This window comes from Tersicoccus mangrovi, assembly GCF_036881825.1.
Taxonomy (GTDB): Bacteria; Actinomycetota; Actinomycetes; order Actinomycetales; family Micrococcaceae; genus Tersicoccus; species Tersicoccus mangrovi.
On record NZ_JBAJMW010000011.1, the window covers coordinates 1 to 46,097 of the forward strand.

43 protein-coding genes, 2 tRNA genes and 1 pseudogene are annotated in these 46,097 nt (G+C 72.7%); 23 read left to right on the plus strand and 23 right to left on the minus strand.

From position 1 onward, the window contains the following. The 4 genes from V6N00_RS16460 to V6N00_RS16475 all read right to left on the minus strand — a co-directional run. The coding region (locus V6N00_RS16460) for a helix-turn-helix domain-containing protein (protein WP_465193512.1) at positions 1–446 on the minus strand (446 nt) is incomplete at its 3' end. Positions 447–553: 107 nt separating this feature from the next. After that, complete coding sequence (locus tag V6N00_RS16465; RefSeq protein ID WP_334234086.1) at positions 554–1,201, minus strand: NADPH-dependent F420 reductase; 648 nt, start codon at positions 1,199–1,201, stop codon at positions 554–556. 135 nt (positions 1,202–1,336) lie between these two features. Then, the gene (locus V6N00_RS16470; protein WP_334234087.1) at positions 1,337–2,179 is read right to left on the minus strand and encodes an NmrA family NAD(P)-binding protein; all 843 of its coding nucleotides are present in this window, start codon (positions 2,177–2,179) and stop codon (positions 1,337–1,339) included. A 114-nt stretch (positions 2,180–2,293) separates the two neighbouring features. Continuing rightward, positions 2,294–5,815 carry a bifunctional proline dehydrogenase/L-glutamate gamma-semialdehyde dehydrogenase gene (locus tag V6N00_RS16475; protein ID WP_334234089.1) on the minus strand — a complete coding sequence of 1,174 codons (3,522 nt, stop codon included), beginning with the start codon at positions 5,813–5,815 and terminating at the stop codon, positions 2,294–2,296. Between the two features lie 121 nt (positions 5,816–5,936). Here V6N00_RS16475 and V6N00_RS16480 point away from each other — a divergent pair, with 121 nt between their 5' ends. After that, a complete protein-coding gene (locus V6N00_RS16480; RefSeq protein ID WP_334234090.1) occupies positions 5,937–6,833 on the plus strand; it encodes a LysR substrate-binding domain-containing protein in 897 nt (298 codons plus the stop codon). 241 nt (positions 6,834–7,074) lie between these two features. Here V6N00_RS16480 and V6N00_RS16485 read toward each other — a convergent pair whose 3' ends face one another. Both V6N00_RS16485 and V6N00_RS16490 read right to left on the minus strand, forming a co-directional pair. Beyond that, complete coding sequence (locus tag V6N00_RS16485) at positions 7,075–8,136, minus strand: CPBP family intramembrane glutamic endopeptidase (protein ID WP_334234092.1); 1,062 nt, start codon at positions 8,134–8,136, stop codon at positions 7,075–7,077. 191 nt (positions 8,137–8,327) lie between these two features. Next, the gene (locus V6N00_RS16490; protein WP_334234094.1) at positions 8,328–9,056 is read right to left on the minus strand and encodes an SDR family NAD(P)-dependent oxidoreductase; all 729 of its coding nucleotides are present in this window, start codon (positions 9,054–9,056) and stop codon (positions 8,328–8,330) included. A gap of 102 nt (positions 9,057–9,158) precedes the next feature. On the opposite strand from V6N00_RS16490, the gene V6N00_RS16495 reads away from it, so the two are divergent. The 12 genes from V6N00_RS16495 to V6N00_RS16550 all read left to right on the plus strand — a co-directional run bounded on the left by V6N00_RS16495 (position 9,159) and on the right by V6N00_RS16550 (position 22,598). Further along, positions 9,159–10,163, plus strand: coding sequence for an ABC transporter ATP-binding protein (locus V6N00_RS16495; RefSeq protein WP_334234096.1), 1,005 nt, complete (start codon positions 9,159–9,161; stop codon positions 10,161–10,163). 56 nt (positions 10,164–10,219) lie between these two features. Continuing rightward, complete coding sequence (locus tag V6N00_RS16500) at positions 10,220–11,032, plus strand: ABC transporter permease (RefSeq protein ID WP_334234098.1); 813 nt, start codon at positions 10,220–10,222, stop codon at positions 11,030–11,032. Positions 11,033–11,066: 34 nt separating this feature from the next. Further along, the gene (locus V6N00_RS16505) at positions 11,067–12,329 is read left to right on the plus strand and encodes a sensor histidine kinase (RefSeq protein WP_334234100.1); all 1,263 of its coding nucleotides are present in this window, start codon (positions 11,067–11,069) and stop codon (positions 12,327–12,329) included. Then, positions 12,326–12,937: a response regulator transcription factor gene (locus tag V6N00_RS16510; RefSeq protein WP_334234101.1), complete on the plus strand. Its 612-nt coding sequence runs from the start codon at positions 12,326–12,328 to the stop codon at positions 12,935–12,937. Before V6N00_RS16505 ends, V6N00_RS16510 begins: the two co-directional genes overlap by 4 nt. 219 nt (positions 12,938–13,156) lie before the next feature. Next, on the plus strand, positions 13,157–14,308 hold the full coding sequence (gene dusB, locus V6N00_RS16515; RefSeq protein ID WP_334234248.1) for a tRNA dihydrouridine synthase DusB: 1,152 nt from the start codon (positions 13,157–13,159) through the stop codon (positions 14,306–14,308). A gap of 214 nt (positions 14,309–14,522) precedes the next feature. Next, positions 14,523–15,806, plus strand: coding sequence for a deoxyguanosinetriphosphate triphosphohydrolase (locus tag V6N00_RS16520; RefSeq protein ID WP_334234250.1), 1,284 nt, complete (start codon positions 14,523–14,525; stop codon positions 15,804–15,806). Continuing rightward, positions 15,800–16,363: a hypothetical protein gene (locus tag V6N00_RS16525; RefSeq protein WP_334234102.1), complete on the plus strand. Its 564-nt coding sequence runs from the start codon at positions 15,800–15,802 to the stop codon at positions 16,361–16,363. Before V6N00_RS16520 ends, V6N00_RS16525 begins: the two co-directional genes overlap by 7 nt. 74 nt (positions 16,364–16,437) lie before the next feature. Then, entirely contained in the window at positions 16,438–18,633 is a 2,196-nt protein-coding gene (dnaG, locus tag V6N00_RS16530; protein WP_334234104.1) for a DNA primase, read from the plus strand. Between the two features lie 53 nt (positions 18,634–18,686). Then, positions 18,687–18,759: transfer RNA gene (locus V6N00_RS16535), tRNA-Asn, on the plus strand. A gap of 170 nt (positions 18,760–18,929) precedes the next feature. Continuing rightward, positions 18,930–19,154, plus strand: coding sequence for a hypothetical protein (locus V6N00_RS16540; RefSeq protein ID WP_334234106.1), 225 nt, complete (start codon positions 18,930–18,932; stop codon positions 19,152–19,154). 374 nt (positions 19,155–19,528) lie between these two features. Then, entirely contained in the window at positions 19,529–21,745 is a 2,217-nt protein-coding gene (locus V6N00_RS16545) for an MDR family MFS transporter (RefSeq protein ID WP_334234252.1), read from the plus strand. Positions 21,746–22,262: 517 nt separating this feature from the next. Beyond that, positions 22,263–22,598 (plus strand): hypothetical protein, encoded by a 336-nt coding sequence (locus tag V6N00_RS16550; RefSeq protein WP_334234108.1) that lies wholly within the window; start codon positions 22,263–22,265, stop codon positions 22,596–22,598. Here V6N00_RS16550 and V6N00_RS16555 read toward each other — a convergent pair. From V6N00_RS16555 to V6N00_RS16565, 3 genes are all read right to left on the minus strand, one after another. Beyond that, positions 22,582–23,607: a YeiH family protein gene (locus V6N00_RS16555; protein WP_334234109.1), complete on the minus strand. Its 1,026-nt coding sequence runs from the start codon at positions 23,605–23,607 to the stop codon at positions 22,582–22,584. The two genes, V6N00_RS16550 and V6N00_RS16555, sit on opposite strands and share 17 nt — an antisense overlap. A gap of 90 nt (positions 23,608–23,697) precedes the next feature. Continuing rightward, on the minus strand, positions 23,698–24,540 hold the full coding sequence (locus tag V6N00_RS16560; RefSeq protein ID WP_334234111.1) for an alpha/beta fold hydrolase: 843 nt from the start codon (positions 24,538–24,540) through the stop codon (positions 23,698–23,700). A gap of 1 nt (position 24,541) precedes the next feature. Beyond that, the gene (locus V6N00_RS16565) at positions 24,542–25,390 is read right to left on the minus strand and encodes a 3-hydroxyacyl-CoA dehydrogenase (protein WP_334234112.1); all 849 of its coding nucleotides are present in this window, start codon (positions 25,388–25,390) and stop codon (positions 24,542–24,544) included. Between the two features lie 244 nt (positions 25,391–25,634). Between V6N00_RS16565 and V6N00_RS16570 the strand changes: the two genes are divergently transcribed. Both V6N00_RS16570 and V6N00_RS16575 read left to right on the plus strand, forming a co-directional pair. Further along, the gene (locus tag V6N00_RS16570) at positions 25,635–26,555 is read left to right on the plus strand and encodes an aldo/keto reductase (RefSeq protein ID WP_334234114.1); all 921 of its coding nucleotides are present in this window, start codon (positions 25,635–25,637) and stop codon (positions 26,553–26,555) included. Beyond that, positions 26,537–27,073 carry a rhodanese-like domain-containing protein gene (locus V6N00_RS16575; RefSeq protein ID WP_334234115.1) on the plus strand — a complete coding sequence of 179 codons (537 nt, stop codon included), beginning with the start codon at positions 26,537–26,539 and terminating at the stop codon, positions 27,071–27,073. The genes V6N00_RS16570 and V6N00_RS16575 overlap by 19 nt, the downstream gene beginning before the upstream one ends. Positions 27,074–27,152: 79 nt before the next feature. On the opposite strand, the gene V6N00_RS16580 is transcribed toward V6N00_RS16575, so the two are convergent. Continuing rightward, positions 27,153–28,358 (minus strand): MFS transporter, encoded by a 1,206-nt coding sequence (locus V6N00_RS16580; protein ID WP_334234116.1) that lies wholly within the window; start codon positions 28,356–28,358, stop codon positions 27,153–27,155. 134 nt (positions 28,359–28,492) lie between these two features. Here V6N00_RS16580 and V6N00_RS16585 point away from each other — a divergent pair, with 134 nt between their 5' ends. Continuing rightward, positions 28,493–28,876: a DUF1801 domain-containing protein gene (locus tag V6N00_RS16585; protein ID WP_334234117.1), complete on the plus strand. Its 384-nt coding sequence runs from the start codon at positions 28,493–28,495 to the stop codon at positions 28,874–28,876. 76 nt (positions 28,877–28,952) lie between these two features. On the opposite strand, the gene V6N00_RS16590 is transcribed toward V6N00_RS16585, so the two are convergent. The 4 genes and pseudogenes from V6N00_RS16590 to V6N00_RS16605 form a co-directional block, all read right to left on the minus strand. After that, positions 28,953–29,150, minus strand: a complete 198-nt coding sequence (locus V6N00_RS16590) for an aldo/keto reductase (protein ID WP_334234119.1) — start codon at positions 29,148–29,150, stop codon at positions 28,953–28,955. A gap of 94 nt (positions 29,151–29,244) precedes the next feature. After that, a pseudogene (locus V6N00_RS16595) lies at positions 29,245–29,868 on the minus strand (aldo/keto reductase); the annotation flags it as partial. Then, entirely contained in the window at positions 29,865–30,242 is a 378-nt protein-coding gene (locus tag V6N00_RS16600; RefSeq protein ID WP_334234121.1) for a DUF2316 family protein, read from the minus strand. The gene V6N00_RS16600 and the pseudogene V6N00_RS16595, both read right to left, overlap by 4 nt. 184 nt (positions 30,243–30,426) lie before the next feature. Next, positions 30,427–30,993, minus strand: a complete 567-nt coding sequence (locus V6N00_RS16605; RefSeq protein WP_334234123.1) for a TetR family transcriptional regulator — start codon at positions 30,991–30,993, stop codon at positions 30,427–30,429. A gap of 95 nt (positions 30,994–31,088) precedes the next feature. On the opposite strand from V6N00_RS16605, the gene V6N00_RS16610 reads away from it, so the two are divergent. After that, entirely contained in the window at positions 31,089–31,997 is a 909-nt protein-coding gene (locus V6N00_RS16610; RefSeq protein ID WP_334234125.1) for an SDR family oxidoreductase, read from the plus strand. Between the two features lie 93 nt (positions 31,998–32,090). Here the strand turns inward: V6N00_RS16610 and V6N00_RS16615 are convergent, their stop codons facing one another. From V6N00_RS16615 to V6N00_RS16655, 9 genes are all read right to left on the minus strand, one after another. Continuing rightward, positions 32,091–33,389: an amidohydrolase gene (locus V6N00_RS16615; RefSeq protein WP_334234127.1), complete on the minus strand. Its 1,299-nt coding sequence runs from the start codon at positions 33,387–33,389 to the stop codon at positions 32,091–32,093. Beyond that, positions 33,386–34,186 carry a trimeric intracellular cation channel family protein gene (locus V6N00_RS16620; protein ID WP_334234129.1) on the minus strand — a complete coding sequence of 267 codons (801 nt, stop codon included), beginning with the start codon at positions 34,184–34,186 and terminating at the stop codon, positions 33,386–33,388. Before V6N00_RS16620 ends, V6N00_RS16615 begins: the two co-directional genes overlap by 4 nt. A gap of 195 nt (positions 34,187–34,381) precedes the next feature. Next, the gene (locus V6N00_RS16625; RefSeq protein WP_334234131.1) at positions 34,382–34,858 is read right to left on the minus strand and encodes a hypothetical protein; all 477 of its coding nucleotides are present in this window, start codon (positions 34,856–34,858) and stop codon (positions 34,382–34,384) included. 26 nt (positions 34,859–34,884) lie between these two features. Continuing rightward, entirely contained in the window at positions 34,885–35,406 is a 522-nt protein-coding gene (locus tag V6N00_RS16630) for a hypothetical protein (protein WP_334234133.1), read from the minus strand. Between the two features lie 277 nt (positions 35,407–35,683). Next, positions 35,684–36,424, minus strand: a complete 741-nt coding sequence (locus V6N00_RS16635) for a helix-turn-helix transcriptional regulator (RefSeq protein WP_334234135.1) — start codon at positions 36,422–36,424, stop codon at positions 35,684–35,686. Between the two features lie 89 nt (positions 36,425–36,513). After that, positions 36,514–37,212, minus strand: a complete 699-nt coding sequence (locus V6N00_RS16640; RefSeq protein WP_334234138.1) for an alpha/beta fold hydrolase — start codon at positions 37,210–37,212, stop codon at positions 36,514–36,516. Positions 37,213–37,395: 183 nt separating this feature from the next. Next, a complete protein-coding gene (locus tag V6N00_RS16645) occupies positions 37,396–37,779 on the minus strand; it encodes a hypothetical protein (protein ID WP_334234140.1) in 384 nt (127 codons plus the stop codon). A gap of 161 nt (positions 37,780–37,940) precedes the next feature. Continuing rightward, complete coding sequence (locus V6N00_RS16650; protein ID WP_334234142.1) at positions 37,941–38,693, minus strand: ZIP family metal transporter; 753 nt, start codon at positions 38,691–38,693, stop codon at positions 37,941–37,943. A gap of 16 nt (positions 38,694–38,709) precedes the next feature. After that, positions 38,710–40,185, minus strand: a complete 1,476-nt coding sequence (locus tag V6N00_RS16655) for a glutamate-cysteine ligase family protein (protein ID WP_334234143.1) — start codon at positions 40,183–40,185, stop codon at positions 38,710–38,712. Between the two features lie 124 nt (positions 40,186–40,309). Between V6N00_RS16655 and V6N00_RS16660 the strand changes: the two genes are divergently transcribed. The 6 genes from V6N00_RS16660 to V6N00_RS16685 all read left to right on the plus strand — a co-directional run bounded on the left by V6N00_RS16660 (position 40,310) and on the right by V6N00_RS16685 (position 46,065). Further along, a complete protein-coding gene (locus V6N00_RS16660; RefSeq protein ID WP_334234145.1) occupies positions 40,310–41,965 on the plus strand; it encodes an SDR family oxidoreductase in 1,656 nt (551 codons plus the stop codon). A gap of 178 nt (positions 41,966–42,143) precedes the next feature. After that, positions 42,144–43,010, plus strand: a complete 867-nt coding sequence (locus V6N00_RS16665) for a phage holin family protein (protein WP_334234148.1) — start codon at positions 42,144–42,146, stop codon at positions 43,008–43,010. 51 nt (positions 43,011–43,061) lie between these two features. Beyond that, a complete protein-coding gene (locus V6N00_RS16670) occupies positions 43,062–43,679 on the plus strand; it encodes a CDP-alcohol phosphatidyltransferase family protein (protein ID WP_334234150.1) in 618 nt (205 codons plus the stop codon). Then, complete coding sequence (locus V6N00_RS16675; RefSeq protein ID WP_334234152.1) at positions 43,669–44,598, plus strand: DMT family transporter; 930 nt, start codon at positions 43,669–43,671, stop codon at positions 44,596–44,598. Before V6N00_RS16670 ends, V6N00_RS16675 begins: the two co-directional genes overlap by 11 nt. Positions 44,599–44,747: 149 nt before the next feature. Further along, complete coding sequence (locus tag V6N00_RS16680) at positions 44,748–45,944, plus strand: glycosyltransferase (RefSeq protein WP_334234154.1); 1,197 nt, start codon at positions 44,748–44,750, stop codon at positions 45,942–45,944. 47 nt (positions 45,945–45,991) lie between these two features. Further along, positions 45,992–46,065 (plus strand) — tRNA-Ile (locus V6N00_RS16685). Positions 46,066–46,097: the final 32 nt, after the last annotated feature.

Genomic DNA, 46,097 nt, shown 5'->3' on the forward strand with positions numbered 1-46,097 from the left:
TTCGGCCGGGCCCTGGCCTGGTCGGCCCAGAACTGGGCCAGAACGGCACTGTAGTAGGTGTCGTCGTTGCCCCACCGACCGTCCCGGGCGATCAGACTGTACCGGCCGAGCTCGCGGAAGACCGTGGACCGGTGCACCCCCAGACCGGCAGCGATCCGGTCCGGAGAATGCTGCTGCGCGACGCCGATCTCGATCCGGACCCGCTCGGCCAGCTGCAGCCTTCTCCCGTGGCCCGAGGAGGTGCCGCAACCCTTCGCCGTCGGCGGCAGCACCACCGAGGACGGCGCGTCTGCATGATGTCGTCCCGATCGCAGCATGACGCCAGCCTGACCCAACCACCTCGACAGAATCGTCCGGCTGACCCCTGCGGCCGACGCCGCCACCATCGTCGTCGTCCCCGCCAACACATCCCCAATGACCCGCGCACGAAACGAAGCAGGCAACATCAGCAAACCCCTCTTCAGGAGTCGCACTCACCACCTGAAACGGCCGCCCGATCCGGAGCGGAAACCGACATCTATTGACCAGTCGGCGAGGGAGTGGGACGGGAGGATCACATGTCGCGGTAGCGCTTCGCGTTGCCGAGCGCGGTGCGCAGGCCGTCGGCGTCGTACCGGTCGACGTACGCCTCCGTGTCGCGCTGGTAGCGCCAGCCCTCGGCGAGCGGCCCCGCGTCGACGACGTCGAACCCGAGGTCGTTGATCAGCATGGCCACCTGCTGCTTGGCGGCCGCGTCGTCCCCGGCGATCGCGAGCGCCCGGCGGCCCGCCGTGCCCTCCGGCTCGCCCTGCGACGCGAGGTCCTTGAAGTGGATGTGGTTGAACGCCTTGACGACGTGCGACTCCGGCAGGTGCTCCTGCAGCAGCTCGCTCGTCGTGGTCTCCTCGGCGTCGAGTTCCGGCATCTGCCCGTCGCGCTGCGGGTAGTAGTTGTTGGTGTCGATGACGATCTTGCCGGCCAGCGTGCCGACCGGGACGTCCCGGTACGCGCTCAGCGGGATCGTGACGACGGCGATGTCCGCCAGGCGGGCCGCCTCGTCCGCCCGCTCGGCCCGGGCGTGCGGCCCGAGCTCGGCCACCAGGGACTCGAGGGTCTCCGGTCCGCGCGAGTTGCTCATCACGACGTCGTAGCCGTGATCGACCGCCAGCTTCGCCAGGGTCGAGCCGATGTTGCCGCTTCCGATGAATCCGATCGTGGTCATGATGGCGGCAACCACGCCCCCGGCTCACCCATTCCCGGGCGGCCCCTTCACCGGCTTGCGGACATGTGCTGCATCGGGAGCCGATCCGCCCGTGGATGGAGCGAGAGTCCGCGAGCCGGCGGGGAGGGAGCAGCGTCAGGCGCCGGTGCGGAGCAGCTGCTCGAGCGTCATCGGGGCGGTGCCGGTGACGCGTTCGACGTCGTCGGTGACCGCTGCGAGCACCCCGGAGGCGATCGAGGTGTAGGTCGAGATCCACGCCGCCACCTGCCAGTCCGGCGCCCCGTACACGGCGCGGGACTCGTGCGCCTCGGCGAGGGTCTCGTCGAGATACCGGAACGGTTCCCCGCGGACCTCCGTGAGGGTCGCCGCGATCTCCTCGAGCGTCAGCGACTGCGGCCCCGTGAGCGTGTAGGTGATGTTCCGGTGCGTGACCGCGTCCTGCAGCACGGCGACGGCGACGCGGGCGACGTCGGCGCGCGCCACGGCGGCGACCTGCCCGTCGCCGGCCGGCCCGCGGATCACCCGGTCCTGCCCGGCGAAGAGCTCGAACATGTCGAGGTAGAAGCTGTCGCGCAGGAGGGTGAAGGACAGACCGGACTCCCGGAGGATCTCCTCGGTGGCCCAGTGGTCCCGCCCGAGGGTGAAGGTGGCGTCGTCGGAGGCGGCCGCGAAGGACGTGTAGACGATCTGCTCCACGTTGGCGCGGACGGCCGCGTCGATGAAGCAGCGGTGCTGCTCGACACGGTCCTCGCTCTCCCCGGCGGAGACCATGAAGAGGACGTCGGTGCCGCGCAGGGCGGCGACGGCGGCGTCGTGGTCCGCGTACTCGGCGACCCGGACGTCGGAACCGGGCAGCTCGGGGGCACGAGAAGCGTCGCGCACGATCAGCCGCGGGGCGACGCCGTCGGCGGCCAGGGCACGGGCGACGCGACCACCCACCTCGCCCGTGGATCCAGTGACGGTCAGGGTTCTGGTCATGCCGTCCTTCCTCTCATCCCGCCGCCGACTCGTCAATAGGTGGTCCGCCGAGGCCGCGAGCCGCCGGGCTGGGACCTCGATCGACGAGCCGACGCGTCGGGGAGGACGGGAGCGTCAGAGAAGGCGGTCGGTCAGGTGGTCCGGCGTGCCGAACCGGTGCGCGGTGATGCTGACCGCCTGCTCGTGCAGGAACGGCAGCAGCTCGATGCGCCCGGCCTCGGTGACGTCACCGGCGTACACGGCGATGTCCGGCCGGGGTCCGACGGCGGCGTCCAGTTGCGCCCTCGCCGACCGGCCCGCCGAGCCGGTCGCGTCGGACGTGCCGGAGGCGCCGATCGCGTCGGACGTCCCGGTCGCGCCGATCAGTCGGATGCGGCCGCCCGGCAGACCCGCGGCACGGTGCGCGAACTGCGCGTCGGACTCGACGACGGCGTCGACGTGCGCGGACGCGAGCACGGAGCGGATCTCCGCCGGCAGCCGCGAGGGCGTCGAGACGCTGAACCGGGACCCGGCCCGCAGCCCGGCGGCGGCGACCCGGGCGAGGTCCGCGACGTCACCGTCCTCGGCCAGCCGCACCCGCACGGGGACGGGCAGGTAGCGCAGGACGTTCCGCTCGGCCTGCAGTCCCGAGACGTCCCGGGCCAGCCCGAACTCGTGCTCCCAGGCCACCTGGTCGGACGCGACGGCACGGTCGAGGAAGCCGCCGTCGGATGCAGAAGCCGCCGCGACCAGCGCGGTGACCGCCGGCAGCAGCACGCCCGCCGGCGTCGCCGTCGCCCGCGTCCGCCGCCACGAGCCGAGGCCCATCAGGTAGCTCGGTCCGCCGGCCTTGGTGCCCGGTCCCACCGCCGACCGCTTCCAGCCGCCGAAGGGCTGCCGCCTCACGATCGCGCCGGTGATGCCGCGGTTGACATACACGTTGCCGGCCTCGACGTGCTCGAGCCAGTGGCCGATCTCCTCGGGGTCGAGGGAGTGCAGGCCGGCGGTCAGGCCGTAGGCGACGCCGTTCTGCAGGGCCAGCGCCTCGGCGAGCGTGTCGGCGGTCATCACGCCGAGCACCGGGCCGAAGTACTCGGTCTGGTGGAACGGGGAGCCGGCCTTGACGTTCATCCGCACGCCCGGGGACCAGAGCCGGCCGGAATCGTCGAGCTGCCGCGGCTGCACCAGCCAGTGCTCCCCGCGCTCCAGGGTCGTCAGGGCGTGCGCCAGTTTGCCGCCGGCCGGTTCGATGATCGGTCCCATCTGGGTGCGCGGGTCCTGCGGCCACCCGACCGTCAGGGAGCGGACTCCGTCCTCCAGCTGGCGCAGGAACCGCGCCGACCGACGCACCGGGCCGACGAGGATGACCAGCGACGCCGCCGAGCACTTCTGCCCGGCGTGCCCGAAGGCCGACGCGATGACGTCCCGCACGGCGAGGTCGAGGTCTGCGCTGCCGGTGACGACGATGGCGTTCTTGCCGCTGGTCTCGGCGAGCAGCGGCAGGTCCGGCCGGAACGAGCGGAACAGCTCCGCCGTCTCGTACGAGCCGGTGAGGATGACGCGGTCGACGGCGGCGTGCGCCACCAGCTCCCGGCCGAGCTCATCCTCGCCGACCTGCACGAAGCGCAGCACGTCCCGCGGCACCCCGGCGTCCCAGAGCGCCTGGGCGAGAACGGCGCCGCAACGGGACGCGGGCCCGGCGGGCTTGAGCACGACGGCGCTGCCGGCGGCGAGCGCGGCGAGCGTGGACCCGGCCGGGATGGCCACGGGGAAGTTCCACGGCGGGGTGACCAGCGTCAGCCGGGCGGGCACGAACGCGGCGCCGTCGACGGCGTCCAGGGCTTGGGCCTGCTCGGCGTAGTAATGGGCGAAGTCGGTGGCCTCGCTGACCTCGGGGTCGGCCTGGTCGATGGTCTTGCCGGCCTCGGAAGCCATCACCTCGATCAGGTCGAAGCGGCGGGCGGCGAGCATCTGCCCGGCCCGGTGCAGGATCTCGGCCCGCTCGGCGCCGGACCGGGCACCCCACGCGGCACCGGCCTCGGCGGCCGAGCGCAGCACGGCGTCCAGCTCGCCGGTGTCGTCGATCCGGGACGCCTCGAGCAGGTCGATCCCGGCGCGGGAGTCGCGGGCGCGCTCGAGCACCAGCCGGCCCCAGTCCCGGTTGGCGGGCAGGGACGCGTCCGTGTCGGCGGTGTTCGCGAACCGGTCCGGCAGCGGGGCGTCGAGCGGGCGTTCGGTGTTCCGGTCCTGGGTCCGGGCCGGTGCGGGGACGACGCCGTCGAGCGTGGCGAGATCCTCGAGGGACGCGAGGAAGCGCACCCGCTCGCGCTCGAACAGGGCGGGCTCGTCGGCGAGGTCCATGACGGCGGACATGAAGTTGTCCGGGCTCGCGCCCTCCTCCAGCCGGCGCACCAGATAGGCGATGGCGACGTCGAACTCGTCGGGGTGCACCACCGGCGTGTAGAGCAGCAGCTGCCCGACCGTCCGGCGCACCGCGGCGGCCTGCGCCTGCGCCATGCCGAGCAGCATCTCGACGTCGATCCCGTCCTGCACCCCGCGGGAGGTGGCCAGCAGCCAGGCGAAGGCGACGTCGAACAGGTTGTGCCCGGCGACGCCGATCCGCACCGCCGCCAGGTTCTCCGGGGTGAGCGTCCGGACGAGGATGGCCTTGTAGTTCGCGTCGGTGGCCTGCTTGGTGGGCCAGGTGGCCGCGGGCCAGTCGTGCAGGTCCGCCTCGACGTGCTCCATCGGCAGGTTGGCGCCTTTGACGACGCGGATCTTGATCGGCGCGCCCCCGGCGGCCACCCGCTCCTTCGCCCAGCCGGTCAGCTCGTCGATGGTGGCGATCGCGTCCGGCAGGTAGGCCTGGATGACGATGCCCGCGGTCAGGTCGGCGAACTCCGGCTGGTCGAGGATGGCGCGGAACACCGCGACGGTCAGCCGCAGGTCCTTGTACTCCTCCATGTCGAGGTTGATGAACTTGCGCGCCGTCGCGGCCGCCGCCTGCCGGTACAGGGGGGTGAGCTGGTCGACGATGTCGCCGACGGCCTCGTCGAAGGCCCACAGCGGGGTGGGGGAGACGGTCGAGGAGACCTTGATGGACACGTAGTCCACGTCGTCCCGGGCGAGCAGCTTGGCGGTGCCCTCCAGCCGGCGTCCGGCCTCGGCGGTGCCGAGCACGGCCTCGCCGAGCAGGTTGATGTTCAGCCGGTTCCCGCCGGCGGCGATCCGCGCCAGGGCCGGCCCGAGCTTCTCGTCCGTCGCGTCGACCAGCAGGTGACCGACCATGCGGCGCAGCGCGGTGCGGGCGGCGGGGATGACGACGCCAGGCGCCACCGGGCCGAGCGCGCCACCGGCCCGGACCGCGGCCTTGAGGTACCAGGGCAGGAACGCGGGCACGTCCGCGGCGATCTCGGCGAGCTTGCGGGCGGCGACACCGTCGTCCTCGGGACGGATGACGCCGTCGACGAAGCCGACCGTGAACGGCAGGCCACCGGGGTCGCGCAGCACGCCGGCGAGGTTCTTCGCCGAGGCGTCGACGGGGATGGCAGCGGCCTCGGTCAGCCAGTGGCGGACGAGGGCGACGGCGTCCTCGGCCAGGGCGCGCGGGTCCTCGTGCGCCGACGGGGTCGGGCGAGTCTGGGTGGGGGTGGTCATGCGGGGGCCTTCCTCGACGCGATCGGCGGCTCTCATTTCAGTATGAGAGCGCGATTCGTTCGGGAACAGCGATGATTGGCGAAGGTTGTTCTTCAGCTTTTCCGATGAATGGAGCGGAACGATGCTGGACCTCAAACGACTGCGGCTGCTGCGGGAGCTGCAGATCCGCGGCACGATCGCCGCCGTCGCAGCGGCTGAGAGCTACAGCTCGTCCTCGGTGTCGCAGCAGCTCGCGCTGCTGGAGAAGGAGGCCGGGGTGCCGCTGCTGCGCCGCGTGGGGCGCAGGGTCGTGCTCACGGCGCAGGCCGAGGAGTTGGTCGGGTACGCCGACGAGCTGATCGCGACGATGGAGCGGGCCGAGGCCGCGCTCGCGGCCACGCGGACCGAGGTCTCGGGGACCGTGCGGGTGGCGGTGTTCCAGTCCGCGGCGTTGGCCCTGATGCCTGAGACGCTGCGCGCCCTGGCCGGGCGGTTCCCGCAGGTGCGGGTCGAGATGGTCCAGCACGAGCCGGAGTCGGCGTTGCACGAGACGTGGGCAGGGGACTTCGACGTCGTCATCGCCGAGCAGTACCCCGGCCATGCGACCGCCCGCTACCCGGGGCTGGTGTGGCGGGAACTGATGGCGGACGCGATCCTGCTCGCCGTGCCTCATGAGTGGACCGCGGTGACGGGGCTGGCGGACACGGCGGAGGTGCCGTGGGTGATGGAACCGGCCGGGGCGGCCTGTCGGCACTGGGGCGAACAGACCTGTCGGGTCTCCGGGTTCGACCCCGACGTGCGGTTCGAGACCGCCGACCTGCAGGCGCAGATCCGTCTGGTCGAGTCCGGCAACGCCGTCGGGCTGATCCCGGACCTGGTGTGGGCCGGCCGGGAGCGGACGGTGCGCCTGATCCGGCTGCCGGGTGACCCGCGGCGCACCGTCTTCACCGCGGTCCGGGCGTCGGGGGCGGAGCGGCCGGCCGTCGTCGCCGTGCGGGAGGCGCTCGCCCGGACGGCCGCCGGCATCACGGGGGAGTGAGGGGCGTCAGTGCGCTGCGGTCCGACACGAGCCGGCGGCCGCAGCCGGTCCCGCGACATGCCGGTCGAGCTCGGGATCGGGCGTCCTGTCCCGGTCGGCGGTGGCGTGTCGTGGGACCGGGTGCACCGGGGATGACAGCGCAGCACGACGGCGCAGGACCACGACGCAGCGCGACGTCTGAGTCGGACGGCCTCTGAACCGAGCCGTCGTTCTCCCACGCGGTGTCCATACCGGGTCGCCCTCAGGTGCCCAGGCCGGCGCCCTGCAGCAGCAGTGCGAGCACGATGGACGTGCCGTTGAACCACAGGTGGGTGAGCACGGCGGGCCCGAGACGGCCGAACCACAGGGTCAGCCCGGCGTTGACCAGGCCGATGCAGAAGATGGACCCGAACTGCACGAGCACCGAGCGCGGGTCGTCCAACTGGCCCAGGTGCGCACAGCCGAAGAGGACGGCGCTGACGAGAGCCGCGATGACCGACGCCCGCACGAGCGGTCGCTTGACCGTCGCCGGTCGCACGCGCAGCGGGCCGACCGGACGGGTGGACCGACCGGACCCGGCGGGGGCCGGCTGAGCACTCGCGGCGAGTTCGGGCTGCCGCCGCCACCGGCCCAGCCACACCTGGTTCTGCACGGCGCGCAGGATGAGTCCCCGGAAGAACAGCTCCTCGAGCAGCGGGGAGACGAGGCTGGCGCCGATGCCCGCGTTGACGACGAGCCAGAACGTCGAGCTGCCGGCGAGGAAGAGGTCGCCGTTGCTCTGCAGCGGCGCGGTGTTGCCGCCGGTGAGCAGCACGACGATGACGGCGACGACGACGCTGACGAGGCGCAGGCCGACGGAGGCGAGCAGCCCGATCAGCAGGTCGATCCACCGGAACCGCAACCCGAAGTCCCGGGCCAGGCTGCCGAAACCGCGGGTGCGGGAACTGATGAGGGCGGCGCCGAGCAGGACGGCCCAGGTCAGCACGAGCGAGATGAAGACGCCGGCGCCCTCGTCCAGCGCGGCGCGGCCCACGAGGCGGACGATCACGGGCCCGAGCACGAGCCCGATCAGGATCGGCAGGACGATGAAGGCGGCCGCCGCGAGCACGACGTCGATGACGGACCACCGGGGCCGCAGCGGGTGCGTCGGCGTCAGCTGCGCGGGATTCGCCCAGCGCAGTGCGGCGGGTACGGCCGGATCCGGGCGGCCCGGCAGCGGACGTGATCCGCGGCCGGACGGCGGCACGGGGCCGACGGGCGGGGGCGGTGGCGTCCCACCCGGGCGCCACGGGGGCACGGGCACGGGCGGTCCCGGCTGGGTCATCGGTGCAGCAATCCCTTCAGGCGGCTCGCCGTGTCGGACGATCACGACGGCGAGGGACACCGGCACCGGGAAGGCGGGTGGGGCTCGCATCCGTCACGCTAGCGCGCACCGCTGACGGAACGCTGATGACGCCGCCGCTGGCCGGGCGCGAGCGCCGCGGGTGCGAGGTGACGGCGACGTCGGGGTGACAGCTACATGGACGTGACGCCGCGGACCCGGTGTCCGACGGCGACGGCCTCGCCCGAGACGGCCGAGCGCGGGGAGAGCAGGAAGGCGATCAGGTCGGCGATCTGCGTCGGGCTGGACTCGCCGCCACGGCCCGGTTCCACCTCGGTGTTCGGCTCGACGTCGACCGTGCCCGGGTTGACGGTGTTGACGGCCACGCCCGTCCCGGCGCTCGCATCCGCCAGGTTCTTGGCCGCGATGATGAGGGCGGCGTTGCGCACCGACCCGGTCAGGTTCCCGGTGAGCAGGGCGTTCTGCCCGCTCACGCCGACGATCCGCCCGAAGCCGGCCTGCGTCATGGTCGGCAGGACGGCGTTGGCCACGCGCAGGAAGGTCATCGCCTTGGCGTCGATCGCCCCGATCACCTGGGCGGGATCGGCGTGACGGTCCGGGTCGAGCGTCTGGGCAGCCGGCGACGCGGCGACGACGAGGCCGTCGAGCCGCCCGTGCTCGGCGAGGACCGCGGCGATCCCGTCGGAGACGGACGCGTCGTCGGCGGCGTCGAGCGTCAGGCCGTCGTCGAGGTGCCGGGACGCCGGCACGACGGTCGCCCCCTCGGTACGCAGGGTGTCGACGACGGCGGAGCCGATCAGCCCGGTGGCACCGACGACGAGGATGACGCGATCACGCAGCTGCAGGTCCATGGGCGCGACGCTAGCAGGGCCGGTGCGGACACGACGGGGTGAGTCGGTCATGACAGATGTCATACCGGATCGCTGACGGCTGTCGGGGTGGAGGCGGTGACGCCGCCGGAAACATGGGTCGTGTCATCGTTCGCCACCGATCCGGAGGTTCCCATGAACGCCGTGCCCGCACCTGTTCCCCTCGCTCACCCCGTGACCACCGGGACGCCCACGCCGACCGTTCCCGCGGACAGGACCGTGTCCGCGGTCGACGCCCGTGGGCTCACCCGCAGCTTCGGGAAGGTGCGTGCCGTCGACGGGATCGACCTGCGGATCGAGCCGGGCGAGGTCGTCGCCGTCCTCGGACCCAACGGCGCCGGCAAGACCACGACGATCGACCTGCTGCTCGGCCTGTCCGCGCCCGACGCCGGCACCGTCTCGATCTACGGACTCACGCCTCGCGCGGCCGTCGCCCGCGGCCTGGTCGGCGCTGTCATGCAGACCGGTGGCCTGCTCACCGACGTGACCGTCCGTGACGTGGTCCGCCTCACCGCGAGCCTGTTCGCGGACGTCCAGCCGGTCGACGACGTGCTGGACCGTGCCGGCATCCGCGCCATCGCCGACCGCCGGGTGGCCAAGTGCTCCGGCGGCGAGCAGCAGCGACTGCGCTTTGCCATGGCGCTGCTCTCCGACCCCGGCCTCCTGGTGCTGGACGAGCCGACCACCGGCATGGACGTCACCGGGCGGCGGGATTTCTGGGACGCGATCCGTGCCGACGCCGCCCGCGGCCGGACCATTGTCTTCGCGACCCACTACCTGGAGGAGGCCGACGCCTTCGCGGACCGGATCGTGCTCGTCAGCCACGGCCGCGTCGTCGCCGACGGCACCGCCGCGGAGATCAAGGCGCTCGCCTCGGACCGGACCATCCGGGCGACGGTGCGCGACGTCGACCAGCCGGCCCTCTCCGCGATGCCCGGCGTGCGGTCGGTGACCCGACAGGGGGAGAGCGTCCTCGTCGTCGCTGCTGATTCGGATGCCGTGGCCCGCCACCTGCTGACCCGCACGGACGCGACCGACATCGAGATCGTCTCACACAGCCTCGAGGACGCCTTCGTGGCCCTGACCGGGGACGCCCCGGGTGAGACCGCCGACACGCCGGTTCGCATGCCGCAGCCGTGAGCCCGTCCACCCGCCCCTGACCGCCGCATCAGACCGCACCGCACCGAGGAGTCCCCATGACCGCCACCACCAGCTCCGCACCCTCCCTCGACCTGCACCGTTCCGTCCCCCGCTTCGGCGGCTTCAACCGCACGTACCTCGCCATCGAGGTCAAGCGTCGCCTCTCCAACTGGCAGAGCGTGTTCTTCACCGTCGGGCTGCCCCTGGTGATGTTCCTGACCATCGGCCTGCCGCTGCGCGACACCGCCCTCGGGTCGACACCGGTCGCCGCCGGCGGCGTCTCGGCGGCCGCCTACCTGATGGTCTCGATGGCCGTGTACGGGTCCATGTTCGCGTCCGCGTCGGCGGGAGCGGCCGTCGCGAGCGAACGCGCCATGGGCTGGAGCCGGCAGCTGCGCCTCACCCCCCTGCACCCGGTCGCCAACGTGGTCACCAAGATCCTCTCGGGGCTGGTGATGTCGCTGATCACCATCGTGGCCGTGTACGGGGCCGGGGCGGTGGCCGGGATCGGGCTGCAGCCGGGCGCCTGGCTGCTCAGCGCGGTCGCGGTCTGGCTCACCTCGCTCGTGTTCACCGCCCTCGGCCTGCTCGTCGGCTACCTGGTGCCACGCGACAACGCGTTGCAGTTCGTCGGTCCCGTGCTGGCGTTCATGTCGATCTTCGGCGGCCTCTTCTACCCGCTCCCGGACGACGGCGTGATGGCCGTGGTCGGCCGGCTGATGCCGGTCTACGGCGTCGGCGACCTGTCCCGCGCCCCGCTGACCGGGGCGACGGTGGACGCGTGGGGCGCCGTGAACCTTGTCGTCTGGCTCGTCGTCCTCGTGGCCGGTGCGGCGCTCGCGTTCCGCCGGGACACCCGGCGGGTCTGATCGTGCCCACCCCGGCCCGGCTTACCCTGACATCGTGACCAGCCTCCGACCGCGCGCCGGCAGCCACCCCGCTGCCGGCGCCGCCGCGCCCGCACCCGCCGGGACCGCGGCGCCGGCCCTGCCCGAGGAGAGCTGTGCGCCGGTCGACGTCGAGCGTGTCGAGCGCGGCGGCTGGCTGACCGCCCGATCCGCCCGGCGCGGCTGGATGATCGGATCCGTGTCCTCGGGCGGCGCCTGGCTGCTCGGCGCCGTCGGCCGGGCGGGACTGGACGGCACCCCGGGCGGCCTGCTGCAGCTGGCCCACGCCGTGATCTTCCTCGCCGCCTACGTCGCCGTGCCGCTGATCAGCGCGCGGGTGGCGTCCCGGTGGCGGTGGCCTCTGGCGGCCCTCGTCGTCCTGCTCTTCCTGCCCTTCCCGTGGGCACTGCCGAGCGTGGCGGGCTGGATGGTCGTCTACGCGGTCGGCGCGATCGTCGCCCAGCCCCACCCCACTCGCGCCGGGGTCGGGGTGACGCTCGCCGGCACCGTGGCCGCGTTCGCCCTGCAGGTGCCGGTGGCCGACGGACCCACCGACCTCATCGGTGCGCCGGTGCTCGTGCTCGCGATCGGCCTCGTGTTCGTCTCGGTGCAGCGGCAGGTCGAGGGGCAGATCCGGTTGCGATCCGCCCAGGCCGGGCTGGCCTCCGCGGCGCTGGAGGGGGAGCGGCTCCGGGTCGCCCGGGATGTGCACGACATCCTCGGCCACTCGCTCACCGTCATCACCGTCAAGGCGCAGCTGGCGGGCCGGCTGATCGAGCTGGACCCGGCCCGCGCGGCGACGGAGATCGCCGAACTCGAGGCGCTGTCCCGCGCGGCGCTCGCGGACGTGCGCGCCACCGTCACCGGGTTCCGCAGCGTCACCGTCGTGTCCGAACTGGCGGCGTCCGCCTCCGCCCTGCACGCGGCCGGGATCGTCGCGGAACTTCCCACGGCCGCCGACGACGTCGCCGAACCGGCGCGGGAGCTGTTCGGCTGGGCGCTGCGGGAGGCGGTGACGAACATCGTGCGCCACTCCCGCGCCCAGCGCTGCCGGGTGGTGCTGCAGCCGCGCCGGATCCGCATCGAGGACGACGGCGTCGGCCCGCGGGATGCCGGCCACGGGACCGCAGGATCGGCAGCGTCAGCAGGCGCGGGGGAGCTCGCCCGGCCGGCCGGCAACGGGCTGCGGGGCCTCGCGGAGCGGGCGGACGCGGTCGGCGCGACCCTGACGCTCGGCCGGTCGCCGCTGGGCGGGTACCTCGTCGAGGTGAGCCTGTGATCCGGCTGCTCATCGCCGACGACCAGGCCCTGGTCCGCGGGGCGCTCGCCGCCCTGCTCGGCCTCGAGCACGACATCGAGGTCGTGGCCGAGGTGGGCCGCGGCGACGAGGTGCTCGACGCGACGCTGGGCCACCGGCCCGACGTGTGCCTGCTCGACGTCGACATGCCCGGTCTGGACGGCATCACCGCCGCGGGCCTCGTCCGCGCCCGCGCGCCGGAGACCCGGGTGCTCATGGTCACGACGTTCGGCCGGCCGGGTTATCTGCGCCGTGCCCTGCAGGCGGGAGCAGGCGGGTTCCTCGTCAAGGACACCCCGGCCCGCGAGCTCGCCGAGGCGGTGCGGAAGGTGGCAGCGGGGCTGCGGGTCGTCGACCCCGTGCTCGCCGCGGAGTCCCTCGCGGCGGGGGAGAGCCCCCTGACCGAACGGGAGACCGATGTGCTGCGCGTCGCCGCCGACGGCGGCACGGTGGCCGACATCGCCGCGTCCACGCACCTGACCGAGGGCACGGTGCGCAACCACCTCTCCAGCGCGATCGGCAAGACGGGAGCCCGGACCCGCGCCGACGCCGCCCGGATCGCCGACGCGAACGGCTGGCTGCTGCCCTGATCGGCTTCTCCCTCCCCACCCGACCGTCCGCCCGGGGTCCTCCCCGGGGGACCTCCCGTGTCGGCGTACGTCTGCGTCCTCTGTGACAATGGACGGGTGACCGCCACCGTGACCCATCCCGCCGTGGCCGGCGCCGGCGTCCAGGCAGCGCCCCGCGCGCCGGTCGACACCACCCCGACCGCCGCCGCGCCCGCCGGCTCGGCTCCGCTCAAGCTCGATCTGCCGCCCCTGCAGCTGGGCCACCTGACCGTGGACACGCCCGTCGTGCTCGCCCCGATGGCCGGCATCACCAACACGGCCTTCCGCCGACTGTGCCGCGAGTACGGCGGCGGCCTCTACGTTGCCGAGATGGTGACCTCCCGCGCGCTCGTCGAGCGCACGCCCGAGTCGATGCGGCTGATCAAGCACGACGACGACGAGAAGGTCCGCAGCATCCAGCTCTACGGGGTGGACCCGGTGACGGTCGGCGCCGCCGTGCGGATGCTCGTCGAGGAGGACCGCGCGGACCACATCGACCTGAACTTCGGTTGCCCCGTCCCCAAGGTGACCCGGCGCGGCGGCGGCTCGGCCCTGCCGTGGAAGACGGACCTGTTCACCGCGATCGTCAACGCCGCCGTCCGCGAGGCCGGCAAGGCCCGCGGCGGGGCCGGCATCCCGCTGACCATCAAGATGCGCAAGGGCATCGACGAGGACCACCTCACCTACCTGGAGGCCGGCCGGATCGCCCGTGACGCGGGCGTCGCCGCCGTCGCCCTGCACGGGCGCACCGCGAACCAGTACTACTCCGGCACGGCGGACTGGGACGCCATCGCCCGGCTGCGCGAGGCCCTGCCCGACGTCCCCGTGCTCGGCAACGGCGACATCTGGTCCGCCGAGGACGCCGTCCGCATGGTCCGTGCCACCGGCGTCGACGGCGTCGTCGTCGGCCGCGGCTGTCAGGGCCGCCCGTGGCTGTTCGGCGACCTGCAGGCGGCGTTCGAGGGCAGCGACCGGCGGTTCCGGCCCGGGGTCGACGTCGTCGCCGCCACCTTCCGGCGCCACGCCGAACTGCTGGTCGAGAACTACGGCGAGGAGCCGAAGGCCCTGCGGGACATCCGCAAGCACGTCGCCTGGTACTTCAAGGGCTATCCGGTGGGCGGGGACCTGCGCGCCCGGCTCGCCCAGGTCGAGACGCTCGCCGGGCTCGACGAGTTGCTCGGCGAACTCGACCTGACGATGCCCTACCCCGGGGACGCCGCCGAGGGACCCCGCGGCCGCGCCGGCAGCCCCAAGCGCACCGCCCTGCCGGACCGGTGGCTCGAGTCCCGCGAGCTGAACGAGGAACAGCGCGCCACCATCGCCGCCGCCGAGCTGGACGTCTCCGGTGGCTGAGCCGGTACCGGACGACCGGGTGACGACCGACAGCGCCGCCGGGGTGCCCGCGGGGCGTCCGGCGGACACGCCCGCCGCCGGCGGGGCTGGCCTCGCCGCGACGGCGGAACCGACCGCGTCCCTGGCCGGCACCGTGCGCGTCGGCGAGAGCGGCGCCGGATCCGGGCTTCCCGCGGGCGGCTCGCCTGGCTCCGGTTCTGCTGATTCCGGCTTCATCGGTTCCGGCTCGCCGGGTGGGTACACCGACGCCGACGTCGAGCGCTGGGTGCCCGAGAGCCCCAAGAAGCGCCACCGCACCGACTTCGAGCGGGACCGCGCCCGCGTCCTGCACTCCTCGGCGCTGCGCCGCCTCGGCGCGAAGACGCAGGTCGTGTCCCCGGACACCGACGACTTCGTGCGCACCCGCCTCACGCACAGCCTCGAGGTGGCCCAGGTCGGGCGTGAGCTCGGCCGGCTGCTCGGCTGCGACCCCGACGTCGTCGACGCCGCCTGCCTCTCCCACGACCTCGGCCACCCGCCGTTCGGCCACAACGGGGAGGCCACCCTCAACCAGCTCGCCCAGAACATCGGCGGCTTCGAGGGCAACGCCCAGACCCTGCGCCTGCTCAGCCGGCTCGAGCCGAAGGTCGTCACCGGCGACGGCGGGTCCGCGGGCCTGAACCTGACCCGGGCGAGCCTCGATGCCGCCTGCAAGTACCCGTGGTCGGCGAAGGACGCGCCGCTCATCCACGGCGTGCGCACCAGCAAGTTCGGCGTCTACGAGGACGACCTGCCCGTCTTCACGTGGCTGCGCGACGGCGCCGAGCCGGGCCGCAGCTGCATCGAGGCGCAGGTCATGGACCTGGCCGACGACATCTCCTACTCGGTTCACGACGTCGAGGACGCCATCGTCTCCGGGCACCTGCAGCTGCGCCTGCTCACCGACCGGGACACCCGCGACCGGGTCATCGAGTACACCCGGCAGTGGTACCTGCCGCACACCGATCCGGCCGACGTCGACGCGGCGCTCGCGCGGCTCGAGGCCGACCCCGTGTGGGTTCTCGACGCCGGCGCCGACCGGGCCGGCCGCGCCGCCCTCAAGGACATGACGAGCCAGCTCATCGGCCGGTTCTGCCAGAGCGCCCTCGAGGCCACGCGGGCCATCTACGGGCCGGACCCGCTGACCCGGTACGCCGCCGACGTCGTCGTTCCCGCCGACACCGTCACCGAGATCGCCGTCATGAAGGGCATCGCCACGACCTTCGTCATGACCAGCTACAACCGGCAGCCCATCTACGAGGAGCAGCGCGAGGTGCTCGCCGAGCTCGTCACGATGCTCGCCTCGACGGGGGACCAGCACCTGGACCCGATGTTCTCCGTCGACTGGCGGGCCGCGGCCGACGACGACGCCCGGCTGCGGATCGTCGTCGACCAGGTCGCCTCCCTGACCGATATGTCCGCACAGGCTTGGCACGCCCGGCTCAGCCCGCTCGGCCGGCAGCGGACGCGGCTGTGGTGAACGCTGACGTGCCGGGTCGCGCGCCCGCGAGCCGCGCGACGCTCGTCAAGGACCTCAAGCGACGGGCCCAGGGCAGCCCGTTCACCGTCGAGCGCGCCGGTGACGGCGCCGTCGTCCGGCTCGCCCTGACGGCAGGGGCGTGGGGCGGCCGGCTGCGCGACGCCGGCCTGCCCGTGGCTCCCGAGGTCACGATCGACCTCGACGACGCCGGGCACACCTACGTCCTCCGGGCGGCTGCCCGCGAGCTCGACTGGCAGGACGGCGCCAACCCGGACCGGCCCGAGCCCGTCATCGGCGGACCGGCGCTCGTGCCCCGCGTCGGCCGCGGCGGCACCGCGGGGCTGCGCCGGGAGGGTGTCCGATGGGACACACCGGTGGACCTGGCCCGGAACCCGGTCGGGGCGATCTTCGCCTTCGTCGACGACGCGTTCGCCGGCACCGGCTGGACCCGACGCGCCAACACCGGGCTCGCGGAGAAGAAGGTGCTCGTCGGCTCGATCGTCGCCGTGGTCGCCTTCGCCGTCGTCGGCGTCATCGCCTGGCTGCTCCTGCACTGAGCCCCCTTCTCGGGATGGTCCGGCCGGGAAGGGGCGTGCCCGGGACTGTCGGTGCCGCTGCGTAGACTGGATCCGTGGCGGGACTGATACGGCGGGAGGACATCGACACCGTTCGTGAGCGCACCGACCTGCGGGACATCGTCGGTGAGCACGTCACCCTCCGCACCGCCGGTGTCGGCAGCTGGAAGGGTCTGTGCCCGTTCCACGACGAGCGCAGTCCCTCGTTCACCGTCCGCCCCCAGATCGGCCGCTACCACTGCTTCGGGTGCGGCGAGAAGGGCGACGTCTTCGCCTTCGTCCAGGCGATGGACCACGTCACGTTCACGGAGGCGGTCGAGAAGCTCGCGCACCGGTTGAACTACGAGCTGCAGTACGAGCAGGGCTCGGGTCCGCGTCGGGAGGACGTCGGCAAGCGGCAGCGCCTGGTCGATGCCCACAAGGTCGCCTCCGAGTACTTCGTGGCGCAGCTGCCCACCCCGGGGGCGGCCATCGCGCGCGAGTTCCTCACCGGCAAGGGTTTCACGGCCGAGGACGCCGCCCACTTCGGCGTCGGTTACGCGCCGCAGGGTTGGGATCACCTGCTCAAGCACCTGCGCGGCAAGGGCTTCACCGACGACGAACTCGGCCAGACCGGCATGTTCTCCGCCGGCAACCGCGGGCTCTACGACCGGTTTCGCGGCCGGCTCATCTGGCCGATCCGCACCATCGCGGGGGAGACCATCGGCTTCGGCGCTCGCCGGCTGCACGACGACGACCAGGGTCCGAAGTACCTCAACACCCCCGAGACGACGCTGTACAAGAAGTCGCAGGTGCTGTACGGCCTGGACCTGGCGAAGAAGGACGTCGCCCGCAGCCGTCAGCTCGTCGTCGTCGAGGGCTACACCGACGTGATGGCCTGCCACCTCGCCGGGATCCGCACCGCGGTCGCCACCTGCGGCACCGCGTTCGGCGGCGAGCACATCACGTTGGTCCGGCGGCTGCTGTCCGACGACGGCACCGGCGGCGAGGTGATCTTCACCTTCGACGGCGACGAGGCTGGCCAGAAGGCCGCGCTCAAGGCGTTCGACGAGGACCAGCGCTTCGTCGCCCAGACCTACGTCGCGGTCGAGCCGACGGGCAAGGACCCGAACGACCTGCGGCTGACCGGCGGCGACACCGCCGTCCGGCACCTGCTCGAGTCCCGTCGCCCGCTGTTCGAGTTCGCCATCCGGGCCACCTTGAAGAACTTCGACCTGGAGACCGTCGAGGGACGGGTCCGCGCCCTGCGGGCCGCGGCCCCTGTCGTCGCCGGGATCCGCGATGCGGCGATCCGGCCCGGGTACGCCCGCGAGCTCGCGGGCTGGCTCGGGATGCCCGTCGAGGACGTCACCGCCGCGGTCGCCGAGGCCGGCCGGCACCCGCAGTCCGGCAACCAGCGCAGCGGCGGCCACCAGCAGTCGCGTCAGCTCGGCCTCGGTCAGCACGGCGCAGGCCAGAACGGTGGCGGTCGCACCGGGACGGGTCAGCAGCGCGGATCGTCCGGCCCCGGCCGGTATGGCAGCGGCCCGGACCGGAACGGGCAGGCTCGCGGCGGCGAGAATCGCCAGGACCGCACCGGTCAGCACCACGGCAGTCCGGACCGTACCGACCCGTACCGGACCGGGCGGGGCACCGAGTGGGCCGCGCCGGGTCGGTCCGAGGACCGGGCGGCCGGCCACGCCGCCGGCGCGGACGCCCACGCCGGCGGCTTCGCCGGTGCCACCCGCGTGGACGAGGACGGCGTCCCCGCACGCCCGTTGTCGGCGAGCGGACCGAGCTTCCCGCGGCCGGACTGGCGGGACCCGGCGGTCGGGATGGAGCGCAAGGCCCTCGAGGTCGTCCTGCAGGTCCCCGGCGCCCTGACGGCGGAGGACTGGGACCGGTTCGACGCCGCCGTCCTGCGTGAACCCGCCCACCGCGCGGTGCACGAGGGCATCGTCGCCGCCGGCGCCGCCGGGGCACCCGCCTCCCGCTGGGTCGACGCGGTGCTGGACGAAGTGCCCGAGGTGCTGCGCGGATTCGTCTCGGAACTGGCGATCAGCCCGTTGCCGGCGTCGACGGAGGAGAACCTGCGCGCCTACGCGGAGGGCGTCCTGCACCACCTGTTCGACGCGCAGATCGCCCGCCGGAAGCAGGACATGCTGGCCCAGTTGCAGCGGCTCGACGGGGCCGAGGACGCGGACCAGGCCCGGGCTCTGCAGCGGGAGTTGATGGAGCTCGAGTTGCAGCGCCGTGCCCTGCGCCCGCAGTGATCCGCCGATTTCATCGGTGCCCGTTCCGACTGGTACGGTAGTACCTGCTTCATTCCCCCGTAGCTCAATTGGCAGAGCATTCGACTGTTAATCGAAGGGTTACTGGTTCGAGTCCAGTCGGGGGAGCGCACCACGGACGAAGGCCCCGCGATCACGATGATCCCGGGGCCTTCGTCGTTGCCGCTGGTCAGCGCCGCGCGTGTTCATCAGTCTGCTGATATTCGCCTGTCCATCCCAACCCTAGACTCGCTCTCGGTCGGACCACCGGGGTCCGAGTGCTGGAGGGAGAACGAACCATGGCAGTTTCCGTCAACCTCGCCAAGCTCCTCGATCGCGCGTACGAGGACTCGTCCCTGGAGGAGGTCCTCAACGCGCCGATCTCCGCCCTCGCGGGCGTCACCGACGCGACGGGCGAGAAGATCAGTGAGGCCCTGAAGGTCAAGACGATCGGCGATCTCGGCAACAACAAGTACATCGCCGCCGCGGTCGCCCTGGCGGCCCTGGGCAAGCACTCCGGCTGACACGTCGGGGGTGCCCGTCGGGGCCGGTCGGGTACTCCCGGCCGGCCCCGACGTCGTTCCGGGACCGCTGTCGAACCCGCAGCCGTGAACGGGTCTGCGGTCGGGCCGTCTGCGGCTGGGCACGCCCCGCCGATCCGTCACCGGGAACGGAAACAAACGCCCATCGGGGTACGTTCTCGTTCAGAGGAATCGTCCCGCCGGCGTAGAACGAGGTCATCATGTCCAATCCGAGCACCGCCGGCCGCTGGCCGCGCACCTCGGTGCGCCCACGCGCCGAGCGTGGCCGCCACTCCGCCGCGAATCCCGTGCCGCCTCCAGCGGAGGCGCCGCCCGAGCCGGCGACGTCGGGCGCCGACGGGGCCGACAGCCCGATCATGACGCACCGGCAGATCCTGCTGGTGCTCCTCGGCCTGATGGCGGGCATGTTCCTCGCCTCCCTGGACCAGACCATCGTCGGCACGGCGATCCGCACCATCGGCGACGACCTGCACGGCCTCGACCAGCAGGCGTGGGTCACCACGGCGTACCTGATCTCCTCGACGATCGCGACGCCGATCTACGGCAAGCTCTCCGACATCTTCGGCCGCCGCCCTCTGTACCTGTTCGGCATCACCGTCTTCATCGTCGGCTCGCTGCTCTCGAGCTTCTCGACGTCGATGATCATGCTCGCCGCGTTCCGCGGCGTCCAGGGCATCGGAGCCGGCGCGCTGATGTCGCTGCCCCTGGCGATCATGGGCGACATCCTGGCACCCCGGCAACGGGCGAAGTACCAGGGCTTCTTCCTCGCCATCTTCGGCGTCTCCGCCGTCCTCGGGCCCCTGATCGGCGGCCTGTTCGCCGGCGCGGACCAGGTGCTGTGGATCGCCGGGTGGCGCTGGGTGTTCCTCGTCAACGTCCCTATCGGCGTCGTCGCGCTGTTCATGGTCATCGCGTTCCTGCACCTGCCGCGGTTCGGCGAGCACCGCACCCCGCGTATCGACTGGTGGGGCGCCACCGCGGTCATCGTCACGCTGGTCCCGCTGCTGCTCGTCGCCGAGCAGGGCCGGGACTGGGGCTGGGGCTCGCCCGGCGCCATCACCTGCTATGTGCTCAGTGCCGTCGGCCTCGTCTCCTTCCTCCTCGCGGAGCGGGCGATGGGCGACGACGCGATCATCCCGCTCAAGCTCTTCGGTTCCGGCGCGTTCTCGATGGCCACGGTGCTCGGCTTCCTCGTCGGCTTCGCCATGTTCGGGGCGATGCTGACGCTGCCGTTGTACCTGCAGATCGTCATCGGCCTGACGCCGACCGAGTCCGGCTTCGCGACGCTGCCCATGGTGCTCGGCCTGATGATCGCGGCCGCCGGGTCGGGGCAGATCATCTCCCACACCGGCAAGTACCGGATCTTCCCGATCACCGGCACCGCGGTGACGGCCATCGGTTACCTCGTGCTCGTGTTCCTCTCGATCGACTCTCCGCTCTGGTACGTGATGATCGGGATGTTCCTGATCGGCCTCGGCCTCGGGCAGCTGATGCAGACCCTGACGCTGGCGACGCAGAGCGCGGTCGCGCCGCGGGACATGGGCGTCGCCACGAGCTCCTCGACGTTCTTCCGGCAGATCGGCGGCACGATGGGCACCGCGGTGCTGCTCTCCGTCCTGTTCGCCGTCATCCCGGCCAACATCAGCCACGCGATGGGCAACCGGCAGGACCTCTCCTCCTCGCTGGACGCCGCGCTGACGCCCTCGGTGGCGTCCGCCCCGGCCAACGCCGCCGTGATGAGCACGATCTGGAACCCGATCGTCGGCCCGCTCAAGCAGAACGTGCAGGCCGGACTCGACCAGGGTGCCCAGCGGGCGAAGCAGGCCGCGGACGCCGCCGTCACCAGCCGCGTGACGGCCGGTGTGCAGCAGCAGGTGGCGGCCGGGCGGATCCCGGCGGCCGCCGCCTCCGGGGTCATCGCGCAGCAGGTCGCCGCGGCGCGTCCGGCCGCGGAGGCGCAGGCCCTCGCCGCGGCCGCCCGCCAGGCGCAGGCGACCGTCAGCAACGGCAGGCTCGTCGTGAACTGGGCCGATGCCGGGCAGCGGCAGCACTGGGTCGACCAGCTCACGCCCACCCTCGCGGACCGCATCAACGGCAACGGGTCAGGGCCGAGCGCGGGCGGCAGTGGCATCACCAGTGACACCTCGTTCCTCAACGGCGCGGACCCGCGCCTGACGCGGACCTTCATGACCGGGTTCATCGACTCCGCCGTGACCATCTACCGGGTCGGCCTCGGCGTCATCCTGCTCGCCTTCGTGCTCTCGTGGTTCTTCCGGGTCCCGCCGCTGCGCCAGACCTCGGCCCTGCAGGAGGCAGCGGACCAGCAGCGGGCCTCCTCGAGTGCGGCCTCGGATGGCACGACCGTGGCTGACGCGAGAGCGGGGGAGGCCGACGCCGGCACGGCCGTCACCGCGGCCGGATCCCTGGTGGGACCGGCACCCGGGGACACGCCGGAGCAATCGGCGGTGTCCGATGAGACGGACCCCGAGGTCGGCCCCGAGACGGGCTCCGGGCAGTCGGACGACGCCGAGCCGGTCTCCGCGGCACCATCGGGCCGGGGACGTCACCTCTGAGCTCTGGCACGAGGAGCCACGGCGCGTCGCGGCCGCTGCGCCGGCTCGTTCGGCGCGTCGGCTCGCGCGTCGAGCGTGCGGACGTTGCTTTCACGGTTGCCGGATGAGTGCGTCTACCGCACTCTCGGTGTGCGGTGTGCTGCCATCCACGGCGGGCCGGGCGCGCGGGGCGGGGCGCCCGAGCCACCCGGACGCGTGTCGGCGGCGGGTCCGCTCGCCCGGCTCGGGTAGACACGAGGGATGACCAAGGCCGCCGACCACCTGCCGTCGCCGCCGGTCGCGGACGGCTGGTCCTTCGCTGATGCGCTGCTGCTCGTGGCGATGGGTTCGGGCCGACGGGGCGCCACGCTTTCGACCGTGCTCAGCTCGATGGACGCTCACGACCGGTCCTTCCTCAGTGGCGAGCAGTTCGAGCGGTCCCTCGGCCGGCTCGTCGCGTCGGGGCTGGCGACGACGACGCCGGACGGGCGGCTCGCACCGACCGGCGTGGCCCGCACCGTCCGACGGCCCGTCATCGGTGAGCGCGGCCGCCTACGGTGCGGCGCTCACCGACCGGAGCGCCGAGCTCGAGCGGCGTCACGAACGGCAGGCGCGGCGCGAGGCGACGAGCCGGACGCCGCCGACGGCCAGCCGCTCCATGTGGTGGCCGGGCGGCTGGGCGATCGCCGACGACCTGCTCGTCGCCGGCTTCCTCGGTGCCGGCCTGCTGCCCGCCGAGCCGTCTGACCACCGGGTGCGCCTCGTCTTCGCCGTCGTGCTCCTCGTCGGTGCGGTCCTCGCGACGGTGCGGTGGCGGCTCGTCCGGCGCCGGGTCCGCGAGCGGGCACAGCGGAGCATCACACCAGGCCGGTGACCGCCTGGAGGCCGAGGCTCGCCGCCGACACGATCACCCACAGGGAACCGCCGAGCAGGAGCGGGCGTGGTCCCGCGACGCGGAACGCCGCGACGTCGGTGGACAGGCCGATCGCCGACAGCGCGACCGTGATGAGGAACACCGCGGCCGCCTGCAGCGCCGGATGCGCCCCGCCGGGGATGAGCCCGAGAGAGTTGACGGCCGCGACCACGACGAAGCCGACGAGGAACCACGGCACGAGTCGGACCACCCGGACCCGTCGGCCGGGCGCGTCGGCCGTCGCACGCCGTCCGACGACCCAGGCGAGGCCGAGGCAGACCGGGATGATCATCAGCGTGCGCACGAGCTTGACGACGACGGCGTGGTTGGCCGCGAGCGCGCCGTAGGTCGAGGCGGCGGCCACGACGGACGAGGTGTCGTTGACCGCGGTACCGGCGAACAGGCCGAACGCCTCCTGACTCATCCCGAGGGCATGCCCGATCAGCGGGAAGACGATCACGGCGGCGACGTTGAACAGGAAGATCGTCGAGACGGCGTAGGCGACCTCGACGCCGACGGCACCGATCACCGGGGTCACGGCGGCGATCGCCGACGCCCCACAGATTCCCGTGCCGACCCCGATCAGGGTCCGCAGATTCCCGACGATGCCGAGGGCCCGGCCGATCAGCCACGCCGCCACCAGGCAGATGACCAGGGTGCCGAGCATGACGGGCAACGACTCGACCCCGACCCGGGCCACCTGGGCCAGGGAGAGCTGAGCGCCGAGCAGCACGACCGAGAGCTGCAGCACGAACCTGCTCGCGAACCGGACGCCCGGCTGCAGCACCGGCCCCGGTCGGCGGATCGACCCGAACACCACGCCGAGCACGATGCCGGCCACGGGACCGCCCACGATCGGCGCAAATGCGCCGATGACGGAGGCGACGACGGCGATCGCGACGGCGAGCGTCACGCCCGGGAGGATCCGCCCGAGGCGCTGGGCGCGGGATGAGGTCTCGGGTTCGGGCACCCGAACATCATAGGGGCCGTGGATGCCGGCTCCGTTCTCCGCGCCGGGCGGGCCGCCCGGCCGCCCGGCCGCCCGTTCGGCCGGACGGGCTCACCTCGAACCGTCCACCCCCGCCAGGAAGGCGTCGACGACCGCGTCCGGCTGCTGGTCGGGGACCCAGTGCGTCCCGCCGATCTCGACGAACCGGTAAGGCCCGCTCACCGAGCCGGCGCACGCCTGCGCCGCGCGTCGCGAGATCGCGGAGTCGCCCGTGCTCCACACGAACGTGGTCGGCACGGTGACGCGCGGCGTCGCCGAGATGAACGGCAGTGCCCGGTACCAGCCGAGCCCGCCGGGCAGCGCCCCGCCGTCGACCATCTCGTGCCGGTACCGCTCCAGCGCGGCGTGATCCATCCCCGCTCCGGCGAGCAGCGCGGGGCCGCCGTCACCGGTGCGGGAGAGCACCAGCTCCGGGACGCGGGGCAGCTGGAAGAACGCCATGTACCAGGAACGGCGAGCCTGGTCGGCCGACCGCAGCGCCCGCGAGAACGCCACCGGGTGCGGCACGGACACCGCGGTCCACGTCCGCACGCGCTCGGGGTGATGCGCAGCCACGGACCAGCCGACGTTCGCGCCCCAGTCGTGCCCGACCAGGTGCACGGGACCCGTGCCCAGCCGGTCGATCAGCGCGACGACGTCGGCGGTCAGCTCGGCGAGCCGGTACGCGCGACGGCCGCGTGGGCGCGCGCCGGGGGAGTAGCCACGCTGGTCTGGGGCCACCGTCCGGTAGCTGTGCTCGGCCAACCGGGCACTCACGCCCGCCCACGACGTGGCCTTCTGCGGAAACCCGTGCAGCAGGACGACAACGTCGCCGTCGAGCGGTCCCGCGTCCGTCACGTCGAAGGTCAGCCCGTCGCGGGTGAACGAGGTGAGCCGTGCCGGTGTGGCGTCCACGTCAGCGGTAGTCGTAGAAGCCGTGACCGGTGGCCCGGCCGAGCTTGCCGGCGTCGATGTAGTCCCGCTTGAGCACCTCGGCGAACTGCCGCAGATCCGGGTCGGGGCTCGTGCGCATCAGGTTGTACGGGGTCTGCATGCCGATGACGTCGTAGATCTGGAACGGCCCGAGCGGAGCGCCGGTCGCCTTCCGCCAGGTCGTGTCGATCGTCTCGACATCGGCGACGCCGCGCACGTACAGCTGCGACGCGGCGGTCAGGAAGGGCACCAGCAGCGAGTTGAGCACATAGCCGGGCTGTTCCTTGAGCACCGGGATGACGACCATGCCGATCTCGGCCGCGAACGCCGCGACGGCGTCGAAGCTCGCCCGGTCGGTGCCGGGGTGGCCCATCACCTCGGCGGTGTTCTGCACCCAGATGTTGTTGGCGAAGTGCAGGGCGAGGAAACGCTCCGGCCGGCCGGTGGCGTCGGCGATGGCGCTCGGCAGCAGAGTCGAGGAGTTGGTCGCGAAGATGGTCCGCTCCGGCGCCACCTCGCCGACCGCGGCCCAGGTCTGCCGCTTGATGTCCAGCACCTCGGGCACGGCCTCGATGACGAGGTCGGCGTCCCCGACGGCGTCGGCCAGGTCGCTGGTCGCACGGATGCGCCCGATGGCGGCGTCGAGCGTCTCGTCCGTCGCGTCCGGCAGGTCCCGCCGGTACTGCTCCGCCAGCCACGCCCACCGCTGGGGCAGCGCGGCGAGCGTCGCGTCGTCGAGATCGCGCACCACCACGTCCTTGCCGTGATACGCCGACTGGAACGCGATCTGCGAACCGAGGACGCCGCTACCGAGGACCGTGACCTTCTGCATGTTCTCTCCTGTGCTGGGTCGGGTTGAGCCTGGATGACCGGACGGGAACCGGCCGTACAGCCCAACCTATCGCCGCGCCGATTGATCAGCACGCTGACGAAGGTCGCCGATCTCGCCTAGGGTGGACGGGTCCGCACCGGTCGTCCTGAAGGAGCAGCGTGAGTCAGCAACCCGGCCAGCAGCAGACATCCCCGGGTGTCACCGGGGCCACGTCCTCGCAGCCCGACCACGCGAAGCCGATCCGGTGAGCGGGGACGCGATGGAGCAGCGGGACTTCGGCCGGACCGGGCTGCGGGTGTCCGTCGTCGGCCTCGGCGCCGGGCAGATCGGCGAGCACGACGTCACCGAGGAGGAGGCCGCGCGGGTGCTCGGCACCGCGCTGGACTCCGGTGTCACCCTGATCGACACGGCCGCGACCTACGGGCTGAGCGAGGAGCGGATCGGCCGCCACGCGGCCGCGCGACGGGACGAGTTCGTGCTGACCACCAAGGGCGGCCAGGCCGTCGACGGGCACGCCGACTGGACGCCCGGCGCCGTGACGGCGAGCATCGACCGTTCGCTGCGCCGGACCCGGTCCGAGCGGCTGGACGTCTTCTTCCTGCACTCCTGCCCGGTCGACGTGCTGCGCCACGGCGATCTGCAGGACGCGCTCGACGACGCCGTCGCGGCCGGCAAGGTCGGCATCGCCGGCTACAGCGGGGACAACGAGCACCTCGTGTACGCGGTGGAGTCGGGTCGCTTCGGGGCGATCGAGACGAGCATCAACATCGTCGACCAGTGGAACCTGCACCACGTCGTCAGCACGCTCGCGCGCGACGCCGGGCTCGGCGTCATCGCCAAGCGCCCCATCGCCAACGCACCCTGGCGCTTCGACGAGCGGCCCGTGGGCCACTACGGCGAGCTGTACTGGGAGAGGTTCCACGAGCTCGGCCTCGACACCGCGCTCGCGGACGCCGTCGACGGCGAACTCGACTGGAACGACCTCACCCTGCGCTTCACCGCGTTCGCGCCGGGCGTGCAGACGGCCATCACCGGCACGGCGAAGGCGGACCACCTGCGGCGCAACCTCGACGCCGCCGCCCGCGGGCCGCTGCCGGCCGACGTGCTCGCCGCGATCGACCGGGCGTGGCAGCGCGGAGGCAGCGGATGGCCGGCCTCGACCTGACGCCGGCGGCCGACGCCGGCGCCACGTGGCATGAGGTCGAGCGCGCCGCGCCCGAGGACGCCGACGCACGCGAGACCGCGACGCCACCGGCGGCAGGCCTGCCGGCGACAGGCGAGCCGCCCGTGGGTTCGATGGGCCTGCTCACGCGGGCGCGCGCCGGCCTGGACCGGCTCACGCCCGCCGAGGCCCTGGCCGAGCAGGCGCGGGGTGCGATCCTCGTGGACGTGCGCACCAGCACGCACCGCGCGGCCGCGGCGCACCTGCCCGGGGCGCTCGTCATCGACCTGACCGTGCTGCCGTGGCGGCTCGACCCCACCTTCGCCTACCGCATCCCCGAAGCGACGGCGTGGGACACGCGCTGGATCCTGATCTGCCGGCACGGATACTCCTCGTCGCTGGCGGCGTGGAACCTGCGACAGCTCGGACTGAGCCGGGCCACCGACGTCATCGGCGGCTACGAGGCGTGGCAGGCGGCCGGCCTGCCCGTGACGCACGAACCGCCCGACGTCCGGGCCTGAGCCGGCGCCCGGTTCGAGCAGTCGCCGCGCCTGAAGGCCGGGGCGCGACTCCTGAGGAAGGACGACGTGGGCGCCCCGGTCAGGAGTCGGCGACCGAGCGTGAACGCGGGGCGGCCGTCGCCGTCGCCCCGACCACGACGGCGAGCGCGCCGAGCCCCCAGCCGATCCCGGCCCCGGCGGCGACGGCGCCCACGAGCAACGGGCCACCCGCGTCGCCGAGTTCCCGGCCCAGTTCCGCGGTACCCATGGTCCGGCCCATCCGCTCGGGCGGCGTGGCATCGGCCAGGTGGGCGAAGGCGACCGGGGTCGTGACCGCGATGCCGGTGCCGATCAGGGCCGCGGCTACGTACACGAGGACGCCGGTCGCGACGCCGGAGACGAGGACGCCGAGCGCACCGGCCACGATGCCGACCGCGACCAGGGCGAGGCCGCCGGCCATGGCCGGCCGGTCCGCGATCCGACCGGCGTCCCGGGCCCGGCCGACGCCGGGCTGGACGAGCACGGACGCGAGCGCGAGGACGGTCACCGCGCCGAGGCTCACGACGGTCCCGAGGCCGGCGGCCGCGGCGATCGCGGGCAGGAATCCGACAGCTGCGCCGAGCGACCCGGTGGAGGCCGCCAGGACGGCCGTGGGGCCGAGGAACGAGCGCTCGACCAGCTGTCGGGCCAGATCCGCGAGCGTGTACCGGGGCCGGCGCAGGGGAGCGATCGCCGGGACGGCGACAGCGGCCCACCCGGCCGCGACGAGCGCGATCACCGCGAGGGCGCCGAAGAGCAGGGGCAGCCCGCCGGCGAGGATCAGACCGGCGCCGATCAGCGGTCCGAGCGCGTACCCGAGGCTCTTCCAGGACCCGTACCGGCCGAACGCGCGCCCGGTGCGGGCACCCGCGAGTCGGGCGACCGCAGCCGAGGAGGCGGGGGAGAAAGCCGAGGCGGCGGCGCCCTGACCGAGCCGGGCGACGGCGAGCAGCACGAGATTCGCGGAGGCGATCCCCACCAGCGAGGCGACCGCGAACCCCAGCAGGCCGACCACGATCACCGGGCGGGGTCCGATGCGGTCGGCGAGCGAGCCGAACACCGGTTTGAGGACCACCTCGGCGAGGTCGTACAGCGCGAGGAACACGCCGAGCGCGAGCAATCCGGCACCGATGTCCCCGCGGGCGGCGCCCACCTCGGCGCCCAGGCCCGCCGCCACGCTGTGGGCGCCGAACGCCGTCGTGAAACCGGCGGCGTAGAGCGGCGCGACCGCCCGGGTGGACGGCGGGGCGGGGCGGGCGGAGCTCATGGTGCGAAGTCTAGGACGCCTGCAGGAACCGGCCGGCCCGCCGGTCGCGGGCCGGTCCGGTGGGTCGCAACCGGCCGCCTAGACTGACCGCAGCCTGCCGCACACCGTGCCGGCGATGAGGAGGAGAGCCGAGGATGGACGCGACGCCGAGCGAGCGGATCGATGCGCTGATCGAGCAGACCCCCGACTGGCGTGGAGAGACGCTCGCGCGGATGCGTGCCCTCATCCGCGACGTCGACCCCGGCATCGTCGAGGAGTGGAAGTGGATGGGCGCGCCCGTCTGGGAGCTCGACGGCATCCTCGTGATCGGGAACATCTTCAAGACCAAGGTCAAGCTCGGCTTCATGTACGGCGCGTCCCTGGACGACCCGGCCGGCCTGTTCAACGGCGAGCTCGGCGGCAACCAGCGCCGCTCGGTCGAACTCGCCGAGGGCGAGACCGTCGACGAGGCCGCCTTCCAGGACCTCGTGCGCGCCGCCATCGCCCGCAATCGGGCCAAGCGGGGCACCGCGTCCTGACGGCATCGTCCTACTGGGCCGTCCTGACAGGGTCTGCCTGCTGAGCCGTCCTGACAGGGTCGTCCTGACAGGGCCGTCAGGCGGTCGCGGAGCTCGTGCCGATCGCGTCGAGCGCGGCCATCGCCTCGGCGTCGAGCAGGTCGGCCGAGACGGCGGTGTTCTCCTCGAGGTGGGCGACGGACGCCGTCCCCGGGATCACCATCGTGACCGGCGCGTGCGCCAGCTGCCAGGCCAGCCCCACCTGGGACGGGGTGATCCGGAGCCGGGTGGCCACGTCCGTGACGACGGGGTTGCTCGGTCACCCGCGGGGAGCCGCTGAAGCTGCCGCCGAGCGGGAAGTACGGGATCCAGGCGATGCCGTGCTCGACGCACGTGGCCAGCAGCGCCTCGTCGGCGCGGTCGAGCAGGTGGTACAGGTTCTGCACGCACACGATGCCGGCGGGCAGCGCCTGCGCCAGCTGGTCCGCGCTGACGTGGCTCAGGCCGATCCCGCCGATCAGGCCCTCGTCCCGCATGGCGACCATCTCGGCGAGCTGATCGTCGAGCGGTACGACCTGGTCGCCCTCCGCGAGCAGGCCGGGGCGCTGGTCCATCCGCCGCAGGTTGACGACGTCGAGGTGGTCGGTGCCCAGCGTCGCCAGGTTCTCCTCGACGGCGGCGCGCAGCTCGGCGGGCTTCTGCGCGGCCGTCATGGGCACGGGGCCGCCGGTGACGGGGCGTGCGCCGGCCTTTGTGGCGAGGGTCAGCGTGGCTCGCACGTCGCCGAGCACCTCGTGCAGCAGCCGATTGGCGAGTCCGTCGCCGTAGAACTGGGCCGTGTCCAGATGGGTGATGCCGAGCTCGACGACGCGGCGCAGGACGGCGACGGCGTTGCCGTGGCCCTCAGCCGTGCCCGCCGCGCGGGCAAGGCTGCCGAGGCCGTAGCCGATGCGGGCGACCGGGTGCCCGGCCAGGGTGGCAAGGCCACCGGGGTGCGGCGTGGTCGCGGTCATCGCCGCCCTCCGACGCTCGTAGCGGACGGTGCAGACAGCGCGGAAGCCGCAGACGGCGCAGACGGCGCGGACGGCGCGACCGCGGGAGCCGCGGGCAGCGGGAACCAGGCGGTCGCCATCGCGCGGGCGTCGTCCGTCAGCACCGACCAGGGCAGCAGGGCCGCTCCGGCCGCGGGCACCGCCGCGGTGAGGTGGTCGCGCAGCGCCCACACGTCCAGCGGTGATGCACTGCGGTCCAGGCGCAGGGCGGCGTCCAGCTGCTCGGCGCCGAGGCCGAGCTCGGCGGCCACCTGTTCGCCGGTCCGGCCGCTCCGGGCCAGGTTCTCCGCGAGCTCGGCACGGGTGAGGGCACGTTGTGCGGCATTCAGGGACATGGGTCCACCTCCGGGACACGGGCACGAGGGCGTTCGACGCCGCGCAGCCCCCGCTCCGCGCGGCCGTCGACCACCACTTCGTCGGTCGCCTGAGCGCGCGGGACAGAGCGGACCTCGAGCGCATCCTGGCGGCCCTGTCGGTCGACGACTGACGGCTTTCCAGGCCACAGCTCGGGGTTGGAACTCAGGCCGGCGCGACGAGCGTGTGCAGCCGGTCGAGGACCGCATCCTGCAGCTCGGTGAAGGACCGGGTCTGCCCGTCCTCGATCCACGCCGCGAACGTCGTACGGAAGACCGTCATCGTGCTCTCGGCCGCGAGGGCGGACGTGACGGCGTCCATCCCCCGGTCGCGCAGTGCTCCGGTCAGCGTCACGGCCAGCCCCGAGAGCTTGAGCAGTTCGCGCTCCTGCAGGCCCGGGTGGCTTGAGATCACGGCCTGCCGGGTCCGGGCCCACGGCCGCCGTTCGTCCGGGAAGAACGCGGCGGCTCCGGTCAGGGAGGCCCGGACGAGAGCCATCGGCTCCGCCGTCGGTGCGCCGTCGAGACCGTCGAGGAAGGCCTGCTCGAAGTGGTCCTGCCCGTCGAAGAGCACCTCGCGTTTGTCGGCGAAGTAGCGGAAGAAGGTGCGCTCGGTCAGGCCGGCGGTCGTCGCGATCTCGGCGACCGTCGTGCGGTCGAAGCCGTGCTCGGCGAAGCGCTCGAGTGCTGCCGCCTGCAGCCGCTCGCGCGTACCGGTCTCCCATCGGGCCATGCCTCCATCCTAGGGGGATGACAGGGGCTGACATCAGCGGTACGGTGATGGCAGTGACTGTCATCAGGGACGGTCCGACCCAGCAGGGAGTCATCATGAAGGTCTTCGTCACCGGTGCCAGTGGGTGGATCGGATCCGCGAGCGTCGACGAGCTGCTCGCCGCCGGGCACGAGGTCACGGGCCTGGCCCGCAGCGACGCCTCGGCCGCCGCGCTCGAGCAGAAGGGGGCGCAGGTGCTGCGCGGGGATCTCGACGATCTCGACGGCCTGCGCCGCGGCGCCGAGGCCGCCGAGGGTGTCGTCCATCTGGCCAACAAGCACGACTGGGTTCACCCGGGCGTCTCGGACCGGGCCGAGCGCGCGGCGGTCGAGACCCTCCTGGGCGTGCTCGACGGGTCGGACCGCCCCTTCGTGCTGGCCTCGGGTCTCGCGATGCTCGCCCAGGGTCGCCCCGGCACCGAGGAGGATGCGTCGCCCGCCGTCGGGCCCGAGTCCCCGCGCGGGGGCACCGAGAACCTGGCACTCGACCACGTCGAGCACGGCGTCCGGTCGATCGCCGCTCGCTTCGCCCCCACGGTCCACGGGACGGGCGACCACGGGTTCATCGCCCTGATCGTCGCGGCGGCCCGTCGACGGGGCGTCTCCGGTTACGTCGGGGACGGGTCGAACGCGTGGGCCGCGGTGCACCGGTCCGACGCCGCCCGGCTGGTCCGGCTCGGGCTCGAGCAGGCGCCGGCCGGGGCGCGCCTGCACGCGGCGGCCGAGACGGCGGTCCGCACCCGGGACATCGCCGAGGCGATCGGCCAGGCGTTCGACCTGCCCGTGGTCGCGGTCGACCCGGACGACGCCGAGGACCACTTCGGCTTCATCGGGCGCTTCTTCGCCCTCGACATGAGCGCGACGAGCGACCGGACGCGGGAGATGCTCGGCTGGAATCCGACGGGCCCCACCCTGCTCGAGGACATCGTGGCCGGCGCGTACGCCCACGCCGGCGCCGGCGCCTGACCCAGCTGCCCCTCCACGCCAGCTCGTCGATAGGTGTTCCATTCGGGCCCGATCCGGCCCGGATCGAACGTCTCGTGGCGAGCTGGCGGTGGCTCAGCTCCCGGAGCCGGCGAACCAGGCGAGGGCGGCGACGACGATGGTCGCGGTGCCGGTCGAGAGCGTCGGCTCGATCACCGGGGCGAACTGCGGTGAGTGGTTGGCCGGGATGTCGGAGTTGACCGTGCCCCTCTTCTCCGCCTCCGTATACGTGTCCGGGTCGACGCCGCCGATGCCCCAGTAGCTGTAGGGCACGCCGAGGGCGGTGGGGATGTCGCTGAAGTCCTCGCTCGCCGACTGGCGGCCGTTGTCGTCGACGTCGTCGCCGAAGTGGGCGGTGAACGCGTCCGTCAGCCGGGCCGTGGTGTCGGCGTCGTTGTCCGTGAGCGGGTAGTGGTCGTAGAGCTCGAAGTCCGGGGTTCTGGGGGCTCCGGACGCCTGCGCCTCGGCGGTGGCGATCCGCTTGACGGCGTCGATGACGTGCTCGCTGACCCCGGTGTCGAAGGTGCGGATGTTCAGCTCGAGCACCGCCGAGTCGGCGATGATGTTGCTCTTGCTCCCGCCGCTGATGCGCCCGATGGTCACGACGGCGAAGTCGTTCGGCGCCACCTCGCGGGCGACGATGGTCTGCAGGCGCATGACGATCGCGGAGGCCATGACCACGGGATCCACCGACAACTGCGGCATCGACCCGTGCGCCCCGCGCCCGTGCACGGTGATCCGCATGCTGTCCGCGCTGGAGAGGAACGGCCCGGCGTGCGGGCTGACCTTGCCGGACGGGAACGCGAGCACGTGCTGGGCGAATGCGACGTCCGGCTTCGGGATGATGTCGGCCAGCTTGTCGTCCACCATCTCGCGCGCCCCGGTCGCGTCCTCCTCGGCGGGCTGGAACAGGGCGACGAAGGTGCCGCTCCAGGCATCCTTCGCCTCGGCGAGCAGCCGCGCGGCGGCCAGGAGGCAGGCGACGTGCACGTCGTGCCCGCACGCGTGGGCGACGGGCACGGTGGCACCGTCCGCGTCCTGCGCCGTCACCGTGCTGGCGTAGTCCAGTCCCGTGTCCTCCTTCACCGGCAGGGCGTCCATGTCGGCGCGCATCAGCACCGTGGGGCCGTCCCCGTTGGCGAGGACGCCGACGACGCCGGTCGTGCCGATCTTCTCCGTGACCTCGTAGCCGAAGTCCTTCAGTTCGCGGGCCGCCCGCTCGGCGGTCCGCACCTCCTGGTTGCTCAGCTCCGGGTGCTCGTGGACGGACCTGTAGAGGTCGTGCAGCCAGTCGCGGATGTCGTCCTGACCGGCCAGGACGGTGGCGACGGCGTCGCCGGTGCCTCCGCTGCTGTTCTGCTCGGACGCGCTCATGTCGATTGCTCCTTCGGTCGGTCATCGGTGGACGGTCCGGGGTCCTCCCCGGGAGCGTGAGCCTGACTGGTCGCGTCGTCGTCGGACCCGTCGCGGGAACGAGCGCCTCGATGGCCCACGCCGCTCCACCAACCGCGCAGCCACGCCGAGGCCTGCCGAGCCTGCCGGCGGGGGTGGATCTCGGTCGGCAGGCCCCAGCCGAAGTGCCGCGCCAGCAGGGACAGGACCGTCGCCGAGACGATCGCCGCGACCGAGCCCACCCAGGGGAGGCCGAGCGCGTAGAGGGCGGCGGTGACGAGGCTGGCCAGCAGGGCACTGGTGGCGCTGAGGGTGTTGCCGCCGAAGATGCCGGGCGTCTTGTTGAGCATGACGTCGCGCACGGTGCCACCGCCGACGGCGGTGAGCGCGCCCATCAGCAGGGCGGGGACGACGGTCAGCCCGAGGTCGAGCGCCTTCTGGGTGCCGACGTTCGCCCAGCATCCCAGCGACAGGGCGTCGAGCAGGGCGAGAACGAGGAGCGGCAGGCGGCCGCGGAAGGGGATGACGAAGGCGATCGCGGCGCCGATGAGCGCCATGATCAGGTAGAGCGGATCGGCCAGCGCGGCCACGGGGCCCGCCTGCAGGAGCGCATCGCGGATCATGCCCCCACCGAGCCCCGAGAGGATCGCGAGGACGACGAAGCCGACGACGTCGAGCCGGGCCGTGCGCGCCGCGATCCCTCCGAGGACCGCATTGGCGAGAACGCCGGCCAGATCGACGATCCGCACGGCCTGGTCCACGGTGGCGTCCGGCGTCATGAGTCCTCCCGCACACCACCCTAGACCGCGGAAAGATCGGGCGGCTGAGGATGAACGACGTCGGCATCACCATCCCGGCCCAGGGACCACCTGCGGGAACGGTGAGGCGATGCACACCAGCCGGCCGGCGACGGACATGGCCGTCGGCCGAGAGCGTCCGTTCCCCCCGGAAGGCGCCCTCGGCCGACGGCGACGTCAGTAGCTTGTCCGGTAGCGGACCCACCCCGACCAGGACGTCCAGTTCGCCAGGTTCCGGCAGTTCACCGCAGAGAAGTCGCACCGCCCCACGCGGACCCAGATGTCGTGGCCCTCCGCCATATTCTTGTTGCACAGGTGCTTGCCCTGGTTGATGGCGTACGTGATGGTGGCGTCCTTGCCGTGCGTGTTGACGCAGATGCCCGCCCGGCCGTAGTCGGTCTTCCACTGCATGCCGACCGAGCGGTGGTCCGCCGCGAGATCGCCCACCTGCAGCACGTCACCGCGCGACTCCCAGCAGCCGACGGCGGTGGGGATGCCCGGGTTGTTCACGCACCACGCCTTGCCGTTCTGCCAGCTCTGCGCAACGGCGTAGTCGAACTCGAAGTCGGCGGCGTTCGCCGCGGCCGGGGCGGCGAGCATCGTTCCCGCCACGGCCACGACGGTCGCGGCGACGGCGCCTGCCCGGCGCATCATGGTCCCGACGCGCCGCACCCCGCCGTTCACGGCGAGACCGACGTGTTGTAGGAGAGCCAACCGGACCAGGACGTCCAGTTCGCCAGGTTGCGGCAGTTCACGGCGGAGAAGTTGCAGCGCCCCGCACGGATCCAGATGCGATGGTGCTCCCGGAAGTCCTTGTTGCAGGAGTGGTTACCGAGCCACAGCGACGCGCTCTCCAGCATCGTGTCGATGCCGGAGGAGTTGACGCAGATGCCGGACCGGCCGTAGTCCGTCTTCCACTGCACGCCGACGGACTGGTGGTCGGCGGCGACGTCCCCGATGTCGAGGTAGTCGCCCGAGCCCTCGAAGCAGGCCACGGCCGTGGGGGTACCGCCGTTGTTGGTGCACAGGTACTTGCCCATGACCCAGTGGCGGCCGGTGGCGGTGTCCCACTCGAACCCGGAGGCGCTCGCCGGGGTGGCGACGGTCAGGCTGGTGAGCAGGACGATGACGGCGGCGACAGCGCTGGTGCCGAGGAGTCGTCGTCGCCGGCGGGGTGGATGGTCGAGTCTGGTGGTGATCACGGTGCTCCTCCTCCGGCTCCGGGCCGCCCGACGACGGCCGATGATGACGAGTCGAGGATCGCGCGGAGCCGGAGGAGGGAGCCAGCGCGCTGCAGGAAGCTGCAGTGAGGCGTCACCGCGGGGCACCGAACACGACGAGTGCCGACACCGCGCGCAGCCGCCGAGCGCAGGTGCAGAGCGGCAGGAGCCGGGTGTCCGTGTCGAGCGGCAGGAGCCGGCCGCAGGTGCCGTGGCCGGCCACGGGGCGCAGCGCCGGGTGGTTCCGGCGCCGGTGACCTCAGGCGCCTCGCGGTTCCTGGGCCATGGCGAAGGCGAAACCGGCCGCGAAGCGCGAGCGGACGCCGAGGGCCGCCATCGCGGCACCGATGTCCGTGCGCACCGTCCGCACCGACAGGCCGAGCAGCCGGCTGATGCGGTCGTCGGTGGCGTCGAGGCGCAGGAGTTCGAGGATCTGCACCTGCCGGTCCGTCAGCCGCGGCGGGTCCGCCACGCCGCGGCAGGGCACGGCGGTGGCCATCAACGCCCGCCAGTAGGACCACGCGGCCGTGACGGTGCGGTCGTCGGCGATCTCGAGCAGCGAGCCGGTGCCCGCCTCGGTGGGGCCCTGGAGCAGCACGGAGCGGCGGTCGACGATCTTGATCTGCACCGGGGCGTACGCGTAGAAGTAGGCGCCGGGCGGTTCGGCCTCGAGCAGCCGGCGGGCCGCCGCGTCGGTGCTCTCGTGGTCGAAGACGCTGATCATGGTCAGGCCGGCAGCGCACCGGCGGCGGTTGTTGGGCAGGCTGCGCAGCAGCTGCTCGGACGTCGCCGCCGAGCGGGTCGAGAGCAGATGGCGCCAGGTCGACGAGGCGGCGAGCGTCCAGGACGTCAGGTCGCCGCGCGCCACGAGGCGGACCCCGGGGGCGGTGTCCTCGCCGTCGAGTGCGGACAGCGCGCGGTGTCGGCACTCCTGGACGCCGAGCGCGGCGTCGAGCACACGCTGGCGGGCGATGTTGCTCAGGGGCGTGGGACCGCTCATGACAGCCATGCTGCCCTGTTCTGGCGCACGACCCAAGAGCATGTCCGGCCCGGCGCGACACTCCGCGGATCGGCCGGGTGAGCGCCGGGTCAGCTCCCCACGGCGGCGACCAGGGCCTGCGCCAGGTCGTCCGGGCGGGTCAGCTGCGGCCAGTGGCCGGTCGGCAGGTCGACGATGTCGACGTCGGCGACGCGCCCCAGCTCGGCGACGAACGGATTTCCCGCGGCGATCCACTGGCGCATCTGGTCGCCGGAGAACTCGCACGCGATGACCGTGACCGGGACGTCGAAGCGCCGCTCGTCGTGCAGGTGCTGCTGATCGCTCGTCACGCGCGCCGGTTCGGGCACGGCGCGTGAGCGGAACGCGGCCCGGAGCTCGTCGGTCAGATCGGTCAGGTCCTCGTCCTCGAAGAACTCCCAGGGCGGCAGGGGAGCGTCGGGCCCGTCGGTCGGGATCTCGTCGTTGATCACCCCGCCCTCTGCGAGCGGCCCGCTGTCGACATAGACGCTGCGGGCGACCCGGTCCGGACGGGCGTCGGTCGCGGCGTGGATGATGGCGCCGCCGCCGGAGTGGCCGACGAGGACGACGGGGCCCTCGAGCGCGTCGATGCGGGCGACGACCGCGTCCACGTGCTCCTGCAGGCCGATGCCGGAACGGTCCGCGTCGACCGACTCCTTGCCGGGCAGGGTCAGCGGGTGCACGCGGTGGCCGGCCGCCTGCAACGGGCCGAGGACCGGCGCCCAGGAGTCGCCGTCGAGCCAGAAACCGGGAACGAGGATGATGTCCATGCTGCGACCCTAGGGTGCGCCACGGACAGTTCTCGTCCTGGACGTACCGCCGGCTCGATCGTTCCGGTGCACAGGGACGGCCCCGCGCCGTGCAGTGACGAGGCGGGGCCGTCCATGGCTGCGCGATCCGATGCCCGCGAGCCGGTCGGTCGTTCGGTCGGCCGATGGTCGAGTGCCGGTGGTTCAGTCGGCGGAATCGGAGGCGCGGGGCGAGCCGGAGGCGTCGTCGTCCGCGGTCGTCTCGTCGTCGATGACGCCGTCGGCGCCCTCGACGGAGGAACCGGAGACACCGTCCTCCGCGGACACGTCCGCGGTGCTGTCCGTCCAGGCGTCGGCGGCACCGTCCGGGCCCGCGCCGTCGGCCGTGGACCGGCCCGAGGTCGGGTCGGCCGTGCCGGTGGCGTCGGTCGTCAAGGAGGCGTTCCCGGTGTCGCCGTCGGTGCTGCCGCTGACGTCGGCGTCACTGGACGACACGCTGTCGCCGGCCACCTCGTCCTCGGGCTGCGGGCTGCCGTAACCGCCCGCGGCGTTCTCTTCCTCGATCGCCGGATCGTTGGTCTCGCTCATGGCCACCCCTTCATCGTTGGCGGTACCGGTCGATGGTGCCGGTGGTCGCCACGGTAGCCGCTGGGCCAGCCGCACGACAGGGCGATCCATCAGTCGGCTTGCTTTTCGCTGACGGCGCAGGGCAGCGTCATCAGCGCACGACGACGTCCGGGCCGGCCGCCTCAGGCGACGAGGGAGAGGAAGGTGGCGAGGGCGAAACCGAGCACGGTCACCAGGCCGGCGGTGTTACCGGCCTTCTGCTGCGCCTCGGGGATGAGCGAGTCGACCAGCATCACGAGCAGCGCGCCCGCGGCGAAGCCGTCGATGAAGCCGCGCAGGCCGCCCGTGGCGAGGTCGGCGATGAGGTAGCCCAGCACGGTGGACGCGAGGCAGACGACGGTGACGGCGACCCACAGCCCGGCCACCCGGCGCCGGGAGGAGCCGGAGGACAGCATGTCGCTGGACGACCCGATCGACTCGGGCAGGTTGGAGACGAAGATCGCGACCAGCAGCGAGGCGCTCACGCCCGCGCCCCCAGCCAGCCCGATGCCGAGGACGAGCTGTTCGGGGATGCCGTCGAGGACGGCGCCGACGGCCAGGGAGGTGCCCCCGGCCTGACGGCGGGCGTCGTGGGAGGTGGAGACGCCGTGGTGCCGCCGGTGGGGGAGCAGGCGGTGGTTCCCGCCGGAGACGAGGCGGTTGGCGAGGTAGTAGCTCAGCGCGCCCGCCGCGAGCCCGATGCCGACGGGCCACGGACCGCCGCGCTGGATGCCCTCCTCGGCGAGCTCGAACGCGACGCTGGCGATCAGCGCCCCACCACCGAAGGCGAGCACCCCGCCGACGAGCCGGTTCGGCCAGGACCGGACGATGCCGAGCACCGCGCCGATCAGCAGCGAGGAGGCGGCGACCGTTCCCCACAGCAGGGCGTCGAGCATCAGCGTGCTCCCGCCGTCACGGCGCCGGCCAGGCGTGCACCGGGATGTTGTCGTGCATGTGGCCCTGGTAGCGGCGAACGAGCTCGCGCATCGCCTCGTCGCGATCCATGCCGCCGGCCTGAAGCGCGGCGGACGTGTCGAGCTGCCAGCGGGCGCCGTTCTGGCCGCTCCTGGCCCGGTCGCGCAGGATGCCGAGGTAGTGGGTGACGAGGTCCGGGTCGACGCCGAGCTGGTGCAGTCCGGTCTCGGCCATCGGCAGCAGCTGCCGCACGATCAGCTCGTCGACCGGGACGTCGCCGACGCCCGGCCAGTACACCTGCGCGTCGAGGCCGTACTTGGCGCACTGCTCGAAGTTCTCGCGGGCGGTGGAGAACGCCATCCGCGACCACAGCGGCCGGTCGGAGTGCCGCATCACGTGCACGACGCCGTAGTAGAAGGCGGCGTTGGCCACGATGTCCGCGACGGTGGGGCCGGCCGGCAGCAGCCGGTTCTCCACCCGCAGGTGCGCCTCGTCCCCGCCCGGGTCGTAGATGGGCCGGTTCCACCGGTACACGGTCCCGTTGTGCAGGCGCAGCTCGTGCAGGCGCGGCGGCTTGCCCGGATCGTCCGGCGGCAGGCCGCGGTCCTCCCGCAGTTCGGGCAGCAGCGCCGGGAACCAGCGCACATTCTCCTCGAACAGGTCGAAGATCGAGGTGATCCACCGTTCGCCGAACCACACGCGCGGACGCACGCCCTGGGCCCGCATCTCGGGCGGCCGCGAGTCGATCGCCTGGTGGAACAGGACGACGCGGGTCTCGTGCCACAGCCGGCGGCCCAGGAAGTGCGGCGAGTTCGCGGCGAGCGCGACCTGCGGGCCGGCGAGCACCTGCGACGCGTTCCACGCGGAGGCGAAGCCGGACGGGGAGACCTGCACGTGCAGCTGCACGCTCGTGCACGCGGCCTCGGGGGAGACGGTCTCCGTGTACAGCTGCAGGTCGTCCTCGCCCTGGATGTCCAGCTGCACGTCCTCACCGCGGGCCGCGAGGATCGAGTGGTTCAGCGCCTCGTAGCGCTTCTCCGGGCTCATCCAGTCGGGGTCCGTCAGCAGCTGCTCGGTGATGGTGGGCAGGATCCCGACCATGACGATGCCGGCCTTCGCCTCCGCGGCCCGCTGCTCGGCGTGGTTCAGGCGGCTGCGCAGGCCGTCCTCCATGGCGGCGAGGCCGCGGCCGGCGATGCTCGTCACCGGGTAGTTCATCTCGATGTTGTAGGCGCCGATCTCCGTCTGGAACGTCGGGTCGGCGATCCGGTCCAGGACGCTGGCGTTTCGCAGGCTCGGCCGGAAGGTGGCGTCGACGAGGTTGAGCTCCACCTCGAGCCCGATCGACCCGGTGTCCTCGAACGTCGCGCCCGACAGATACCGGTCGAATGTCTCGAGGCTCTCCATCAGGCGACGCCGGTACCGGGTGCGCTGCTGCCGGCTGTAGGTCGCGGAGGAGACGTCGTCACCCATGGGATGAACCCAACCACAGCGGCGAACGGGTTGCCTAGTCGGGCCGGGGGAGGTGCCTCGTCGAGACTCTCCATGATCGAGTCGAGACCTCTCCATGATCGAGAGGACCGCGTAGGGTTGGGCCATGGAGCGCCTCAGCGATACCCGGCAGGCCGAGCTCACGGGCGACGACCAGACCGGGCAGGACACATCCTCCGACCGCCAGCACCACGTCCTCGTCACGGGTGCCACCGGTTACATCGGCGGTCGCCTCGTGGCCCGGCTGCTGGCGGCCGGCCACCGGGTCCGGGTGCTGGTCCGCACACCGGACAAGCTGCTCGACGTGCCGTGGCACGACCAGGTGGAGATCGTCCAGGGCGATCTCTCCGACCAGCGCGACACCGAGCGCGCGTGCGACGGCGTCGACTCCGTCTACTTCCTCGTCCACTCCATGTCCTCCGGCAAGGACTTCGAACGCACCGAGGCCGCGATGGCGGGCATCATGGCCCGATCCTGCGCCGCGGCCGGCGTCAAGCGGGTCATCTACCTCGGCGGTCTGCACCCGAGCAACGTCGAGCTGTCCGCCCACATGCGCTCGCGGGCCGCCGTCGGCACGGTGCTGCTCGACGGGCCCACCGACGCCATCGTCTTCCAGGCCGGCGTCATCATCGGCTCCGGGTCCGCCTCGTTCGAGATGGTCCGCCACCTCGCCGAGGAACTGCCCGTCATGCCCGCGCCGTCCTGGGTGCGGAACCGGATCGAGCCGATCGCCGTCCGCGACGTCCTGCACTACCTGCTGCACGCGCTCGACCTGCCCGAGGGCCTGAACCGGACCTTCGACATCGGCTCCCGCGAGGTGCTCACCTACGCCGCCATGATGAACGGGTACGCGACCGCCGCGGGGCTGCCCCGCCGCGTCATCCTCGCGCTGCCGCTGCCCGCCCCGCGGCTGGCCGGCTGGTGGGTGGGGATGGTGACGCCGATCCCCATGTCGATGGCGTTCCCGCTCGTGCAGTCCCTGCAGCACGACGCGGTCAGCGCCGAGCACGACATCGACGACTACATCCCGCAGCCCCCGGACGGGCTGACCGGGTACCGCCGCGCCGTCGAGCTGGCGCTGCTGCGCATGCGGCAGAACGAGGTGGAGACGACGTGGGCCGGGGCCAGCGCGTCCGCGCACGACGCCGACCCGCTGCCGTCGGACCCGGACTGGGCCGGCCACAAGGTGTACGTGGACGAGCGCACCCACCACTGCGACGCCGAGCCCGAGTACGTGTGGCGGATCATCGAGGGCATCGGTGGGAAGAACGGGTGGTACTCGCTGCCGCTCGCCTGGGCCGTGCGCGGATGGATGGACAAGTTCAGCGGCGGCGTCGGGCTCTCCCGCGGCCGTCGCGATCCGCAGACCCTGCACACCGGGGAGGCCGTCGACTGGTGGCGGGTCGAGCACATCGAGCGCGGCCGGCTGCTGCGGCTGCGCGCCGAGATGAAGGTCTCGGGCAAGGCGTGGCTCGAACTCGAGGTCCGGCCCGACGCGGAGGAGTCCGGGGACTCCGCCGGCGCCGATCACGAGGGCGGCAGCACCTACCACCAGCGCGCCATCTTCTTCCCGAAGGGCCTGAGCGGGCGCCTCTACTGGCTGGCGATCCTCCCGTTCCACGGTGTCATCTTCCCCTCGATGAGCCGCAACATCGGCGACGCCGCGGCCCGGCTGCAGCAGTCCGAAGCGGCCTCCCGCCGCGGGGACGACCAGCCGAAAGCGACCGCCGACGTGGCCGCGAACACCCCGTCCCGGGTCTGACGACCGCGGCCGCCCGCCCGGATCCCTCGGACCCCGGCCGGCCCGGTCCAGGGGCGGCCGACGGCCGCGTCGGCGGTGACCGGGGACGATGGGGGATGGGGTACGCCCGGAGTCGCCCTGCGCCGATGATACTTTTGACCTTGATCCAGGGTCAGGACGAACGGATGGAGCAGTAGCGATGAGTCACCAGACCACCACCCGCACCGGTAATTCCCGATCACTGGGCGGCATGACGACGGTCCTGTCCCGCCTCGTGCCCAAACAGCTGGCGGACGAGGTGAACCTCGCCCTGCTGGAGATGAAGAAGAAGGGCATCCAGGTCGGCATCGCCGCCGCGTTCTTCGTCGTCGGGCTGGTGTTCCTCGCGTTCCTCGTGATCATGCTCCTCATCGCCCTCGTCTCGGGCGTCTCGAACTGGTTCAACTGGGGCATCTGGCTGTCCGCCCTCGTGGTGGGCGCGGTCTTCCTCGTCATCCTCCTGATCGCCGCCCTGATCGGCCTGTCCCGGCTGAAGAAGGCGATGCCGCTCAAGCCCGAGCAGGCCATCCGCGGACTCAAGTACGACATCGGCGTCCTCAAGGAAGGCCGCAGCTTCGACGAGCGCACGCTGGACGCGCGGAAGACCCCGGAACAGCAGGCCGAGGACGAGCGGAAGAAGCAGGCCAAGCAGCAGGAGAAGGCCGCCAACCCGCCGGCGTCCGAGTCCCAGCTGAAGACCCGCACCGGTCAGCGGCGCGCGCACCTGGCGAATCTGCGCGACGACCTGGGCCGCAAGGTCGACGTCAAGAGTCAGTGGTCGGCGTTCAGCGGCCGCGCGGTCGCTCGCGCCGAGTCCTTCTCGGACGACGTGGCCACCCGCCTGCACGCCAGCTCCGGCTCCGTCGGCGGCACGGCCCACACCTCGGTCACCAACCCGTCCGGCGCCCCCCGTACGGCAGGGCAGCCGGCCGAGACGCTGCGCGACCGGTGGGTCCCGCTGAGCGTGTTCGCGGTCTCGAGCGGCGCCTTCGCCGTCTTCGTCCGCAAGCTGACCAAGAAGCTCTGACCCGTCCACCCTGCGCCCGCCACGGGGCGTGACGATCGTGCCGGAGGGAACATGCGGCTGATCAACGCCGGTGCCCCCGCTCACGGGCGGGCGCGGGTGGTGGACCGGTTCTGGACGGTGCCGAACGTCATCACCCTCGTCCGGTTCCTGCTCGTCCCCGTCTTCTTCGTCCTCATGGTGCGGCAGCACTTCGGCTGGGCCCTCGTCGTCCTCGCCGTGCTCGGCAGCACCGACTGGGTCGACGGGTTCGTCGCCCGCCGGCTGGGGCAGGTCTCCCGGATCGGCATGATCCTCGACCCCCTGGCCGACCGGCTGGCGCTCATCATCGTCGCGATCGCCTTCGTCGCCTCGGGCATCGCACCCTTGTGGCTGATCCTCGCGATCCTCATTCCGGACGCGGTGCTGCTCGTCGTCTCGCTGGCGCTCTTCCGCAACCACCCCGACCTGCCGGTCAGCCTGATGGGCAAGGCCCGGACCGCGATCCTGCTGGTCGGCGCGCCGCTCCTGCTGCTCGGCCACCTGGCGGTCTTCCGGGACACGCCCGTGACCACGGTCGCGCTGGTGCTGCTCGCCATCGGCTGCGTCTGCCACGTGCTCGCGTCCGCGGGCTACCTGTGGTCGATGATCCGCAAGTTCCAGAGCCGACGGATCGTGGACCGTGCGGCCTGAATACCTCGTCGCGATCGCCTGCGCCCTCGCCTCCGCCGTCTGCCTCGCCTACGGCAGCCAGCGGCAGGGCAGCGCGGTGGCGGCCCAGACGGGCGGCCTCTCGCTGCACGGACGCGGTGCCCTCCGGCTGCTGGCCAACCCGCGCTGGGTGTTCGGCACGCTGCTGATGGGGCTCGGGATGGCCCTGAACATCGCCGCCCTCGCCAACGCCCCGCTGATGATCGTCCAGCCCCTCGGCGCCATCGCCCTGGTGATCACCACCGTGGTCAACGCCCGCGAGCAGAACCTCAAGCTCAACCGGGTCACCGTCTTCTCGATCGTCCTGTGCATGTTCGGCAGCACCCTCTTCGTGCTGATGGCGCTGCTGATCACGAACCAGGCCCACGAGGGCACACCGGCGCAGGAACTGACGACGTGCCTGCTGCTGGCCGTGGTCCTGCTGATCTTCGGTTCCCTCGCCGCCGGGTTCCGCGGGCGGCTCAACGCGTTCATCTACATCGTCGGTGCCGGTGTGCTCTTCGGCTTCGTCGCCGTGCTCTCCCGGTTGCTGTTCACGCACCTGTTCGCCGGGGGAGGGGTGAACCTCCTCGCCGTGCCGGTGTACATCTACATCGCGATCGCCGCGGCCGGCGGCCTCGGCATCTGGTTCGTCCAGAGCGCCTACTCGCACGGGCCGCCGGACCTGGTGATCGCGGGGCTGACCGTGATCGACCCCATGGTCGGCATCGCCATCGGCATCGCGATCCTGGGGGAGGCGCGGGCGAACCCGCCGGCCCCCGTCGTGATCGGCATGATGATCGCGGCGGCCTCCGCCGTCGTCGGCGTCGTCATGCTCTCGCGTTACCACCCCGACGTGATCAGCAGGAAGGCCGAGAAGCGGCACGCGAAGAACGCGGCCACCGAGCGCGCGGGCGACTGATCCCGCTGGTCTCCGTCCCCTGCATCTGCGCGGCCTGACGGCGCCGGGGCGCGTCCGACGGTGATGAGCCGGGGCCCTCTGATACCGTCGCGGGGGACTGCGGGAACGAGCCCGCGTCATGACCGTGACATCCCCAGGAGCCCTCTCCCGTGACCTCGACGCCCAGCGCCGGCCCGCTCAAGATCCTCATCGCGGCGGACACCTATCCGCCGGACATGAACGGTGCCGCCCGCTTCTGCCAGCGTCTCGCGCAGGGCATGCTGGCCCGCGGTCACGAGGTCCACGCCGTCGCCGCCCGCAACGACGCGGGACCGAGCTACTCCCGGGTCGAGGACGGCGTCGTCGTCCACCGCCTCCGCTCGCACAAGGCGCCCACCCACCCGTACTACCGGCTGTGCCTGCCGTGGGAGATCAACGGGGAGGTGCGCCGCATCCTCGAGGAGGAGCGGCCCGACGTCGTGCACGTGCAGTGCCACTACATGATCGGCAAGGCCTTCGCGGACACGGCCGCGAAGATGGGCATCCGGCTGGTCGCGACCAATCACTTCATGCCCGAGAACCTCGACCCGTTCCTGCCGTTCCCGCGCTGGTTCCTCAACATCGTCGCGAAGAACTCGTGGCGCGACATGGGCAAGGTGATGGGCCAGGCCGCCGTCGTGACGACGCCGACGCCGCTGGCCGCCAAGGCGATGCACGACCACGCGTTCCTGCGCCAGGTGCTGCCGGTCTCCAACGGCATCGACGCCGCGAAGTACGAGCAGCTGGCGGGCGAGGAGCTGGAGGTGCCCGAGCACCCCACCGTGCTGTTCGTCGGCCGTCTCGCCCAGGAGAAGCACGTCGACGTCCTGATCGAGGCCGTCGCGAAGCTGCCCGCGGAGCTCGGCACGCGGCTCGAGATCGTCGGTGACGGCGAGGTGCGGCCCGCCCTCGAGGCGAAGGTCGACGAGGTCGGCCTGGGCGACCGCGTCCGGTTCCTCGGCCTGGCCTCCGACGAGGAACTGCGCCGCGCGTACCTGCGGGCCACGGTCTTCTGCCAGCCGGGCACGGCGGAGCTCCAGTCGCTCGTGACCCTCGAGGCGATGAGCGCCTCCAAGCCCGTCGTGCTCGCCGACGCGATGGCGCTGCCGCACCTGGTGGACGAGGGCCGCAACGGCTGGCTCTTCCGGCCCAACGACAGCACCGACCTGGCCGACAAGCTGCGCCGCATCCTCGAGCTGCCGGAGCAGGAGCGCCTCGCGCTGGGCAAGACGAGCCGCGAGATGGTCAACAAGCACGATCTCGGGGTCACGCTGGACACGTTCGAATCGCTCTACCGCGGCGCGGACTACGCCGACCTGACCATCTGAGGCGGCTCTACGATGGTTGCGCCCGGCCTCCGTGGCCGGGCACCCGAGGGGCCGTAGCTCAGCTGGTCAGAGCAGAGGACTCATAATCCTTTGGTCGTGGGTTCAAGCCCCACCGGCCCTACCCTCCATGCGGCCGTGGCCGCCGGGCTCCCG

Coding starts and splice junctions, on each gene's coding strand:
- V6N00_RS16605 (WP_334234123.1), bottom strand. CDS start 30,993: ATGGCCCGATGGGAGACCGGTACGCGCGAGCGGCTGCAGGCGGCAGCA.
- V6N00_RS16585 (WP_334234117.1), top strand. CDS start 28,493: ATGGACGCGACGCCGAGCGAGCGGATCGATGCGCTGATCGAGCAGACC.
- V6N00_RS16500 (WP_334234098.1), top strand. CDS start 10,220: ATGACCGCCACCACCAGCTCCGCACCCTCCCTCGACCTGCACCGTTCC.
- V6N00_RS16615 (WP_334234127.1), bottom strand. CDS start 33,389: ATGAGCGCGTCCGAGCAGAACAGCAGCGGAGGCACCGGCGACGCCGTC.
- V6N00_RS16660 (WP_334234145.1), top strand. CDS start 40,310: ATGGAGCGCCTCAGCGATACCCGGCAGGCCGAGCTCACGGGCGACGAC.
- V6N00_RS16625 (WP_334234131.1), bottom strand. CDS start 34,858: ATGATGCGCCGGGCAGGCGCCGTCGCCGCGACCGTCGTGGCCGTGGCG.
- V6N00_RS16610 (WP_334234125.1), top strand. CDS start 31,089: ATGAAGGTCTTCGTCACCGGTGCCAGTGGGTGGATCGGATCCGCGAGC.
- V6N00_RS16640 (WP_334234138.1), bottom strand. CDS start 37,212: ATGGACATCATCCTCGTTCCCGGTTTCTGGCTCGACGGCGACTCCTGG.
- V6N00_RS16650 (WP_334234142.1), bottom strand. CDS start 38,693: ATGCTCGACGCCCTGCTGTGGGGAACGGTCGCCGCCTCCTCGCTGCTG.
- V6N00_RS16495 (WP_334234096.1), top strand. CDS start 9,159: ATGAACGCCGTGCCCGCACCTGTTCCCCTCGCTCACCCCGTGACCACC.
- V6N00_RS16635 (WP_334234135.1), bottom strand. CDS start 36,424: ATGAGCGGTCCCACGCCCCTGAGCAACATCGCCCGCCAGCGTGTGCTC.
- V6N00_RS16465 (WP_334234086.1), bottom strand. CDS start 1,201: ATGACCACGATCGGATTCATCGGAAGCGGCAACATCGGCTCGACCCTG.
- V6N00_RS16565 (WP_334234112.1), bottom strand. CDS start 25,390: ATGCAGAAGGTCACGGTCCTCGGTAGCGGCGTCCTCGGTTCGCAGATC.
- V6N00_RS16575 (WP_334234115.1), top strand. CDS start 26,537: ATGGCCGGCCTCGACCTGACGCCGGCGGCCGACGCCGGCGCCACGTGG.
- V6N00_RS16645 (WP_334234140.1), bottom strand. CDS start 37,779: ATGAGCGAGACCAACGATCCGGCGATCGAGGAAGAGAACGCCGCGGGC.
- V6N00_RS16485 (WP_334234092.1), bottom strand. CDS start 8,136: ATGACCCAGCCGGGACCGCCCGTGCCCGTGCCCCCGTGGCGCCCGGGT.
- V6N00_RS16470 (WP_334234087.1), bottom strand. CDS start 2,179: ATGACCAGAACCCTGACCGTCACTGGATCCACGGGCGAGGTGGGTGGT.
- V6N00_RS16665 (WP_334234148.1), top strand. CDS start 42,144: ATGAGTCACCAGACCACCACCCGCACCGGTAATTCCCGATCACTGGGC.
- V6N00_RS16475 (WP_334234089.1), bottom strand. CDS start 5,815: ATGACCACCCCCACCCAGACTCGCCCGACCCCGTCGGCGCACGAGGAC.
- V6N00_RS16540 (WP_334234106.1), top strand. CDS start 18,930: ATGGCAGTTTCCGTCAACCTCGCCAAGCTCCTCGATCGCGCGTACGAG.
- V6N00_RS16480 (WP_334234090.1), top strand. CDS start 5,937: ATGCTGGACCTCAAACGACTGCGGCTGCTGCGGGAGCTGCAGATCCGC.
- V6N00_RS16655 (WP_334234143.1), bottom strand. CDS start 40,185: ATGGGTGACGACGTCTCCTCCGCGACCTACAGCCGGCAGCAGCGCACC.
- V6N00_RS16580 (WP_334234116.1), bottom strand. CDS start 28,358: ATGAGCTCCGCCCGCCCCGCCCCGCCGTCCACCCGGGCGGTCGCGCCG.
- V6N00_RS16670 (WP_334234150.1), top strand. CDS start 43,062: ATGCGGCTGATCAACGCCGGTGCCCCCGCTCACGGGCGGGCGCGGGTG.
- V6N00_RS16620 (WP_334234129.1), bottom strand. CDS start 34,186: ATGACGCCGGACGCCACCGTGGACCAGGCCGTGCGGATCGTCGATCTG.
- V6N00_RS16600 (WP_334234121.1), bottom strand. CDS start 30,242: ATGTCCCTGAATGCCGCACAACGTGCCCTCACCCGTGCCGAGCTCGCG.
- V6N00_RS16490 (WP_334234094.1), bottom strand. CDS start 9,056: ATGACCGACTCACCCCGTCGTGTCCGCACCGGCCCTGCTAGCGTCGCG.
- V6N00_RS16545 (WP_334234252.1), top strand. CDS start 19,529: ATGACGCACCGGCAGATCCTGCTGGTGCTCCTCGGCCTGATGGCGGGC.